The sequence below is a fragment of the Pseudomonas sp. HP_01 genome (assembly GCF_055284355.1).
In genome coordinates this window covers 56,726-114,396 of record NZ_JBTOPV010000007.1, presented here as the reverse complement: position 1 = coordinate 114,396, position 57,671 = coordinate 56,726, and the positions used below count along the sequence as shown (strand labels likewise).

The 57,671-nt window shown below is 59.7% G+C and carries 49 protein-coding genes, 1 tRNA gene and 2 pseudogenes (2 of these 52 running past the window's edge); 22 read left to right on the top strand and 30 right to left on the bottom strand.

Annotated features, from left to right (window positions below; all coding sequences use genetic code 11):
- The 10 genes and pseudogenes from ACYAR8_RS06465 to ACYAR8_RS06420 form a co-directional block, all read right to left on the bottom strand.
- Positions 1-81, bottom strand: partial view of an MFS transporter gene (locus ACYAR8_RS06465; RefSeq protein ID WP_074886818.1) — the start only. Its footprint begins 1,233 nt before the window's first position; 81 of the gene's 1,314 nt are visible here — the first part of the coding sequence; its start codon is at positions 79-81; the stop codon falls past the left edge of the window.
- 596 nt (positions 82-677) lie between these two features.
- Complete coding sequence (locus ACYAR8_RS06460) at positions 678-1,163, bottom strand: hypothetical protein (RefSeq protein ID WP_463579408.1); 486 nt, start codon at positions 1,161-1,163, stop codon at positions 678-680.
- A gap of 14 nt (positions 1,164-1,177) precedes the next feature.
- A pseudogene (locus ACYAR8_RS06455) lies at positions 1,178-1,666 on the bottom strand (Hcp family type VI secretion system effector).
- 282 nt (positions 1,667-1,948) lie between these two features.
- Positions 1,949-2,140 (bottom strand): hypothetical protein, encoded by a 192-nt coding sequence (locus tag ACYAR8_RS06450; protein ID WP_074886829.1) that lies wholly within the window; start codon positions 2,138-2,140, stop codon positions 1,949-1,951.
- Positions 2,137-3,276 carry a PepSY-associated TM helix domain-containing protein gene (locus ACYAR8_RS06445; RefSeq protein ID WP_463579407.1) on the bottom strand — a complete coding sequence of 380 codons (1,140 nt, stop codon included), beginning with the start codon at positions 3,274-3,276 and terminating at the stop codon, positions 2,137-2,139. The genes ACYAR8_RS06450 and ACYAR8_RS06445 overlap by 4 nt, the downstream gene beginning before the upstream one ends.
- 81 nt (positions 3,277-3,357) lie before the next feature.
- The gene (locus ACYAR8_RS06440; RefSeq protein ID WP_463579406.1) at positions 3,358-5,793 is read right to left on the bottom strand and encodes a TonB-dependent siderophore receptor; all 2,436 of its coding nucleotides are present in this window, start codon (positions 5,791-5,793) and stop codon (positions 3,358-3,360) included.
- Positions 5,794-6,160: 367 nt separating this feature from the next.
- On the bottom strand, positions 6,161-7,153 hold the full coding sequence (locus tag ACYAR8_RS06435) for a FecR family protein (RefSeq protein ID WP_463579405.1): 993 nt from the start codon (positions 7,151-7,153) through the stop codon (positions 6,161-6,163).
- Complete coding sequence (locus ACYAR8_RS06430; protein ID WP_074886840.1) at positions 7,150-7,668, bottom strand: RNA polymerase sigma factor; 519 nt, start codon at positions 7,666-7,668, stop codon at positions 7,150-7,152. The genes ACYAR8_RS06435 and ACYAR8_RS06430 overlap by 4 nt, the downstream gene beginning before the upstream one ends.
- 172 nt (positions 7,669-7,840) lie before the next feature.
- On the bottom strand, positions 7,841-8,560 hold the full coding sequence (locus ACYAR8_RS06425; protein ID WP_463579404.1) for a 3'-5' exonuclease: 720 nt from the start codon (positions 8,558-8,560) through the stop codon (positions 7,841-7,843).
- 10 nt (positions 8,561-8,570) lie between these two features.
- The gene (locus ACYAR8_RS06420; protein WP_074886846.1) at positions 8,571-10,505 is read right to left on the bottom strand and encodes a putative nucleotidyltransferase substrate binding domain-containing protein; all 1,935 of its coding nucleotides are present in this window, start codon (positions 10,503-10,505) and stop codon (positions 8,571-8,573) included.
- A 233-nt stretch (positions 10,506-10,738) separates the two neighbouring features.
- Here ACYAR8_RS06420 and ACYAR8_RS06415 point away from each other — a divergent pair, with 233 nt between their 5' ends.
- Positions 10,739-11,185: a response regulator gene (locus tag ACYAR8_RS06415; protein WP_065991292.1), complete on the top strand. Its 447-nt coding sequence runs from the start codon at positions 10,739-10,741 to the stop codon at positions 11,183-11,185.
- A gap of 226 nt (positions 11,186-11,411) precedes the next feature.
- Here the strand turns inward: ACYAR8_RS06415 and ACYAR8_RS06410 are convergent, their stop codons facing one another.
- Positions 11,412-13,589, bottom strand: coding sequence for a malate synthase G (locus tag ACYAR8_RS06410; RefSeq protein WP_463579403.1), 2,178 nt, complete (start codon positions 13,587-13,589; stop codon positions 11,412-11,414).
- A gap of 323 nt (positions 13,590-13,912) precedes the next feature.
- Here ACYAR8_RS06410 and ACYAR8_RS06405 point away from each other — a divergent pair, with 323 nt between their 5' ends.
- Entirely contained in the window at positions 13,913-14,431 is a 519-nt protein-coding gene (locus ACYAR8_RS06405) for a glycine cleavage system transcriptional repressor (RefSeq protein WP_463579402.1), read from the top strand.
- Between the two features lie 61 nt (positions 14,432-14,492).
- On the opposite strand, the gene rarD is transcribed toward ACYAR8_RS06405, so the two are convergent.
- The 5 genes from rarD to ACYAR8_RS06380 all read right to left on the bottom strand — a co-directional run bounded on the left by rarD (position 14,493) and on the right by ACYAR8_RS06380 (position 20,510).
- Positions 14,493-15,386: an EamA family transporter RarD gene (gene rarD, locus ACYAR8_RS06400; protein WP_463579401.1), complete on the bottom strand. Its 894-nt coding sequence runs from the start codon at positions 15,384-15,386 to the stop codon at positions 14,493-14,495.
- Positions 15,387-15,626: 240 nt separating this feature from the next.
- Positions 15,627-16,601, bottom strand: a complete 975-nt coding sequence (locus tag ACYAR8_RS06395) for a serine/threonine protein kinase (RefSeq protein ID WP_463579400.1) — start codon at positions 16,599-16,601, stop codon at positions 15,627-15,629.
- A 301-nt stretch (positions 16,602-16,902) separates the two neighbouring features.
- Positions 16,903-18,816, bottom strand: a complete 1,914-nt coding sequence (locus tag ACYAR8_RS06390; RefSeq protein ID WP_463579399.1) for a PhoX family protein — start codon at positions 18,814-18,816, stop codon at positions 16,903-16,905.
- A 103-nt stretch (positions 18,817-18,919) separates the two neighbouring features.
- A complete protein-coding gene (locus ACYAR8_RS06385; protein ID WP_463579398.1) occupies positions 18,920-19,684 on the bottom strand; it encodes a TOBE domain-containing protein in 765 nt (254 codons plus the stop codon).
- A gap of 91 nt (positions 19,685-19,775) precedes the next feature.
- Entirely contained in the window at positions 19,776-20,510 is a 735-nt protein-coding gene (locus ACYAR8_RS06380; RefSeq protein ID WP_463579397.1) for a phosphoribosyltransferase family protein, read from the bottom strand.
- 110 nt (positions 20,511-20,620) lie between these two features.
- On the opposite strand from ACYAR8_RS06380, the gene bioB reads away from it, so the two are divergent.
- The 11 genes from bioB (at position 20,621) to ACYAR8_RS06325 (ending at position 32,782) form a co-directional block, all read left to right on the top strand.
- A complete protein-coding gene (bioB, locus tag ACYAR8_RS06375) occupies positions 20,621-21,676 on the top strand; it encodes a biotin synthase BioB (RefSeq protein WP_074886867.1) in 1,056 nt (351 codons plus the stop codon).
- A 30-nt stretch (positions 21,677-21,706) separates the two neighbouring features.
- Complete coding sequence (gene bioF, locus ACYAR8_RS06370; RefSeq protein ID WP_463579396.1) at positions 21,707-22,897, top strand: 8-amino-7-oxononanoate synthase; 1,191 nt, start codon at positions 21,707-21,709, stop codon at positions 22,895-22,897.
- The gene (locus tag ACYAR8_RS06365) at positions 22,890-23,621 is read left to right on the top strand and encodes an alpha/beta fold hydrolase (protein ID WP_463579395.1); all 732 of its coding nucleotides are present in this window, start codon (positions 22,890-22,892) and stop codon (positions 23,619-23,621) included. The genes bioF and ACYAR8_RS06365 overlap by 8 nt, the downstream gene beginning before the upstream one ends.
- The gene (gene bioC / locus ACYAR8_RS06360) at positions 23,614-24,474 is read left to right on the top strand and encodes a malonyl-ACP O-methyltransferase BioC (RefSeq protein WP_463579394.1); all 861 of its coding nucleotides are present in this window, start codon (positions 23,614-23,616) and stop codon (positions 24,472-24,474) included. The genes ACYAR8_RS06365 and bioC overlap by 8 nt, the downstream gene beginning before the upstream one ends.
- Before the next feature lie 87 nt (positions 24,475-24,561).
- Positions 24,562-25,242 (top strand): dethiobiotin synthase, encoded by a 681-nt coding sequence (gene bioD / locus ACYAR8_RS06355; RefSeq protein ID WP_463579393.1) that lies wholly within the window; start codon positions 24,562-24,564, stop codon positions 25,240-25,242.
- Between the two features lie 124 nt (positions 25,243-25,366).
- Positions 25,367-25,663, top strand: a complete 297-nt coding sequence (locus tag ACYAR8_RS06350; RefSeq protein ID WP_065991303.1) for a pyrroloquinoline quinone biosynthesis protein PqqE — start codon at positions 25,367-25,369, stop codon at positions 25,661-25,663.
- Between the two features lie 351 nt (positions 25,664-26,014).
- Positions 26,015-27,820 carry a phenylacyl-CoA dehydrogenase gene (locus ACYAR8_RS06345; protein WP_108121105.1) on the top strand — a complete coding sequence of 602 codons (1,806 nt, stop codon included), beginning with the start codon at positions 26,015-26,017 and terminating at the stop codon, positions 27,818-27,820.
- Positions 27,821-27,998: 178 nt separating this feature from the next.
- Positions 27,999-29,294, top strand: a complete 1,296-nt coding sequence (locus ACYAR8_RS06340; RefSeq protein ID WP_108121106.1) for a GGDEF domain-containing protein — start codon at positions 27,999-28,001, stop codon at positions 29,292-29,294.
- Positions 29,295-29,517: 223 nt separating this feature from the next.
- Positions 29,518-31,296 (top strand): acyl-CoA dehydrogenase C-terminal domain-containing protein, encoded by a 1,779-nt coding sequence (locus ACYAR8_RS06335; protein ID WP_463579392.1) that lies wholly within the window; start codon positions 29,518-29,520, stop codon positions 31,294-31,296.
- A 372-nt stretch (positions 31,297-31,668) separates the two neighbouring features.
- Positions 31,669-31,830: a YqaE/Pmp3 family membrane protein gene (locus ACYAR8_RS06330; RefSeq protein ID WP_037019089.1), complete on the top strand. Its 162-nt coding sequence runs from the start codon at positions 31,669-31,671 to the stop codon at positions 31,828-31,830.
- Positions 31,831-31,915: 85 nt separating this feature from the next.
- Positions 31,916-32,782: a DMT family transporter gene (locus ACYAR8_RS06325; RefSeq protein ID WP_463579391.1), complete on the top strand. Its 867-nt coding sequence runs from the start codon at positions 31,916-31,918 to the stop codon at positions 32,780-32,782.
- A gap of 226 nt (positions 32,783-33,008) precedes the next feature.
- On the opposite strand, the gene ACYAR8_RS06320 is transcribed toward ACYAR8_RS06325, so the two are convergent.
- From ACYAR8_RS06320 to ACYAR8_RS06275, 10 genes are all read right to left on the bottom strand, one after another.
- Positions 33,009-34,835, bottom strand: a complete 1,827-nt coding sequence (locus tag ACYAR8_RS06320) for a S9 family peptidase (RefSeq protein WP_463579390.1) — start codon at positions 34,833-34,835, stop codon at positions 33,009-33,011.
- Positions 34,801-36,015 (bottom strand): pyrroloquinoline quinone biosynthesis protein PqqE, encoded by a 1,215-nt coding sequence (gene pqqE / locus ACYAR8_RS06315; protein ID WP_463579389.1) that lies wholly within the window; start codon positions 36,013-36,015, stop codon positions 34,801-34,803. The genes ACYAR8_RS06320 and pqqE overlap by 35 nt, the downstream gene beginning before the upstream one ends.
- A complete protein-coding gene (gene pqqD / locus ACYAR8_RS06310) occupies positions 35,960-36,235 on the bottom strand; it encodes a pyrroloquinoline quinone biosynthesis peptide chaperone PqqD (RefSeq protein WP_463579388.1) in 276 nt (91 codons plus the stop codon). Before pqqD ends, pqqE begins: the two co-directional genes overlap by 56 nt.
- On the bottom strand, positions 36,232-36,987 hold the full coding sequence (gene pqqC / locus ACYAR8_RS06305) for a pyrroloquinoline-quinone synthase PqqC (RefSeq protein WP_463579414.1): 756 nt from the start codon (positions 36,985-36,987) through the stop codon (positions 36,232-36,234). The genes pqqD and pqqC overlap by 4 nt, the downstream gene beginning before the upstream one ends.
- Positions 36,988-37,136: 149 nt before the next feature.
- A complete protein-coding gene (gene pqqB, locus ACYAR8_RS06300; protein ID WP_463579387.1) occupies positions 37,137-38,048 on the bottom strand; it encodes a pyrroloquinoline quinone biosynthesis protein PqqB in 912 nt (303 codons plus the stop codon).
- 94 nt (positions 38,049-38,142) lie between these two features.
- Positions 38,143-38,214, bottom strand: coding sequence for a pyrroloquinoline quinone precursor peptide PqqA (gene pqqA, locus ACYAR8_RS06295; RefSeq protein ID WP_008365141.1), 72 nt, complete (start codon positions 38,212-38,214; stop codon positions 38,143-38,145).
- Positions 38,215-38,381: 167 nt separating this feature from the next.
- On the bottom strand, positions 38,382-40,766 hold the full coding sequence (gene pqqF / locus ACYAR8_RS06290) for a pyrroloquinoline quinone biosynthesis protein PqqF (RefSeq protein WP_463579386.1): 2,385 nt from the start codon (positions 40,764-40,766) through the stop codon (positions 38,382-38,384).
- Between the two features lie 94 nt (positions 40,767-40,860).
- A complete protein-coding gene (locus ACYAR8_RS06285; protein ID WP_463579385.1) occupies positions 40,861-41,661 on the bottom strand; it encodes a carbon-nitrogen hydrolase family protein in 801 nt (266 codons plus the stop codon).
- An 11-nt stretch (positions 41,662-41,672) separates the two neighbouring features.
- Complete coding sequence (locus tag ACYAR8_RS06280) at positions 41,673-43,367, bottom strand: flavin monoamine oxidase family protein (protein WP_463579384.1); 1,695 nt, start codon at positions 43,365-43,367, stop codon at positions 41,673-41,675.
- Between the two features lie 143 nt (positions 43,368-43,510).
- On the bottom strand, positions 43,511-43,972 hold the full coding sequence (locus ACYAR8_RS06275) for an Lrp/AsnC family transcriptional regulator (RefSeq protein WP_074886913.1): 462 nt from the start codon (positions 43,970-43,972) through the stop codon (positions 43,511-43,513).
- 247 nt (positions 43,973-44,219) lie between these two features.
- Here ACYAR8_RS06275 and ppk2 point away from each other — a divergent pair, with 247 nt between their 5' ends.
- Positions 44,220-45,131, top strand: a complete 912-nt coding sequence (gene ppk2 / locus ACYAR8_RS06270; RefSeq protein WP_074886916.1) for a polyphosphate kinase 2 — start codon at positions 44,220-44,222, stop codon at positions 45,129-45,131.
- A gap of 36 nt (positions 45,132-45,167) precedes the next feature.
- Here the strand turns inward: ppk2 and ACYAR8_RS06265 are convergent, their stop codons facing one another.
- Entirely contained in the window at positions 45,168-46,214 is a 1,047-nt protein-coding gene (locus ACYAR8_RS06265; RefSeq protein WP_108121112.1) for an FUSC family protein, read from the bottom strand.
- 168 nt (positions 46,215-46,382) lie between these two features.
- Between ACYAR8_RS06265 and ACYAR8_RS06260 the strand changes: the two genes are divergently transcribed.
- The 8 genes from ACYAR8_RS06260 (at position 46,383) to ACYAR8_RS06225 (ending at position 52,201) form a co-directional block, all read left to right on the top strand.
- A complete protein-coding gene (locus tag ACYAR8_RS06260) occupies positions 46,383-47,003 on the top strand; it encodes a YjfI family protein (RefSeq protein WP_463579383.1) in 621 nt (206 codons plus the stop codon).
- Positions 47,004-47,018: 15 nt separating this feature from the next.
- Positions 47,019-47,726, top strand: coding sequence for a PspA/IM30 family protein (locus tag ACYAR8_RS06255; RefSeq protein ID WP_074886925.1), 708 nt, complete (start codon positions 47,019-47,021; stop codon positions 47,724-47,726).
- A gap of 77 nt (positions 47,727-47,803) precedes the next feature.
- A complete protein-coding gene (locus ACYAR8_RS06250; RefSeq protein ID WP_463579382.1) occupies positions 47,804-48,367 on the top strand; it encodes a rhomboid family intramembrane serine protease in 564 nt (187 codons plus the stop codon).
- 49 nt (positions 48,368-48,416) lie between these two features.
- Positions 48,417-49,085, top strand: coding sequence for a DUF2491 family protein (locus ACYAR8_RS06245; protein ID WP_463579381.1), 669 nt, complete (start codon positions 48,417-48,419; stop codon positions 49,083-49,085).
- Between the two features lie 13 nt (positions 49,086-49,098).
- Positions 49,099-49,524 carry a DUF350 domain-containing protein gene (locus tag ACYAR8_RS06240; RefSeq protein WP_074886933.1) on the top strand — a complete coding sequence of 142 codons (426 nt, stop codon included), beginning with the start codon at positions 49,099-49,101 and terminating at the stop codon, positions 49,522-49,524.
- A 26-nt stretch (positions 49,525-49,550) separates the two neighbouring features.
- Entirely contained in the window at positions 49,551-50,276 is a 726-nt protein-coding gene (locus ACYAR8_RS06235) for a DUF1190 domain-containing protein (RefSeq protein ID WP_074886936.1), read from the top strand.
- 14 nt (positions 50,277-50,290) lie between these two features.
- Complete coding sequence (locus ACYAR8_RS06230) at positions 50,291-51,448, top strand: glutathionylspermidine synthase family protein (RefSeq protein ID WP_463579380.1); 1,158 nt, start codon at positions 50,291-50,293, stop codon at positions 51,446-51,448.
- A 240-nt stretch (positions 51,449-51,688) separates the two neighbouring features.
- Positions 51,689-52,201 carry a WYL domain-containing protein gene (locus tag ACYAR8_RS06225; protein ID WP_463579379.1) on the top strand — a complete coding sequence of 171 codons (513 nt, stop codon included), beginning with the start codon at positions 51,689-51,691 and terminating at the stop codon, positions 52,199-52,201.
- 166 nt (positions 52,202-52,367) lie between these two features.
- Here ACYAR8_RS06225 and ACYAR8_RS06220 read toward each other — a convergent pair.
- The 3 genes and pseudogenes from ACYAR8_RS06220 to rpoD form a co-directional block, all read right to left on the bottom strand.
- Positions 52,368-52,444 (bottom strand) — tRNA-Ile (locus ACYAR8_RS06220).
- Positions 52,445-52,459: 15 nt separating this feature from the next.
- A pseudogene (locus ACYAR8_RS06215) lies at positions 52,460-55,402 on the bottom strand (sensor domain-containing protein); the annotation flags it as partial.
- A gap of 440 nt (positions 55,403-55,842) precedes the next feature.
- A protein-coding gene (rpoD, locus tag ACYAR8_RS06210; protein ID WP_074886946.1) for an RNA polymerase sigma factor RpoD crosses the window boundary here: on the bottom strand, positions 55,843-57,671 show its 3' portion. 16 nt of this gene lie beyond the right edge of the window; 1,829 of the gene's 1,845 nt are visible here — the last part of the coding sequence; its start codon lies off the right edge, out of view — the gene reads right to left on this strand; its stop codon occupies positions 55,843-55,845.

Sequence of the window (57,671 nt, the reverse complement as noted above, 5' to 3'; positions counted from 1 at the left end):
GGTGTTGCGCGCGAGATAGTTGACGATCAGGCCGCCGGTTATCAGCGCGACCATCCACCAACGGATGCCTTTGATTTTCATCGAGTCCACTCTGGGTATTGTTTTTATTTGGCGGCGATCGTTATACGTCGTCGTACGACTGGATTTAGTCAAATGCACGATTTCTTGTCAATTGAAATACCGCTAAGGGCTCATTATATTTCTTAATGTAACGGCCTTGTCACGGTAGGGATTGGCTCGGGGCCGCAGAGTGAGCGATTTTGGGGCGATTTTGGGAGGATTAGGCTTGTGGGCGGTATGTGGCGCTGAGGGGAAGAATACCAACAAGTCGTATGATGACGAGAATGGCGGAAAGTGCTTGCCCCGCGCCAGGAGGAGCGTGGGACAAGCCAGTTGGCTGGTGAGGAATGCGGTTCGCTACTTTGGCTCTTCGTCACGCCACCAGCTGTAGATCACTAGGTCTACTCCGAGATAGAAAATGCCAAATAACAGTGTTTCGTAATCCAGGAAGTAAGCATTTCGTACTTCTTCCACGGCAACAATCCATGAGATGACGTACTTGAAGTAGAAGACTATCAGCGCCAAGCCAGTCAAGAATTGATAGAGCCTTGGTACGGTGATTCGACGTATACCCCAGAATACAAAAACCATAATTGCCAGGGACAGACCTGTTCCCATCATCGGCCGCCGTTTACTTTCAGGATCAAGGATGCTGACGAGCGTTGAGGACCGATGCCACCTGACACTTGGGCATCAATACTGACGATGACGTCTCCTGAATGAAAGGTCGGCAATCTGTTTTTGGTCGCCGAGGCGGATGTTGTTCCAGCGATCTTTTCCGCGATGCTCCCTAACGGTGACGCAAGTTTTCCTCCGATGGAGCCAACCAGGGTTCCTATCGTAGCCCTCTGATCATTAAGCATGTCTGCTGAGTTCCGGCTCACTGGTTGTGACACCGCAAGCACCATCCGGCAAGGCCGCCCCTGTGCAAGCATTCGCTCGTAGGTTTCCTCAATCAACCGGATAACCTCAAAATGGCCCTTGGTTATTTCCGGTAGGTTGATCGTTCTCAACGATGCGGCATCGTCCGGCTGCACGGTGAAGTGAATAAGCGTAAACACGACACCGTAATGGCCGACATGTTGGGTACGTTCGAAGTCCATGACATGTCCCTCGCTCAGCAATATTGCTTATTGCCGATCCTGTCCCATCCGCCCGTTACGCTGCCGGCCGCGCTCCCGTCGTTTCTTTTTTGCAGGGTGTAGGTCGATCGGATACGGCCGTAGTTGAGCTGGATGAGTTCGGTGGGAATGCCGTCGTTGGCCAGTTGGTTGTATTCGGCAATGATCACTTCTTCGAGAATGATTTCGTAGAACTTCATTTTGTCGCCCCCTGCACGGTGGACGGAAAGCTTCACTTCCTTGAAGTGCTCTCCGGCGCAGTTGGCTGCCATCAGTTTGCAGCTCTACTTGTCGAGCATCTTGGTCAGCGTCAGGTTGCTGAGCGTGGTACGCCCTGAAGTTGCGCCGCCTGCCGTGCTGGCTGTAACGGACGCGGACTGGTAGGTGCCGAACGAATACCCGGTGATTTCAATCCAGTCTTTGCACTGCTCATCCAGTGCTTCGCCAGGAATGCCGTCAATCTTCAAAAATGCGTCGAGCGCCATGGTGGGTCTTCCCGATGGATATTGTGGATGCCCTGCCAGGGCGGAATATCGATTATCGGGAGGGTGACTCGCAGGGGAGGCCCGCGTGGGTGTCGGAGCGTGCAGGACGCTTACTGTTGTTTTGAGGGAAGCTTCTTACAGACTTGTTCGGCTTATAACTAAGGGATGCCAGGCAGGAAGCGATGCTTTACTGCGGATGCGCGCGCGCCTGCCATCGTCAAGGCAAACCGGTTCATTGGGTACGATTCGATGTCAATCATGTAGAAGCGGGGCTTCGGTGAATCAAACCCGCTTGCGCGCCATCAGTCCTTTGCAGCTGTACCAGGTCGGAATGGCCATGCCCACCCAGGCGAGTACATCCCACGCACCGTCGCCGAGCAGCGCGGCGAACAGGCCGACTGCGGTCAGCAGGGCGATCCAGCCGGGCGTGCCGAAGGTCTTCCAGAACGCCGAATGCTTTTTGTGTCGGGTCATGCGACTTCCGCCTCTACGGCGACCGCTTTCGCAACGGCGACGGCAGCGCGACGACGGACCCACCACAGGTACAAGCCACTGCCGAGGACGATGATGGTCAGTACGTCCAGCGCGGCCCAGAGGATTTTCATGGGCATGCCGCCGTAGTCACCGAAGTGCAGCGGTTGCGACAGCAGCAGAGCGTCCATGTACCACGGGCGTCCCAGTGTTGCGGTCACGTGCAGGTCCTGCGCGTCGACCAGCACGGGAGTGAGCAGGTGAGACGTCAGGTGCGTGTCGCCTTTCATGAACACGGCGTAGTGATGCTCGCTGGAAAAACGCGAGCCGGGAAACGCAATGAAGCTCGGCTCAGCGCCGGGGACGGTGGCTTTGGAGATGTCGATCAACCGGGTTGCCGGTGCGCGTTCGGCCAGAGGCGGAGCGTCCTTGTACGGCGCGATCATGGTCATCAGCGCGTCGGTGCGCCATTGCGCAATCACTAGATCTGCGCAAGCGTTGAGCACGCCGGTCAGACCGACGACCATGGCCCAGGTCAGCGTGACGACGCCGATCAGGTTGTGCAGATCAAGCCAGCGTACCCGCGTGGATTTATTCGGCCGCACCGTGGCGAAATCCAGTCGGCGCATGAAGGGCGCGTACAACACGACGCCGGACACGATCGCCATGACAAACAGCAGTCCCATGAATGCCAGCAACAGCTTGCCCGGCAGCCCCGCGTACATGTCCACGTGCAGGCGCAGCATGATCATCATGAAACCGCCGTTGGCGTTCGGCGTTTCCATCGCTTCTCCGGTGCGCGCGTCGAGCATGAAGCTGTGGGATTCGTTCGGGTCGCCGCCGGCGGTCTTGCCCATGATGGCGTAGACGCCGTTGGGGTCATCGTCGTCCCAGCCGAAATACTGCATCACATCGCCGGGGCGGTGGGCTTCGGCTGAGCGGACCAGTTGCTCGAGGTCCAGATGCGGGGTGCCGGCGGGCATTTCCTTGAATTCCGGTGCATCGCCTGTCAGATGGGCGATTTCATGACTGAAGATCAGCGGCAAGCCAGTGATCGCCAACATCAGCAGGAATGCCGTGCAGATCAGGCTGGTCCACGTGTGGATGAACGACCAGCGGCGGATGGTTTGGCTCTTCATGTGGAAATCCGGAGTAAGCGAAAGCAAAAAAGGCCGCTGTGGAGGAGCGGCCCTTGTTTCGGGTAATGAGAGTTTAAAGCATTACCATTTGTAATTCACGCTGGCAACCACGCTTCGTTGGTCTCCGTAGTAGCAATAGAAGCTGTCACAGGTTGAGATGTAATCTTTGTCAAAAAGGTTGGTGGCTTTGACAGCAACGGTCGTGCCCTTGAGTGTGTTGACTACTCGGCCAAGGTCGTAATGAACGGTGGCATCAAAGACAGTGTAGGCGTCTGCTTTGCCGAGCCAGGTGTTGCCCTGATCACCATAGGTATTACCGGTGTACCGCACTCCACCGCCGATACCGAAACCGTCCAGCACGCCCTCATGCCAGGTGTAGTCCGTCCATAGCGAGGCTTGTTGGTTAGGCATCAATTGAAGGCGGTTTCCCTTGAAGTCACCTTTTTGCACATCGGATTTGGCTAGCGTGTAGGCGGCAATCAGTTTCAGATTGTCGGTAAGGTCGGAGACGGCCTCTAGCTCTAGGCCTCTCACCTTAACCTCGCCCGTCTGACTGGTAATCGAGACCCCACTACTGTTGGTAGTAGTAACCGCGACGTTCTTTTGCGTCAGATCGTATATCGCTGCGCTAAGCAGAGTGCTGCTGCCCGGAGGCTGGTACTTGATACCCAGCTCCCATTGCTTCCCTTCCGTAGGCTTGAACGACTCAGTGGGCGAAGCGGTGGCGTTGCTGGTGGGTTGAAAGGACTCGGCATAGGACAGGTAAGGCACAAAACCGGCATCGAATACATAACTGATTGCCGCGTTTCCGCTGAACGCCTTGTCACGCTCGGTGTTGGTCGCATCATCTTTATTGAAAAACTTCGTGCCCGTGTGAACCCAGTCTTCACGTCCACCGAGCGTGAGCCTCCATTGATCGAGAGCCATCTGGTCTTGAACATAGATGCCCGTCTGAACGGTTTTCTGGTCATAGTCGTAGAACGCAGAGGAACGAGGCGGGCGAGTGATCGGTAATCCATACACAGGGTTATTTACATTGATGCCCGGTGCACTTCCAAAGATTGAGGTGTAGTTGGTATTGCTACGCTGCTGATCCAGGCCAATCAGCAAGGTGTGAGCAACGTCTCCGGTGGAGAAATCACCTTGCAAGTTGTTGTCCACGGCGAACTGGGAAATGTCCTCATCCGTACTGGTGGTAGTACGTGATCCCAGATTGCCTTGGTCATCAACTTGGGTAAATGGATAGGAGCCCGGGGTGATGGACTGGAACGACAGATCTGATTTTGTGTAGCGCAGATTTTGGCGAAACTGCCATGTGTCATTGAAGCGATGCTCGAATGCATAACCTAGCGCGTAAAACGTTCGGTCGTAGTACTCCCAGTCAGGATCTCCCAAGTTCTTATGGTGGGAAATATCGCCGAACGGCATGCTGATCTTCGTACCCTGAATCGGACGGAACTGGCTGGTGATGCCCGTATCGTCACGCGTGAACTGGGTGAGGAATGTCAGCTTTGTGTCCGGGTCGATGTTCCATGTAAGGCTGGGAGCGATGTTATAGCGCTTGTTGTCGATGTGATCGATCTGGGTTCCGCTGTCTCGGACTACACCGCTTAAGCTGTAGAGAAACTGACCCTCATCGTCAATTTTGCCCGTGGTAGCGAAGTCGATCTGGCGATGGTTGTCACTGCCGTACTGAACCTCTACCTCATGGCTGGCTTCGGCTTGGGGGCGGCGGCTAACCATATCCAGCAGGCCGCCCGGTGGGGTCTGGCCGTATACCGATGACGCCGGGCCCCTTAACAGAGCAACGCGATCCAGATTCCAGGTATCGAGTTTCGGGTTGGCGTACACACCTTTTGCTATGGGCAGACCGTCGAGGAATTGAGTCGGCTCGAAACCGCGCACGCGTAGCCAGTCGGCGCGAGTGTCACTGCCGAAACTGCTGGAAACGATCCCTGGCATGTACTTCACAGCATCATCAAGATTTTGCACGCCCCGATCCTGCATCTGCTGCCGGGTCGCGACCGATATCGAGCGCGGCGCTTCAACCAGCGCGGTATCGGTTTTGGTGCCGGCTGCGGTGCGACTCGCGGCGTATCCCTGCGCCGGGCCCCACGCGCTTTCGAAGCTTTCCCGACTGCCTTGAATGCTGGTGGCCGGCAGTGCCATCGCCCCTTCAGGTGCAGCCACCAGGGTGTAGGTCCCCGCTGTCGTCAGGTTCAATTGCAAGCCGGTGCCGCGCAGTGCCTGGCCCATCGCGCCAGAAGCGTCGAACTGCCCCTGAACCGGCGCCGACGTGCGGCCTGCTGCCAATGCCGGATCCAGCGACAGGGCCAGGCCCGCTTGACTGGCAATCTGCGTCAGCGTCATCGACAACGGCGCGGCCGGCAGATCGTAGATGCGGACGCTGGAAGCCTGGGAAGCGGCCATCAGCGGCGCACTGAGCAGCGGCGCGGCAATGGCGACGGCGATAGCCAGCAGGCTCGGTCGCAGAAGGGTGTGAAGCGTGCGGGACATGAACGGCACCTCGATGGAAATGGTTCTCAATGTCTATGTGCCGAACGAGATCTGAAAAGTGATAGGGCCGGGCGAAAATAATTTTGATTGGCGAGCGCAAGGATCCTCTTGGCTGATCACAGACCAGAAATATCTACGCTGAGCGACCCGACGCATTCGCCAGCAAACCGGCTACAGCTTGAGATCTCCGGCGCCAGGCGCAAAACACTGTAGGAGCGCGCTTGCCCGCGATTGCGGTGGGCCAGCCAACTTATCCAGTGGCTGATAATCCCCATTCGCGGGCAAGCGCGCTCCTACAAGTGAGCTGCGTTGAATCCGTAGGCTACGACAGTCCATTACCTGAGCCGGCTTGCTGGCGAACCCCGGATTAAAGCGCAGTCGCGGGCTCTTTCTCGCTGCCGACCACCGTCACCCACCACGGCGTACGCGCTTCGATCTGCACGGGTAGCGTGGGTGTCAGTGCCTTGAGCGCCAGGTCGGTGTTGGTCAGCGGAAAGCTGCCGGTGATGCGCAGGTCGGCGACGTCGTTCGCTACGCCGAGATGGCCCTGACGATAACGGGCAAGCTCCGCGACCACGTCTGCCAGACGGGCGTTATCGACCACCAGCATGCCGCGCATCCAGGCGCCGGTGCCGGGTGCAACGGCAAGCATGGGCCCGAGGCTGTTGCGATGAATCAACATCTGCTGCCCTTCGTTCAGCACCTTCTCATGATTCGATGCTTGCGGGTGCACGGCGACGGCTGATTGCAGCACGCTCAGCAGCGTGCCGTCGGCCTGCCGCTTGACCAGAAACTGCGTGCCCAGCGCGCGCATCTGCCCTTCAGGGGTTTCGACGATGAACGGACGCGCGTCGTTGTGGCTCCCGGTTTCCACGAAGATCTCGCCTTCCTGAAGCACGATCCGCCGCTGTTTTTCGTCGAATCGTACGTCCAGCGCGCTGTGCGTATTGAGGCGGATCAGCGTGTTATCCGACAGCCGAATCGTGCGTTGCTCGCCGGTGGCGGTGCGCAGGTCTGCGAGCCAGTAATCCACCGGCAGCAGGCGATCACCCAGGAACAGCGTCAATCCCATCGCCAGCGCGACCCCTGCAAACCCGCGGCCCAGCTTGCGCAGACGCAAGCCCATCCCGTCACGGGACCGCAAAAGCGCCGAACGTGCCGGGCCCGTGGTCCCGGCGAAACGCTGATCGACCATGCCCAGCTGCATCCAGGCCCGGGCATGCTCGTCGCTGGCGGCGTACCACTTGGCGAATTCTTCACGCTCGGCTTCGCTGCCCCGGCCGCAGTCCAGGCACAGTTGCCAGGCGATGGCGGCGTCCAGCACGTGGGATGAAACAGGTCGGGTGGAAATACGGCTCATGTTGGCTCGCCATACAGCGCGATGTAGCACTGGCGTAAGCCCTGCGCCAGGTACTGACGCACACGGGGTACCGAGACGCCGAGCTTTGAGGCGATCTCCGCGTGGGGCATGCCGTCCAGGCGGTTATACAAAAAGGCGGCGCGCGCCTTGCTGGACAGCTTGCCCAGCAGACGGTCGATGGCTTTGAGGTCTTCGAGAATCAATTGCTGCTCTTCCAGCGAAGGTTGTTCGCCCTCGGGAATCAGCATCAGCTCGTCCAGATACGCCTGCTCCAGCGCGGCTCGCCGGAAATGGTCGAACAACAAGCCTTTCGCGATTGAAACCAGAAAGGCCCGGGGCTCGCGGGGTTCAAGCAATTGCTCGCGGCCCAGCAGGCGAATGAATGTGTCCTGACTCAGGTCTTCGGCGCGGTGGGGGCAGGCGACGTTACGTCTGAGCCAGCCCAGCAGCCAGCCGCGATGGTCCCGATAGAGCGTTCCGACAAGCTGCTGCTGGGGACTTTGAAGTGACGACACGAGCGCACCGAGGAGAACAAAGGGGCTAACGAGAATTGTTCGCGATTGTGTCAGAGCCGCCCAATGCTGGCAATTGGTCCTTGTAGGAAGAAGCCGAACGGTTGACGTAAGAATCGACCATTGGGTTTGTAAGGTCAGTCGTGATCCAGACCAAGACGGGGCAGGGCAGAAGCTAAAACGAATGGGATTGCTGCTGCCGTCGCCATTTCGCCACACCTTGCTCAAGCTGTGCGGGGGTATCGATCCCCTGTCGCCTAGCGTGGCTGAACAGGATCATCGCGAGTTCGGCGGTCACCAGCGCATCGGCGCTGGCATGATGACGCTCTTCGGCGTGGAGCCCGAAGAATCGCGTCCAGTCGTCCAGGCCTGCCTGACGCAAATTCGCGTTCGGGCAAATGAAGGGCGCGATGTGAGCGACATCGATGAAGGGGTGCAGCAGGCGATAGCCCAGGCTTTCCTTTAATGCACGCCCCAGCATGTGCTCGTCGAACGCCGCGTGAAATGCCAGCAGCGGGCTGTCACCCACGAATGTCATGAAATCCAGCAGCGCTTCCACCGGCTCGCTGCCTGCCGCAATTGCGGTGGGCCCCAGCCCGTGAATCAATACGCTCGGGCCGAGTTTGTGATCGGTGCGCATCAGCGTACGCTCGAACTGTTGCCCCAGATCGATCGCGCCATCTTCGATGACCACGGCGCCGATCGACAGCACCTCGTCCCGCTGCAGATTCAGTCCGCTGGTTTCAAGATCGACCACCACCCACCGTTGTTGGCGCAGTGTCTTCTGATCCCGCGCGCAGGGCCCGGGCAGGGCGTGCAGGCGCTGTTGCTGTTCCGGCGTGAGTTCAGGAACGAGGGCGCGTTTGGATGGTTTGAACCAGCGGAACAAATTCATGATCAGTCGCTTACAGTTGGTAGCGCACAGTGAGGCTGGTCTGCAGCCGCTGCGCCTGACGGAACGACTCACGCAGAATGCGCCGGTCCAGATGATTGAGCACATCCGGGTCGATGCGATTGGAGTACGGCAGGTTTTGCCGGTTCTGCTGCTGATGTTGTTGCATACGGGTTTGCTGGATGAAGTGATAAGCCTCTTCATATGCCGCACCGTCCAGCGGATCGATCACCTCTTTTGCCACCAGCTGACGCAGCCTGTCCAGCGTGTTGCTCGCCTCGACGCCGTTGGCCAAGGCCAGCAATCTCGCCCCGTCGACGAATGGCGTCAGGCCCTGGGTCTTCAGATCCAGCGTGTCTTTTTCACTGCCTTTGCGGGCGACCACGAAGTCCTTGAAGCGGCCCACCGGTGGGCGCTGACGCAGGGCGTTGTCGGCCATCATGCGCTGGAACAAGGCGTTGTCTGCGACCTGCGCAAGAATGCTCTGACGCAACTGATCACCGCCGCTTTCATCGCCCCAGACCACGCGCAGATCGAAATAGATAGAAGACGACAGCAGGTTCTCCGGCGTGGCTTCGCGAATGAACGAGCCGAATCGCCGTGCCCACTCGATGCGCGACAGGCACAGCTGTGGATTGCTCGCCATGATCCCGCCCTTGCACAGCGCGAATCCGCACACCGCCAGGCTTTGATTGATCCGCTCGGCAATGGGCAACAACCGGCCGCGTATTGCGGCGGCCTCGGCGGCGTCCCCGGCTTCGAACAGAATGCCGTTGTCCTGATCGGTGTACAGCGTTTGCTCGCGCCGGCCTTCGCTGCCAAAGCACAGCCAACTGAAAGCGATGCCGGGATCGCCTTTCTCTTCCAGCGTGAGTTCGATGACGCGACAGACCATGTGATCGTTGAGCAGCGTGATGATCTGGGTGATCTGGGTGGACGAGGCGCCGTGGGCGAGCATCCGGTCCACCAGTTGAACGATGTCGCCGCGCAGGTTGGCCAGCGAATCGATGCGCGGCGCGCTGCGGATGGTGCGTGCCAGATGCACCAGATCCACGCGCTGCAGGGAGAACAGGTCGCGTTCGGAGACCACGCCACACAAACGCTGATCCTTGACCAGGCAGACATGGGCGATATGCCGCTGGGTCATGGCAATGGCCGCATCGAAGGCGCTGGCGTCCGGGCTCAGGTAGAACGGCGCCTGAATCATGCTGCGTTCGATGGGCTCGCCGAAATCAGCGTCGATGTTGGCGACGACCTGACGCAGATCGCGCAGCGTAAAAATACCCAGCGGCGCCTTGGCCTCGTCCACGATCACGATACTGCCGACTTGCTGCTCATCCATCTGCCGCACGGCTTCACGCAGCGGCGTGTCGGGGGAGCAGGTCACCGGATGACGCATCGCCAGCTCACCCAGTCGCGTATTCAGTGAGTATTGCGTGCCGAGTGTTTCCACCGCCTTCTGCTTTACTTGCTGATTCACCTGATCGAGCAGGCTGCTGACGCCGCGCAGGGCGAAGTCGCGGAACTCATTGGAGAGCGCGAACAGCTTGATAAAGGCTTGTTTATTCAGTTGCAGGCAGAAGGTGTCTTCGGCCGCCAAATGCTCGGTTCGCGTGGCGCGTTCGCCGAGCAGCGCCGCTAGGGGAAAACACTCGCCCGTGGTGATTTCAAACGTGGTTTCGGTGCCGCCTTTTGCCGAATGGGGGCGCTCACCCACGACCCGGCCTTGTTTGACGATGTAAAAATGTTCTACTGGCCCATCGCTAGGCTTGATGATGCTTTCGTCTATAGCGTAGAAACGCAGGTGACACTGTTCGACAAGGTAGGCCAGATGGGCGTTTTCCATCTGGTTGAACGGCGGGAATTTTTGCAGGAACTGCATCGTGCCGTGGATGTTCTGCAGAACGGCTGTTTTGCCTGCCTGGGTAAAAGCGTCCGCTTTGCTCATGACCGATACCGCTTGTTTTTATTGACCCCATGGTCGACCGCTTATCGGGCAGTGCCCATTGGACGTAAGTCTTACGTGACTGCAAAGGCGTTGGATCGCATCGAACCAAGGTGTAAAACCGCAGCGATGCAGTTAGCGTCAGGCCTCAGGCCCCGGCATGAAGCCGACAGGATGTGCAGCGTATCAATCGTTTGCGCTGTCAGAATTGAAGTCGACAGGAAGATGAGACGGGTATGTTCGATCACAGTATTTTGAGTGATGAAGAGCGCGAAGCCCTCAATGAGGTGATGCTCGCGCCTGCGTCCCAATCGCCACATCGGGTGTTGATCGTCGACGACGACAAGGATGCTCGGGAAGTTCTGGCCGAAATTCTCAGTCTCAATGACATCAGCTGCATCACCGCCGCCGGCGGCACCAGTGCCATGCATTTGCTGCAGACCCGGCCGTCCATTGCGCTGCTGATCACCGATCTGCGCATGGCGCCGTGCGACGGGCTGGACCTGATCCGTCGGGTGCGCGAATCGGACCGCGCGGAGCTGCCGATCATTATCGTGTCCGGCGACGCCAACGTCCGCGACGCCATTGATGCGATGCATTTGAGCGTGGTGGATTTTCTGCTCAAGCCGATCAACACCAAGCAGCTGTTGCGACTGGTGAAGCGGGAACTGGAAATGGCGTAAGAGCGCCGCCCTTTTGATAGGGGCGCCGACGGGGTGAGTACGTTCTGCCTGTATGACCGTATCCACTGTAGGAGCGCGCTTGCCCGCGAATGCAATCTGGCAGGCGATATCTCCATCAAAGTCATACCGCAATCGCGGGCAAGCGCGCTCCTGCAATGGACCGAGTGGTGAAACAGAAAAGGCGGTGTCCATTTACCTGGACACCGCCTTTTTGTTTGGGCGCTGATTAAGCCCCGTGTTTCGCCTTGAACTCCCGACGGCGACGATGGAGTACCGGCTCGGTGTAACCATTGGGCTGCCGTGTCCCCTCGATCACCAGCTCAACCGCTGCCTGAAACGCGATGTTGCTGGCGAAATCCGGTGCCAGCGGGCGATACAGCGCATCACCTGCGTTCTGACGGTCCACCACCGGCGCCATGCGTTTGAGGCTTTCCATCACCTGCTGCTCGCTCACCACGCCGTGGCGCAGCCAGTTGGCGATGTGCTGGCTGGAAATTCGCAGCGTTGCGCGGTCCTCCATCAGGCCGATGTCGTTGATGTCCGGCACCTTCGAGCAGCCCACGCCCTGATCGATCCAGCGCACCACATAACCGAGGATGCCCTGGGCGTTGTTGTCCAGCTCGTTCTGGATCTCCTCGGCCGTCCAGTCTGTGTTCGGCGCCAATGGGATGGTCAGAATGTCATCGACCGAGGCCGGCGTGCGCTGGGCAAGCTCGGCCTGACGCGCGAACACGTCCACCTTGTGGTAATGCAGTGCGTGCAGCGCAGCGGCGGTAGGTGAAGGCACCCAGGCGGTGTTGGCGCCGGCCAGTGGATGGGCGATTTTCTGTTCGAGCATCGCGGCCATCAAGTCAGGCATCGCCCACATCCCTTTGCCGATCTGCGCGCGCCCTTGCAGGCCGCATTTCAAGCCGATATCGACGTTTGAGTTTTCATACGCGCCGATCCACTTTTCCGCCTTCATCTGCGCCTTGCGTACGACAGGTCCCGCTTCCATCGACGTGTGAATCTCGTCGCCGGTGCGGTCCAGGAAGCCCGTGTTGATGAACACCACACGCTCGCTCGCCGCCTGAATGCAGGCCTTGAGGTTGATCGTGGTGCGGCGCTCTTCGTCCATGATCCCGACTTTCAGCGTGTTGCGCGGCAGGTTCAGCACCGCCTCGATACGCCCGAACAACTCGTTGGTAAACGCCACTTCCTCCGGGCCGTGCATCTTCGGTTTGACGATGTACATCGAGCCCGTGCGGCTGTTGGCGCGGGAGGTAGTGCCCTTGAGATTGTGGATCGCCGCGAGGCTGGTCAGCAGACCATCAAGAATGCCTTCCGGCACTTCGTTACCCTGATTGTCGAGGATCGCATCGATGGTCATCAGGTGACCGACGTTGCGCACGAACAACAGCGAGCGGCCATGCAGCGTGACGGGTTCGCCGGTGGGCGAGGTGTAGACGCGGTCGGGATTCATCGTACGGGTAAAGCTGTTGCCGCCCTTGGAGACTTCTTCGGACAGATCGCCCTTCATCAGCCCCAGCCAGTTGCGGTACACCACGACCTTGTCGTCGGCGTCGACAGCAGCGATGGAGTCTTCGCAATCCATGATGGTGGTCAGCGCCGCTTCCATCAGCACGTCTTTGAGGCCCGCCGGATCGGTCTGGCCGACCGGGCTCGTGGCGTCGATCTGGAGTTCGAAGTGCAGACCGTTGTGCTTGAACAGCAGCGCGGTCGGCGCCAAGGCGTCGCCCTGGAAACCGATCAGTTGGGCATCATCGCGCAGGCCGGTGTTGCTGCCGCCCTTGAGACCGACGATCAACATGCCATCGACCAGCTTGTAGCCGGTGGAGTCAACGTGAGAGCCCGCCGCCAGAGGAGCGGCTTCGTCCAGAAAGGCGCGAGCGAAGGCGATGACTTTGTCGCCGCGGACCCGGTTATAGCCTGTGCCCTTTTCCGCGCCGCCCGCTTCGCTGATGGCGTCGGTGCCGTACAGCGCGTCATACAGCGAGCCCCAGCGGGCATTCGATGCATTGAGCGCGAAACGTGCGTTCATCACTGGCACCACCAATTGCGGGCCGGCCATGCGCGCGATTTCTTCGTCGACGTTTTGTGTGGTGATCTGGAAGTCCGCCGCTTCTGGCAGCAAATAGCCGATTTCCAGCAGGAATGCCTTGTAGGCGGCCGCGTCGTGGGCGTTGCCGGCATTGGACTGATGCCAGGCGTCGATACGCGCCTGGAATTCGTCTCGTTTGGCGAGCAGAGCTTTGTTCTTCGGCGCGAGCTCGTGGATGAGCGCATCGGCACCGGCCCAGAATGCAGCGGCGTCGAGGCCGGTTCCGGGAATGGCTTCGTTGTTCACAAAATCCAGCAGGACGTTGGCGACCCGCAGGCCACCGACTTGAACGTGTTCAGTCATTGCTTGCCTCACTCTGCTCAGCTATTTGACATCTATGTAGTGCACGCGAGGCGATACTACATGACGGTTTGCGGCGTGAAAATCAGACTTGATTTGCAGCGATCGACCGAATTCAGGCATTCGGCCACGCGTCGGTATGGGATGTTCTCAAAGAGCGATCAGATTGTTCCAGAAAAGTATTCGAATCGTACACAGAAATTCCTCATGGGTTCACGCCGCTGCGGGCAGTGCAGACCTGCCTATACTCCCCAAAACCACCCCGCAACCCATGAGGCGTGGTATTAAACAGGCCTCAGTCGCTGCACATAAAAAAGGAGTCGTTTGTGGATCATCTTATCGTCACGGTGTCCGCGCCGGACAAGCCAGGCGTGGTCGAGCAGCTCGCCGCATGCATTGCCGATCACGGTGGCAATTGGCTGGAAAGCCGTATGTCACACATGGCCGGGCAGTTCGCCGGGATTCTGCGGGTCAGCGCGCCGGTCGACGCGCATCAGCCCCTTCGCAGCGCGCTGGAAGGGCTCTCGGCAAAAGGCATCCGCGTATTGTTCGCCGAAGTCGTCCCCGAAGCCTTGCCTGAGTGGAGGCCCATCACCATGGAACTGGTGGGCAATGATCGAGCCGGGATCGTGCGCGACCTCACTCGCGTGCTGGCCGAGCAAGGCGTCAACCTGGAGCATCTGGTGACCAGTGTCGAGCCCGCGCCCATGAGCAGCGAAACGCTGTTTCGCGCCCATGCCGAGTTGGGGTTGCCGATGGACCTTTCGCTGGAGGTGCTGCAGCAGCGGCTGGAAACCCTGGCGGATGACCTGATGGTGGAACTCCACCTGCCGACGGGCGATTAATCGATGTAAGCGCTGCAGGCCCTGCTTTTTCGACGGGCCTGCAGCGATTCCTTTTTCCTGATCAGGCCTGGGCGCGTTTGCGCAGTGAGCGCCAGGCGTCGAAGCTGTAGATGACCAATCCGGACCAGATGAAGGCGAAGGTCACCAAGGTGGCCGAGGGCATGTGTTCGTCGTACAACACAACCGCCAGGGCCAGCACGAGCGTCGGCGCGATGTACTGCAGGAAGCCCAGGGTCGCGTAGGGCAAATGCCTTGCTGCGGCGTTGAAACACACCAGCGGCACGAGAGTTACCGGACCGGCCGCCGCCAGCCAGAGCGCCTCGGATTTTGTCCAGAATTCCGGCTGTGCGCTGTGGGCCAGCGGGTTGAAAATCAACCAGCCCACGGCCAGCGGCACCAGAATCCAGGTTTCCACTACCAGCCCGGGCAATGCAGCCACCGGTGCTTGTTTGCGAATCAGGCCGTAGAAGCCGAACGTGAAGGCCAGCGCGAGCGACACCCACGGCAGGCTCCCCACTTGCCAGACCTGCTGAAGCACACCGATCAACGCCAGCATCACCGCGACCCATTGCAACGGCCGCAGTCTTTCACGCAGCAGCACCATGCCGAGCATCACGTTGATCAGCGGGTTGATGAAGTAACCCAGGCTGGCTTCGACCATGTGGTTGTTGTTCACGGCCCACACGTAGATCAGCCAGTTGGCGGCGATCAACGTGCCGCTGCAGGCGAGAATAGCGAGGCGTTTGGGGTTATCCCGCAGCTCTTGCCACCAGCCCGGATGCTTCCAGACCAGCAGCAGAAGCGAGCCGGAAATGGCTGACCAGATCGCCCGATTGACGATGATTTCCAGTGAAGGGACGCTGGCCAGCACCTTGAAGTAGATCGGAAACAGCCCCCAGATGATGTAGGCGCTCAGGCCCAGAATGTACCCGCGACGCGGGTTGGCAGCTTGCATGGGTGGTCCTTCGGCAAATTTTTTGTTGTGGTGATGGTTCTATCTGTTTCGGTAACCGAACGTCGCGCAGGCGTGGGACGTGTGGTTGACGTATAGGAGCGTGGCTTGTCCCGCGATCGGCTGCGCAGCAGTCGTAAACCGGACGATTTAGCCTCGTCTGGTACATCGAGTGTTCGGATTGCTGCCGCTTCGCGCCAGTTCGCGGGACAAGCCACGCTCCAACAGAGTGTTTGCGCGTTTTCAGAACAGCTTCAGCGGTTCCTCGTTCAGCGCGGACAACTGCTCGCGCAGCGCCAGCACCTGGTCACCCCAATAGCGCTCGGTGCCGAACCAGGAAAAGCTGTGGGGAAACGCCGGATCGTCCCAGCGACGTGCCAGCCAGGCGCTGTAATGCAACAGGCGCAACGCGCGCAGGGGCTCGATGAGCGCCAGCTCACGGGGATCGAAGTCGTGAAACTCGTTGTAGCCGTCCATCAATTCCGACAGCTGACTCAGGCAGTCCTGACGATCACCCGCGAGCATCATCCAGACGTCCTGCACCGCAGGGCCCATGCGGCAGTCGTCGAGATCGACGATATGAAAAATGTCGTCGCGGGTCATCATGTTGCCGGGGTGGCAGTCGCCGTGCATGCGGATGTTCTGATGGGGCGTGGCGGCGTAAACGTCTTCCACGCGCTTGAGCAGGTCCTTGGCAACCGACTCATAGGCCGGCAGCAAGCTGCGCGGAATCACGTTGTTATCCAGCAGGTAGTTCAGCGAGTTGTGGCCGAAGTTCTGCACGCCAAGGGCTTCGCGGTGCTGGAAGGGGCGCGTGGCTCCGACCGCATGGATGCGCCCCAGCAACTGGCCGAGACGGTAGAGCTGTTCGAGATTGCCAGGCTCTGGCGCGCGGCCGCCACGACGGGGGAACAGGGTAAAGCGAAAGCCGGCGTGCTCGAACAGGGTCTGGCCGTTGTGCACAAGGGGCGCGACGACCGGGATTTCGACGTCGGCCAGTTCTGCCGTGAAACTGTGTTCTTCGAGAATGGCTTCGTTGGTCCAGCGACCGGGCCGGTAGAACTTGGCAATCAGCGGCTGCTGTTCATCGATGCCGACCTGATAGACACGGTTCTCATAGCTGTTGAGCGCGAGAATACGGGCGTCGGTGACAAAGCCGATGCTCTCGACGGCGTCCAGCACCAGGTCAGGTGTAAGTGTTTCGAACGGGTGGGCCATGCTAACTCCTGCGCGCAGCAGGCTGCCGCGTCGGGCCAGTCATGGTAACTCAGGCGTGTTGCACCTGACACAGCGGGATGCTCACTTCCGCGCGTGCGATGCGGATTGGAAAGCTGCATCAACAGACGACCGCTCTCTTTGTGGGTGTGACCGGTGTAGCGCCCCACCTTGCTCGCGAAAGCGGTGTTCAATCCGTAGAAAACTCGGCGGACATACTGGCCCCTTCGCGAGCAAGCTCACTCCTACACGTTAAGCAGCGTCTGTCAGCCGGCACATGAGGTCGAGCGCATTACAACGCAGGTTACGCGCCGATCACCCCGCCATCCTCTCGCGTGATCACCATCACCGATGACCTCGGCTTGCCGTTCGGCAAGTGCTCGGGGAAAGTCGAGCCGCCGTTTTCGCCGGGGTGCTGAATGCCGACGAACAGGGCTTTCTGGTCGGGCGCGAAGCTGATGCCGGTGACTTCACAGCCCACCGGCCCGACCATAAACCGGCGGATCTCGCCGCTGGCCGGGTCAGCGCACAGCATCTGGTTATTGCCCATGCCGGCGAAGTCACCGGCATTGGTGGCGTCGCCATCCGTCAGAATCCACAATCGGCCGGCCATATCGAAACCCAGGCCATCCGGGCTGTTGAACATGTTCTGCGGATTGATGTTGCTTGATCCCCCCTGAGGCGTTCCTGCATGCACACCCGGGTTGCCGGCGACAACAAACAAGTCCCACGCAAAATCCATGGCGGCTGCATCTGACCCGGTTTCCTGCCAGCGCAGAATCTGCCCGTACTGGTTTTTCGCGCGGGGATTCGGCCCGCCCACCGGCTGTCCTTCATCACCGCGCTTGATGTTGTTGGTCAATGTGCAATAGACCTGGCCGTCCTTGGGGCTGACGACGATCCACTCGGGCCGATCCATGCGCGTCGCCTTGACCTGACTGGCCGCCAGGCGCGCATGAATCAGCACTTCGGCCTGATTGGCGAACCCGCTGGCCGCGTCAACGCCGTTCTTGCCGTGGCTCAGCTCAATCCATTTGCCCTGGCCTTTCGGGTGATCGGGGTTGCTGTCGCCAGTGTCGAACTGCGCCACGTACAGCGTGCCCTGGTCGAGAATGTCGCGGTTGGCCTTGGGGTTTTTGTGATCGACCTTGTCCCGGCTGATGAATTTGTAGATGAACTCGCCGCGCTCATCGTCGCCCATGTACACCACGACGCGGCCGTCTTTGGTTTCGGTCAGCGCAGCGTTTTCATGCTTGAAGCGGCCCAGCGCGGTGCGTTTGACCGGTGTGGATTTCGGATCGAACGGATCGATCTCCACCACCCAGCCATGGCGATTGGGTTCGTTGGGGTTTTTGGCGACGTCGAAGCGCGGATCGTGCAGGTGCCAGTTCACTTCCTTGCTGGCGGCTGTCACGCCATAGCGTTTGGTCGCGGCGTCGAAGGTCTGTGCCGGATCGCTGCTGCCAAAGCAGTCGGTAAAATTTTCTTCGCAGGTCAGATAGGTGCCCCACGGCGTCTTGCCGTTGGCGCAGTTCTGGAACGTCCCGAGCACCTTCTGGCCGGTCTTGTCGTCGGCGGTCTTCAACCATTCATGCCCGGCGGCCGGGCCGCTCAGATGAATCGGCGTATTGCCGTGAACGCGTCGGTTGTATTTGGAGCCTTGCACGAACGCCCATTGCTGACCTTCGCGCTTGACCTCAATCACCGATACACCTTCGCTGGCCTGGGCCTTGTGCACGTCTTCGGCGGACTGCGGATCTTTGCCGTGATCGAACAGGTAACGGTAATTGGTGTATTCGTTGTTAATCGCCATCAGTGCGCGGCTGGCGGTCTCCGGCTTGTCGCCGGGGAAGGTAAACAGGCTCATGCCGTCATTGTTGTCGCCGAATTGCAGCTCCTGCATCTTCGCCGTGCCTTTGCCGCTGGGGTCAAAAGCCGGGCCGTTGGTGTGCAGTGGCTGGCCCCAACTGATCAGGACCGAGGAGCGATAACCGGGCGGCAGACTGATGCTGTCGGCGGTGGAGGAGGGGATGCTGTCGAAGCCGAGCAGCGTGCCGTTGGCAGCGCTGACACTGGCGGCCATAACGCTGCGGCTGAGCAGGTTGCCGCCCAGGAACATCGCCGCGCCGCACAGGGCGCCCGCGCTGATGAATCCGCGTCGGGTCAGGCCAACCATGTTTTCGAGGTCGGTGGATTGGTTATCTTTTAATAGTGTCATCACGGGCTCCCTGCGGTTTAGGGCAAAACCCTATGCAGTTCGGATGACGTTATTGTGTCGGTCAGATGACGAGTCGGGCTTCGGTGTTTTGTGCAAGTGGCGCTTACAGCGGTGTGCCGAGCAGAATATTGGAGGGCGCAAACTGAACCTTCACAGCGCCGCCGGCCTTGAGTTGCAAGGCGTGCAGCCGGTCCGCTTCGACTACTGCACAAAGGATCTGGTGACTGGGAAGGACGATTCTGACCTCGCTCGGGCCATCCTCGGCGTCGAGAATTTCTTCAACTTTGCCGGTGAGGCAATTGTGTCCGATTGTTTCAGATTGGTCGGTCGTCAGTAGCTCCAGCCAGCCGGCCTTAATCAAGGCGAACACATCCGTGCCGATTTCGAGCCCCAGTCGCAAGGTGCTGTCGTGGGTGATCTGCGCCTCGATCGACAAACCGCCCGCGAGCTGCAGAGTGATCCTGTCGTTGCGGCCTTGAGAGCAAACGCCGCTGACTTGGCCATGCAGCTGATTGCGCGCGCTGGTACGCAGCATCAGCCGGCTGAGCAGGGCGAGGTCATCGGATTCCTCCGAGGTTTCCAGCAATTGGGTCTGCAACGCTTGCAAGCGCTGATAAAGCCGCAGCACCCGCTCGCCTTCGGCTGACAATTTGGCGCCGCCGCCCCCTCGACCGCCGACGCTGCGCTCGACCAGCGGTTGCTGTGCCAGATTGTTCAGCTCATCGATGGCGTCCCATGTCGCCTTGTAACTCAGCCCGGCGCTCTTCGCTGCACGGGTGATCGAACCCTGCTCGGCTATGTGCTGCAACAGCGCGATGCGGTGAGGGCGACGAACCATATGCTGAGTGAGGGAGGGCGGTAGGGACATAGGCGTCGGATGCACTGGAAGTGATGACGCCGGAGTGTAAGCCAAAACGCCTGACACCCAAATGCTGTGGACTTCTTAATCTCTCGGCCGCTTAGTCCCCAGGCTTCGGCGTTCTTGCCAGGCAGTACACGTCCACCGATTGAGCGCCGGCCTTGAGCAACAGTTCTGCCAGTGCGTTGGCCGTCGATCCGGTGGTCAGTACGTCATCAATCAGTGCGAGGTGCTTGCCGAAAATCAGCGTGGCGTCCTTCAGTGCAAAGGCGGACGCCAGATTGCGCTTTCTGGCTTTCGCATCCAGGCCCTGTTGAGAGGGAGTTTCTTTCACGCGGCGAATCACGCGTTCATCGACAGGCAGTCCCAGTCGAGCGCCGAGCCAATTCGCCAACATCGCTGCCTGATTGAAGCCCCGCTGGCGCAACCGCTTTTTGGCAAGGGGCACCGGAATGAGAAAGTCGGGCCGGCGCAGGCCGTCATTGAAGCGATGATGCAGCGTCTCGCCCAACAGCTCCGCCAGCAGCCGGCCGAACGGCCATTTTCCCTGATGCTTGAAGCGTGGGACTAGCGCGTCGATCGGGAAGTCGTAAAGCCACGGAGCGATAACGTCATTGAAGGCGGGAGGGTGGCGATTGCAGGCGCCGCAGATGAGGCCGGACATCGGCATGGGCAGTGCGCAACGCTCGCACTGGTCAATCAGCCAGGGGAGTTCGCGTTCACAGGGCATGCAGATCGGGGTGCTTGAATCCGTGGATTCATCGCACAACAAACACGTCTGTACGTTTTCTAACCAGATGTAAACCTCACGCCCGTTATATGGTTGACAGCGCATGTCGCTTCCTTAAATATGCCGAACATCCGTGTTGCGCCTGTGGGCTTTCCGGTTTTGCCGCTGGGCGAAGCCGCCCGGGTCATCGTCCAGAAAACATCAAGGAGCCGCCCATGAGCGCCAGCATCAATGCCAACCTGCGTCACGACTGGAATCTAGCCGAGGTCAAGGCGCTGTTCACACAGCCATTCAATGACCTGCTGTTTCAGGCGCAAACCGTGCACCGCGCTCATTTCGACGCCAACCGCGTGCAAGTCTCGACCCTGCTGTCGATCAAAACCGGCGCCTGCCCGGAAGACTGCAAGTACTGCCCGCAATCGGGCCACTACAACACCGGTCTGGAAAAAGAAAAGCTGATGCAGGTCCAGCAAGTGCTGGAAGAAGCCGCACGCGCCAAGGCCATTGGTTCGACCCGTTTCTGCATGGGCGCGGCGTGGAAGCACCCGTCGGCCAAAGACATGCCCTACGTGCTGGAGATGGTCAAAGGCGTCAAGGCCATGGGCCTGGAAACCTGCATGACCCTCGGCAAGCTGGATCAGGACCAGACCCAGGCGCTGGCCGACGCTGGCCTCGATTACTACAACCACAACCTCGACACGTCGCCGGACTTCTACACCAGCATCATCACCACCCGCACCTACAGCGATCGCCTGCAGACGTTGGCGTACGTGCGTGATTCAGGCATGAAGATCTGCTCCGGCGGCATCCTGGGCATGGGTGAATCCCTCGACGACCGCGCCAATCTGCTGATCCAGCTTGCCAACCTGCCGGAGCATCCGGAATCCGTGCCAATTAACATGCTGGTGAAAGTCGCCGGCACGCCGCTGGAAAACGCCGAGGATATCGATCCGTTCGATTTCATCCGGATGCTGGCCGTCGCGCGCATCCTGATGCCGCAATCCCACGTCCGCCTGTCCGCCGGTCGCGAAGCCATGAACGACCAGATGCAGGCCCTGGCGTTTTTCGCCGGCGCCAACTCCATCTTCTACGGCGACAAGCTGCTGACCACCGCCAACCCGCAGTCCGACAAAGACATGCAGCTGTTCTCGCGTCTGGGCATTCAGCCAGAAGCGCGCGAAGAGCACTCGGACGAGGTGCATCAGGCAGCCATCGAACAAGCCTTGATCGAGCAGAAAAGCAGCGAGCTGTTTTACGACGCGGCTGTTTGAGCCCCCATAGTGGCTTGACCCGAGGCCTGCATGTCCTTTGATCTGAACGCACGTCTCGCTGCCCGTCGTGCCGAGCACCTTTATCGTCAGCGGCCCCTGCTGGAAAGCCCGCAGGGCCCTGAAGTGATTGTCGACGGCAAGCCGCTGCTGGCGTTCTGCAACAACGATTACATGGGGCTCGCGAGTCATCCCGAGGTCATCGCGGCGTGGCAAGCCGGCGCCGAACGTTGGGGCGTCGGCGGTGGTGCCTCGCATTTGGTGATTGGCCACAGCACGCCCCATCACGCCCTCGAAGAAGCCCTCGCCGAGTTCACCGGGCGGCCCCGCGCGCTGTTGTTTTCCAACGGCTACATGGCCAACCTCGGCACGGTCACAGCGTTGGTGGGGCAGGGCGACACGGTGCTGGAAGATCGCCTCAATCATGCTTCGTTGCTCGACGCCGGCCTGCTCAGCGGCGCGCGTTTTTCCCGGTACCTGCACAACGATTGCAACAGCCTCGCCAGCCGTTTGGACAAGGCAGTGGGGGACACCCTGGTGGTGACCGACGGCGTGTTCAGCATGGACGGCGATGTCGCTGATCTACCCGCGCTGGCCAAGGCGGCGAAAGCCAAAAACGCATGGCTGATGGTCGACGATGCCCACGGTTTCGGCCCGCTGGGGGCGAGTGGCGCAGGCATCGTCGAGCACTTCGGCCTTGGCATCGATGACGTCCCGGTGCTGATCGGCACCCTGGGTAAGTCCTTCGGTACAGCGGGCGCATTTGTTGCGGGCAGCGAAGAGTTGATCGAAACGCTGATCCAGTTCGCCCGCCCCTACATCTACACCACCAGTCAGCCGCCGGCGCTGGCCTGCGCGACGCTGAAAAGCCTCGAACTGCTGCGCACCGAACACTGGCGACGGGAGCACCTGACGGCACTGATCAAACAGTTCCGCGCCGGCGCTCAAGCCCTCGGCCTGGAATTGATGGACAGCTTTACGCCCATCCAGCCGATCCTGATCGGCGACAGCGGGCGCGCGTTGCGGCTCTCGCAATTGCTGCGAGAACGCGGCGTGATGGTCACCGCCATTCGACCGCCGACGGTGCCTGCGGGCAGCGCGCGTTTACGCGTGACACTGTCCGCCGCCCACAGCGAGGCGCAGGTGCAGCTATTGTTGCAGGCACTGGAGCAGTGTTATCCGCTGCTGGGCGTAGACGAATCTTCGGAGCTGGACCATGCGTGATCAGTTGATCCTGTTGCCGGGCTGGGGCCTTGGTGTTTCTCCTCTTGAACCGCTGGCCGCAGCGCTGCGAGGGCTCGACGAACATTTGCGGGTCGTGATCGAGCCGTTGCCGGACATGGACACCGACAACCTCGACGACTGGCTCGATGAGCTGGATTCGACATTGCCCGACAACGTCTGGCTGGGCGGCTGGTCGCTGGGCGGCATGCTGGCTACCGAACTGGCTGCGCGCAGGGGCGAGCGCTGCTGCGGACTGGCGACGTTCGCCAGCAACGTCTGCTTCGTGGCCCGCAGCGAGTGGCCCAACGCGATGCCACAAACGGATTTCGACGCGTTCATTGCCGGTTGCAAAGCCGATCCGGACGCCACGCTCAAGCGCTTCAGTCTGTTGTGCGTACAAGGTGCCGAGGAGCCGCGGGCGTTGTCGAGACAGCTCAAAGCGTGCGCACCCCACGGCACCAGCGCCGGCTTGATCGAAGGCCTGAAGCTACTTGAGCAAATGGACACGCGCAAAGCGCTGCAAGCGTTTCGCGGCCCGCAACTGCACCTGTTTGGCGGTCTTGATGCGTTGGTACCGGCGGAGGCGTCGGCGGACCTGCTTACGCTCCAGCCTGATATCGAAGTGGGCGTGATTGAGCAGGCCAGTCACGCCTTTATTCTGGAAAACCCGCACGGCGTCGCCGCTGCAGTTCATGCGTTTTTACACGAGTCTGGTGATGACTGATCTTTCCCACTGCGCGGTGCTGAAAGCCGTGAAACAGCAACAGGTTAATGGGCAACAGGCACTGCCGGACAAGCGTCAGGTGGCGGCGTCCTTCTCGAAGGCGGCGGTCAGCTACGACAGCGTGGCCGACTTGCAGCGCGCTGTTGGCACCGAATTGATGGCGCGACTGCCGGCTCAGATGCCGAAGACGGCGCCATCCCGCTGGCTTGACCTGGGCAGTGGCACTGGCTGTTTCAGCCGCACGCTGGCGCAGATGTTTCCGCAAAGCGAAGGCGTTGCGCTCGACCTCGCCGAAGGCATGCTGCGTTATGCACGTCCTCTAGGGGGAGCCACTCATTACGTAACAGGCGACGCGGAGAACCTGCCGCTGGGCGACGCGAGCATTGATCTGATGTTCTCCAGCCTGGCGGTGCAATGGTGCCCGGACTTTTCCGCGGTACTGAGCGAAGCGGGTCGCGTGCTGAAGCCGGGCGGCGTGTTTGCGTTTGCCAGCCTCTGCGTCGGAACTCTGTTTGAATTGCGCGACAGCTGGCAGGCAGTGGATGGGATGGTCCACGTCAACCGCTTCCGCGAGTTCGAGGCGTATCAACGCCTCTGCGCTGTCAGCGGTTTAAATATGCTTAGCCTCAAAGTGCTGCCTCATGTGCTGCACTATCCCGACGTGCGCAGCCTGACCCATGAACTCAAGGCGCTCGGCGCGCACAATATCAATCCGGGTCGACCCGGCGGTCTGACCGGGCGTGCCAGGATTCAGGCCTTAATAGAGGCATACGAAAGGTTTCGTCAGGAAAAAGGCCTGCCGGCCACGTATCAGGTGGTGTACGCCATCCTCGTGAAGCCTGACATTGATTAAAGAATGATCTATTTAGTCAGCGCCCGTCACACGGACGCTATAGTAAGCAGGCAATAGTTTGAAATTTCTCAATGGATGGTCGCCACGATGAGCGCTGCGTATTTCATCACGGGAACCGATACCGACGTCGGCAAGACCACTATAGCCACGGGGCTTTTGTACGCGGCGCGGCAGTCGGGGTTGAGCACGGCGGCGGGTAAGCCGGTGGCTTCCGGTTGCGATGTAAAACCCAAGGGGCTGCGTAACTCGGACGCCGTCGCCTTGCGCGCCGAATGCTCGATTCAGCTGACTTACAACGAGGTCAATCCGGTGGCCTTCGAGCCGGCGATCGCACCCCATCTGGCCGCACGGGAAGCGGGAGTCGCCCTGACCGTGCAGTCCCTGCTCGGGCCGATGCAGCACATCCTCGACAAGCAGGCTGACTTCACTCTGATCGAAGGTGCCGGCGGCTGGCGCGTTCCCTTGGCCGATCAGGCCAATCTGTCCGATCTGGCAATCGCGCTGAAGTTGCCGGTGATTCTGGTGGTGGGCGTGCGCCTGGGCTGTATCAGCCATGCGTTGCTGTCAGCCGAAGCGATCGCTAACGACGGTCTGCCACTGGCGGGCTGGGTAGCGAATATCATTGATCCCAAAACGTCACGGCTTGAAGAAAACCTTGCCACGCTTGCAGAGCGTCTGCCGGCGCCTTGCCTGGGTCGAGTGCCGTTCATGAAGAAGGCGACGGCGGAAATGATTGCCGAGCATCTGCATCTTGAGTTGCTGGATTAACCGTTAGGGCGTCGCCGAGTGTGAGGCGCGTCACAAGGCGCAATGCCACTAGTCGCATGGCAGAGTAATCCGCGCGCTTTGCTGCTTTAATCACGCTGTTCGCTATGAACAGAGGATCGTGCTCATGCAAATCTCGCTGAATAACACGCTGTACCCGGGCCTCAGCGCCATGCAGGTCGGGCAGAACCGTGTCGATCAGGCTGCGACGCAACTGGCCAGTCCCGCCACCGAGGTGTCTGGACGCAGTCAGTCTTCGGATTTCCAGCTTGAGCGCCTCCGCTCTGTGGATCGTCCGCAACGTTCCGACATGGCCACCAATGTGGTGGAACTGACCCAAGGCCGGATTCAAGTCCAGGCTGGCGTCAAAGTCGAAAAAGCCAGCGATGAAATGCTCGGTACGCTGATCGACACTTTCGCCTGATCCTCCTCCGCTTCGTGGGCTGCGGCGCACGTCGCTGGATGCTGCCCCTCTCCTGAATAACCCCTCATTCACGTGCCCATTCCCTGGGCGTTTTCGCGTTTTTTTCATCCCGACGTTTTCTAGACTCAACGCTGCGGTCTCAACCGCCTGGCGTCGCAACCGCACGCCTGCGGTTTGCCCGCGTCAGGTGATGAAAGGTGCAGGGGGTCGCTTGACAAGGTATAGGCGTAAACGTATGTTTCAAACACCTGTTTGATCGTCGCGTGATCCCAAACGTCGGCGCCGGGGCAACGCCCCACAGTGACCACACGGTCATCCAATTCCAGGATTCACCAGCAGAGGTTTATCGCTATGCCTGACTACAAGGCCCCCTTGCGTGATATTCGCTTCGTCCGTGACGAGCTGCTCGGCTACGAAGCGCACTATCAGAGTCTGCCAGCATGCCAGGACGCCACGCCTGACATGGTTGACGCCATTCTCGAGGAAGGCGCCAAGTTTTGTGAGCAGGTCCTGGCCCCGCTGAACCGTGTGGGTGACACCGAAGGCTGCACCTGGAGCGAGTCCGGCGTAAAAACGCCGACCGGCTTCAAGGAAGCCTACAAGCAGTTCGTTGAAGGCGGCTGGCCGAGCCTGGCCCACGACGTCGCCCATGGCGGTCAGGGCCTGCCCGAGTCGCTGGGTCTGGCGGTCAGTGAAATGGTCGGCGAAGCCAACTGGTCGTGGGGCATGTACCCGGGCCTGTCCCATGGCGCGATGAACACCATCTCCGAGCACGGCACCCCTGAACAGCAGGACGCCTACCTGACCAAACTGGTTTCGGGTGAGTGGACCGGCACCATGTGCCTGACCGAACCTCACTGCGGCACCGACCTGGGCATGCTGCGCACCAAGGCCGAGCCTCAGGCTGACGGATCGTACAAAGTGTCCGGCACCAAGATCTTCATTTCCGCTGGCGAACACGACATGGCCGATAACATCGTCCACATCGTGCTGGCCCGCCTGCCCGACGCGCCTGCCGGCACCAAAGGCATTTCGCTGTTCATCGTGCCGAAATTCGTGCCGGCCGCTGATGGCAGCGTCGGCGAGCGCAACGCTGTGAATTGCGGTTCGCTGGAACACAAGATGGGCATTCATGGCAACGCCACCTGCGTGATGAACTTCGACGGCGCCACCGGTTTCCTGATCGGCCCGGCGAACAAGGGCCTGAACTGCATGTTCACGTTCATGAACACCGCGCGTCTGGGAACGGCGCTGCAAGGTCTGGCCCACGCCGAGATCGGTTTCCAGGGCGGCCTGAAATACGCCCGTGAGCGTCTGCAGATGCGTTCGCTGACTGGACCCAAAGCGCCAGAGAAAGCCGCTGACCCGATCATCGTTCACCCGGACGTACGTCGCATGCTGCTGACCATGAAGGCCTTCGCCGAGGGCACCCGTGCGATGGTGTACTTCACCGCCAAGCAGGTCGACATCGCCAAGTACAGCGACGACGCCGAAGCCAAGAAGCAAGCCGATGCACTGCTGGCGTTCATGACGCCGATCGCCAAGGCGTTCATGACCGAAGTCGGTTTCGAATCCGCCAACCACGGCGTGCAGGTCTATGGCGGCCACGGCTTCATCGCCGAGTGGGGCATGGAGCAGAACGTTCGCGACGCCCGTATTGCCATGCTGTACGAAGGCACCACGGGTATTCAGGCGCTCGACCTGCTGGGTCGTAAAGTGCTGATGACTCAAGGCGAGGCGCTCAAGGGCTTTACCAAGATCGTCCACAAGTTCTGCCAGGCGCAGGAAGGCAATGAAGCAATCAGCGAATTCGTGACACCGCTCGCTGCGCTGAACAAAGAATGGGGCGAACTGACCATGAAGGTCGGCATGGCCGCCATGAAAGACCGTGAAGAAGTCGGTGCCGCCTCGGTGGATTACCTGATGTATTCCGGTTATGCGTGCCTTGCGTACTTCTGGGCTGACATGGCCCGTGTTGCAGCCGAGAAACTGGCAGCCGGCACCAGCGAAGAAGCCTTCTACACCGCCAAGCTGCAGACGGCGCGCTTCTACTTCCAGCGCATCCTGCCGCGTACCCGTACTCACGTGGCAACCATGCTGTCGGGCGCGAGCAACCTGATGGACATGAACGAAGAGCACTTCGGCCTCGCTTACTGAGCCACCCGAAGGGTTTTCCTCAAAGCCGCTTGTCCTCCGGGACAAGCGGCTTTTTTGTGCCTGACCGATTTTGCCTCAAGGCCAGGCACATTCTTCCTCATCCTATGCAGGACGCGGCCGATACAGGCACAATGCCATTTAATCAGCACTCACTTCATCCGGTGAGGAGATAGCCCTTTTGCTGCGCCCTTCTGCCGCACGGCTCAGTCATTTTTTACCCTCTCTGGCCTTGCTGATTGCCGGACTGGCGGCTGCGTACGTGAAAGACCTCAACGTCTTTTTTACCTCACTCTTCAACGTACTGCCCACTCTGGTGCTGTTGCTGGGCGGTGCGTATTGCGGTGTGTACAAGCGACAGCGTGAGCTGTTCCTGATGATCACTGTGTACATCGCCTATTTCCTGCTCGACACACAGACCGACTACTACCGCGATAACGGAAAAGTCCGAGAGGATGCCGCCGTGGTGTTCCACCTGTGTTGCCTCTTGCTGCCAGTCCTGTTCGGGCTGTACGCGGCGTGGGAAGAGCGGACCCATCTGTTTCAGGACCTGGTTGCACGGTTGGCCGTTCTGGTGGCAGTCGGCAGCGTCGCGCTAGGTCTCGAACAGAGCTTTCCCGCCGGGCTGCTGGCCTGGCTCGCCGACATCCGCTGGCCGGCGTTGCACGGGGAATGGATGAGCCTGATCCAGCTGTCCTACGTGACGTTTTTAATCGCCTTTGCCGCGTTGATCACCCAGTACCTCTATAAGCCGCGGCCGCTGCATGCGGCCCAATTGGTGGGATTGCTCGGGATGTTCTGGGCGTTACCGAAAACCTTCATCCTGCCGTTCACCCTGAACATCATGTGCAGCCAGGTGATGTTGATGATTGCGGCGGCAGTCGCCCACGAGGCCTATCAAATGGCCTTCCGTGACGAACTGACCGGGCTGCCAGGTCGACGTGCGCTGAATGAGCGGATGCAGCGACTGGGCCGCAATTATGTGCTGGCGATGAGCGACGTCGATCATTTCAAGAAATTCAACGACACCCATGGCCACGATGTTGGCGACCAGGTGCTGCGTCTGGTGGCGAGCAAGCTGTCGAAGATCACCAATGGCGGCGGGCGCGCCTATCGCTATGGCGGTGAAGAGTTCGCCATCGTGTTTGCCGGCAAGACCCTCGAAGAGTGCATGCCGCATCTTGAGGTCATTCGCGAAACCATCGCCAGTTATCAGATTCACCTGCGCAATCAGGATAATCGTCCAAACGATGACTTGCAGGGGCGCCAGCGCCGGGCGGGCTCTCAGGCATCAACGGTGTCGGTGACCGTGAGCATCGGCGTGGCCGAGCGTCTGCCGGAGCACCGCAATCCGGAAGAAGTCCTTAAATCCGCCGATCAGGCGCTGTATGCCGCCAAAGGCGCCGGGCGTAACTGCGTCATCAGTCACTTGCAGACCAGCAAGCGTGGCGCTGTGCGGATGGCCGCTGCCGGCTAAAACGTACTCTTTTCATTCTGTAAGCAAGCGCACTCGGAGTCGTGGGAGGGCATTGGTCTGACTGTTGCTCGGTTGTGACCAGATAACTATTCATAGTCACGTGTTGACCCTATGTGTCGCAAATGGTGTTGCTGTACACTCGTTTCACTGATATCCCAGCGCCGCATTGTCACTGCAGCGTTGCTCTTCCCTTGAGTTCTCTGCCGCTGAAACGAGGTTTGCCATGGCTGACTACAAAGCGCCCCTGCGCGATATGCGCTTCGTCCTCAATGAAGTGTTCGAAGTCTCCCGACTTTGGGCCACGCTGCCCGAATTGTCCGAAACCGTGGACGCCGAGACCGTCGAGGCGATTCTCGAAGAGGCGGGCAAAGTCACTGGCAGATCCGTTGCACCCCTGAGCCGCGCGGCAGATGAAGAAGGCTGCCACTGGAAAGACACCGTTGTTACCACCCCGGCAGGCTTCGTTCAGGCCTACAAAACGTACGCTGAAGGTGGTTGGGTTGGCGTCGGCGGTAACCCGGAATTCGGCGGCATGGGCATGCCCAAGGCGGTGTCTGCTCAGGTCGAAGAGATGGTCAATTCCGCAAGTCTGGCATTCGGGCTGTACCCGATGCTGACGTCCGGCGCCTGCGTTTCGATCAACAACCACGCCAGTGAAGCGTTGAAGACCAAATACCTGCCGAACATGTACGCCGGGGTATGGGCCGGTTCGATGTGCCTGACCGAAGCCCACGCAGGCACCGACCTGGGGATTATCCGCACGAAAGCGGAGCCCCAGACTGACGGGTCCTACAAGATCAGCGGCACGAAAATCTTCATCACCGGCGGCGAACACGACCTCACCGAGAACATCATCCATCTCGTATTGGCCAAGCTGCCTGACGCACCGGCAGGCCCGAAGGGCATTTCGCTGTTCCTCGTGCCGAAGATCATGGTCAATGACGATGGCAGTCTCGGTGAGCGCAACACGGTGTTCTGCGGGTCCATCGAACACAAGATGGGCATTCAGGCCTCGGCCACCTGCGTGATGAATTTCGATCAGGCCGCAGGCTATCTGATCGGCGAGCCTAATAAAGGCCTCGCGGCGATGTTCACCATGATGAATTACGAGCGTCTGGGCGTCGGCATTCAGGGCCTGGCGTCCGGCGAGCGTTCGTATCAGAACGCGATCGAGTACGCCCGAGACCGACTGCAAAGCCGGGCTCCGACGGGCGCGCAGTCCAAAGACACCATCGCTGACCCGATCATCGTTCACCCCGATGTGCGTCGCATGCTGCTGACCATGAAGGCGCTGAACGAAGGCGGTCGTGCGTTCTCCACGTACGTGGCGATGCAACTGGACACCGCCAAGTACAGCGAAGACGCCAACGTACGTCAGCGCGCCGATGCGTTGGTGGCGCTGCTGACGCCCGTTGCCAAGGCCTTCCTCACCGACATGGGCCTGGATACCACCGTGCACGGTCAGCAGGTCTTCGGCGGTCACGGCTACATTCGCGAGTGGGGTCAGGAGCAACTGGTGCGTGACGTGCGCATCACTCAGATCTACGAAGGCACCAACGGCATTCAGGCACTGGACTTGATGGGCCGTAAGGTGGTCGCCAGTGGTGGGGCTTACTACAAGCTGTTCTCCGACGAAATCCATCAATTCATCGCTTCGTCTGACAGCTCGCAGGCGGAATTCACCAAGCCGTTGGCTGCAGCCCTGACCACACTGGACGAATTGACCGACTGGGTACTGGATCGGGCTCGCAGCAACCCGAATGAAATCGGTGCTGCGTCCGTCGAGTATCTGCATGCATTCGGATACACGGCCTACGCCTACATGTGGGCGATGATGGCAAAAGCGGCGTGGGGCAAAGAATCTCAGGAAGATTTCTATGCCGGCAAGCTGGGCACTGCGCGTTTCTACTTCGCGCGTCTGCTGCCACGGATTCAGTCACTTTCGGCGTCTGTTAAGGCTGGCAGCGAGTCACTGTATCTGTTGGAGGCGTCACAGTTCTGACACTGGGAAATGCATGTAAGCATTTGCTTACATGACGTGATGGCAATCGGCTCTATCGCTTCAGTGGATCCAAGTTTAATCTACTCACATGGACGTAGCGCAGGACGCGCAACAGATAACAGGGACACGTAAGGGATTGCCTGCCAGGATGGCGGGAAGAAATGGAAGTCATGGGAAACAGTCTGGAAAACCTCGCTTAGGCGGGGTTTTCTTTTTTCTGCATTCCGGAAAAGTGCAACGCCGTCGGCCGTTTCGCTTTATGCAGCTTCGACAAGGCAATGGCGTGATGACAGGCGCTGCGGAACCCCTGTAACGGCCCAAGGTCGATTAGCTGTGCGGCCCCCATTGGGCCATTGATCAGGAGCTCCACCCATGGACATCATTCGCATCATCATCGCCATCCTGCTGCCACCCCTGGGCGTGTTCCTGCAAGTCGGCTTCGCCGGCGCCTTCTGGCTGAATATTCTGCTGACGCTGCTGGGTTACATCCCGGGGATCATCCATGCGATCTACATCATTGTCAGTCGCAAGTAACCTGATCCGTTAAACACTGCGCTTCCTGTCTCAGGCCAGCTGACATAGAGTCCGACGTCGGACTTTATGATCGGGAAGGTCAGGGATGGACGTTGTTTTGGGATTACTCGCCGCTCTGTTCTGGGGCGGCACAGATTTTCTGGTAGGGCTCAACGCCCGTGCGGTAGGGGTCAAACGAGCGGTTTATTTTGGTCAGGCGCTTGGCTTTCTGATCATGTGCGTGCTCTTGCTGTGCTATCCGGCCTTCATCTCCAAATCATTCTCTGCGCCTTGGCACACGTGGCTTCTGGGTGTACTCGCCTCGATTTTCACGGTGAGTGGCGCCCTGGCGTTATCCAAGGCGTTCTCGCTCGGCAAAGCTTCAATTGTGGCTCCACTGGTAACGTCTTACGGCGTCTTCACCACGTTGTTGTCGTGGGCGAGCGGCGAGCAGATATCAATGACGCAGTTGCTGTTGATTGCCTTGTGCGTGCTGGGAGTCGTTCTATCCAGCATCACATCAGGTGATGATTCCGCGGCGAAAAAGCACAATCGCCAAGCGATTGTTTACGCACTGGGCGCCGCCTTGTTGTACGGATCGAGTTTCTGGATGCAAGGCCGTTACGCGTTGCCAGCACTGGGCCCCGTCACGATGCTCTGGCTGGGGTATCTGGTCGGCCTCGCCGTTTTATCGCCGATGATTTTGCGAATGAAAGACGCCCTTAAGCTCCCGCCTGCACGCACCGGGGCAACCCTTTTAGCCGCGAGCCTGCTGAATCTGGGTGGGTTCTCTGCGTTCTCGTATGGCGCGATGGTGGGATCGATTTCCGTAGTCACCGTCATCAGCACCCTGTCAGGCGGTATCGCCGCAGTGTTTGGCTTCCTGTTCCTCAAAGAGCGGCTCAGCGCCGTCCAGGTCTGCGGGGTAGGACTGGTGTTGATCGGTGCGGTGGCGCTGCACGTGTATGGATGACTGAATGTGTTAGTTGTTTCAGAGGGGCCGCAGGTTCAAATCAAACAGGGCAGCATCTTTGGCCCGCTGGTAATTCCAGGGCCAAATGCAATGTGCGGAGCCGGGTTGCTGGCGAATGCGTCATGTAAGACGCCGCAGTGTCGCCTGGACACGCGATTCGCCAGCAAGCCGGCTCCTACGGATTTCGGGCCGCCATTAACACTTGGGACGGCAAATGCCCGACACCTCAACCATCAATCACCTTGCGGTAGAACGCCCACTCGGTTTCCAGTGCATGGGCCAGGTTGGCGGCTTTGCGGAAGCCGTGGCGTTCGTCAGGGTAGAAATGCCCTTCCGCCGGGATGCCGTTTTCCACTAACGCATTGAGCATGTCGCGGGTCTGGGCGGGGACGACCACGGCGTCGAGTTCGCCCTGAAAGAAGATCACCGGGACTTTGATCTGGTCGGCATGCAGCAGCGGCGTGCGCTCACGGTAGCGCGCCATGTCGACGTCGGGGTCACCGATCAGCCAGTCCAGATAATCCGCCTCGAACTTGTGCGTGGCTTCCGCCAGCGCCAGCGGGTCGCTGACTCCGTAAAGGCTTGCCCCTGCGCGGAACACATCCTTGAATGCCAGTGCGCACAGCGTCGTGTAGCCACCTGCACTGCCGCCTCGGATGAACGCATTTGCCGGATTGATCAGGCCCTGATTGCCCAGGTATTCAACCACTGCACAGGCGTCTTCGACATCGACGACGCCCCATTCCAGAAACAGTGCCTGGCGATAGGCGCGGCCATAACCGGTGCTGCCGCGATAGTTGAGGTCAGCGACGGCGAAGCCCCGCTGCGTCCAGAACTGAATGCGCGGGTCCAGCGCGGGGTAACAGGCGGAAGTGGGCCCACCATGGATAAACACCACCAGCGGCGGCTTTTCATCGCCATTCATGGCTGGATAGAAATACCCGTGGGCTTCGCTGGAACCGCTCGGGTAGCGCAAGGTTTGCGGCTGGCTGATGCGCTCGACGGGAAGCGGGCTGACGCCACCGGCCAATACCTGAACGCGCTTGTCAGTGCGGCTGATGGCAATCACCGCAGAGGGGCTGACGGACGAGGCCGCGATGCAATAGATATAGTTCGCGTCAACCGCCAGGCTTCTGAAACGGCTGTAATCGCCGCTGAAATCGTCAACTGAACCCTGCGCCGAGCGCACGCCGAGGAGGCCTTTACCGTCCTCGAACCAGGCGGCGAGGTACGCGCCGTCTTTCAGCGGCGCCCAGGTCGACGCACCCAGCTGCCACGGCGCTGAGGCATGATCGGCAGTGGCGGTGGGCAGTGCTTCAAAGCCATCCAGCGTCTCTACCCACGGCTGCCAGAATCCGGCGCGGTCGGTCAGGGAATACAAGCGGCCCGCCTCATCAAAGCGGGGTTGCTGCAGCGACTCCAGCCCCAGCCCGCCCGCGAGACAGTGCGGCCGGCCCCACGCGAGATCGGCCTGGCGTTCGACGCTCATCAGTCGGGTGGACGTCCACGGCTGGTGGGGCCGCCACCACTCTATCCAGACCAGGCGATTGCCATCCGGGCTGACGGTGGGAGATGCATAGAAATCGGCGCCTTCGGCCAGCACATGGCGGCGGCCGTCGGCGACGTCGATCGCGACCAGCCGATGGGTGTCCTTATCCTCCTCGACCGCCAGAATCTGCCCACGCGCATAGCGGACGTCTCCGAAGAGTTTGTCGCCCTGGGTCAGGGGGTGAGGTGTTTGAGCGTCGAAGGACTGGAGGTAAATCTGCTGGTCCGCTTCGTTGACGAACACCACGGCCTCGTCAGTCAGGCAGAACGACCCGCCGCCGTATTCATACACCCGGCTGCGCACGCTGAAGCCTTCGGGGGTCAGGCAAGCAGTTGCGCCGTGTTGCCAGCGCCAGATGCGTGTGGCGGCATCCTGCGGGCGGAATTCACTCCAGAAAAGCCCCGCAGGGCTGACAGCGAGTTCGGCGAAATCGGTGCCTGCCGCCACAGCCTGGGCGGCAGAAAGGAGGTCAGGACTTGGCGATGAGGCGTGAGTTTCGTTCATTGCGGAAGGCCAGTTGCTCGATGGTCTGGCTAGCATACTCGGCTTCATCACGGGCTTGGGTGATCAAGTGATGCTGCGGTGACTTGCTGCACACCGGGTCGGTGTTGCTCGCGTCGCCGGTGAGCATGAACGCCTGACACCGGCAGCCACCGAAGTCCTTTTCCTTCTCGTCGCAGGACCGGCAAGGCTCTGGCATCCACTCGTAACCGCGAAAGCGATTGAAGCCGAACGACTCATACCAGATGTGCTGCATCGTGTGATCGCGCACGTTGGGAAACTGGATCGGCATCTGCCGCGCGCCATGGCAGGGCAGCGCAGTACCATCCGGCGTCACAGTCAGGAACAGATTGCCCCAGCCATTCATGCACGCTTTTGGGCGCTCTTCGTAGTAATCGGGGGTGACGAAGATCAGCTTCACCGGGTGGTTTTCAGCGGCGAGCTTGACGCGGTACTCGTTGGTGATGCGCTCGGCGCGCACAAGTTGGTCTTTGGTCGGCAACAAGCCAACGCGGTTCAGGTGCGCCCAGCCATAGAACTGACAGGTCGCCAGTTCCACGAAGTCCGCTTCCAGCGCCACGCAGAGCTCGATGATCTTGTCGATCTTGTCGATGTTATGCCGGTGGGTCACGAAGTTGAGGACCATCGGGTAGCCATGCTTTTTCACGGCGCGGGCCATTTCCAGTTTCTGCGCGAAGGCTTTTTTCGAGCCGGCGAGCATGTTGTTCACTTGCTCGTCGCTGGCCTGGAAACTGATCTGGATGTGGTCCAGCCCGGCTTCCTTGAAATCGATGATCTTCTGCTCGGTCAGGCCGATGCCGGAGGTGATCAGGTTGGTGTAAAAGCCCAGCCGCCGGGCTTCGGCGATCAGCTCGGCCAGATCCTGACGCACCAGTGGCTCGCCACCTGAAAAGCCGATCTGCGCCGCGCCCATTTGCCGGGCTTCGGCCATGACTTTGAACCACTGCTCGGTGGTCAGCTCCTGCCCCTGCTTGGCAAAATCCAGCGGGTTGGAGCAATACGGGCATTGCAGCGGACAGCGATACGTCAGTTCGGCGAGTAGCCACAACGGCAGCCCGACCGGGGGCGTGGGCGGAATGTAGATGTCGGACGGGGTGTTCACTGAGTCAGGCAAATTCGATCCAGAGTTCTGCACGGGCGACCTCCATGAATTGCTCGACATCAGTGCCGAGCTCGGAAACGCCGGGGAATTTTTCGTCAAGCAGCGCAATGATCCCGCCGACGCTGCGCTGACCATCGATCAGGCCGCCAATCGCGCTCGCGCTCTCGTTGAGCTTGATCATGCCCTCGGGGTAGAGCAGCACGTGACCGTTTTGCGCGGGCTCGAACTGGAAACGATAACCGCGGCGCCAGCTGGGCACCTGCTCACGATTGAAGCTCATAGGGCGATTCCTTTGTGCCAGACGCGTTGGTCGGTCACGCTGTGATAAGGCGGGCGGTTCAGCTCGTACGCCATGCTCATGGCATCAAGCATGCTCCACAAAATATCGAGTTTGAACTGTAGAATTTCCAGCATGCGATCCTGGCCTTCCCGCGTGGTGTAGTGCTGCAGCGTGATCGCCAGACCATGCTCGACGTCGCGGCGCGCCTGACCCAAGCGGGTGCGGAAGTATTCGTAGCCGGTCGGGTCGATCCATGGATAGTGCTGCGGCCAGCTGTCCAGACGCGACTGGTGAATCTGCGGCGCGAACAGCTCGGTCAGCGAACTGCTCGCCGCTTCCTGCCAATTGGCGCGACGGGCGAAATTGACGTAGGCATCGACGGCAAATCGTACGCCGGGCAGGACGAGTTCCTGCGAGCGCAACTGGTCAGGATCCAGGCCCACCGCTTGACCCAGACGCAGCCAGGCTTCGATGCCGCCGTCTTCACCGGGTGCGCCGTCATGATCCAGCAAGCGCTGAATCCACTCGCGGCGAATCTCCCGATCCGGGCAGTTGGCCAGAATCGCAGCGTCCTTCAGCGGGATATTCACCTGATAGTAAAACCGATTGGCGACCCAGCCCTGAATCTGCTCGCGGGTCGCGCGCCCTTCGTACATCGCCACATGGAAGGGATGATAGATGTGGTAATACGCGCCCTTGGCGCGCAGGGCCTGTTCGAATTCAGCGGGGGACAGCGGCGTTGCATCGTTCATGTCGGCAGTTCTCATCAAGAATTTCCGCAGATCCCGTGGGAGTGAGCTTGCTCACGAATGCGATCTGCCTGTGCCGGATCGGCCGGCTGACCTGACGCCTTCGACGCCTTCATGGGCAAGCTCACCCCACAGTCGGTTATTCAGCGTTCTTAAAGCTCGATGCTCATCCCGTCGAACGCCACTTCGACGTTTCGCCGCGCCAGTTCAGCGCGCTCGGGCGAGTCTTCGTCGAGGATCGGGTTGGTGTTGTTGATGTGGATAAGCACCTTGCGCTGTTGCGGCAGCTTTTCCAGTACTTCGAGCATGCCGCCGGGACCGTTTTGCGCCAGATGACCCATCTCCGTTCCGGTGCGGGTGCCGACGCCACGACGCTGCATTTCATCGTCATCCCACATCGTGCCATCGACCAACAGGCAGTCGGCGCCGCTCATTTTCTCCATGAGGGCATCGTCGACTTTGCCCAGGCCCGGCGCGTAGAACAGTTTGCCGCCCGTGCTCAGGTCCTCGACCATCAAGCCGATGTTGTCGCCCGGGTGTGGGTCGAATCGGTGTGGCGAGTAGGGCGGTGCCGCGCTGCGCAGTGGAAATGGTGTGAAGCGCAGATTCGGGCAGGCCGGAATCACAAAGCTGCCTTCCAGCTCGATGCGATTCCAGGCCAGGCCGCCGTTCCAGTGTTTGAGCATGTTGAACAGCGGGAAACCCGTGCTCAAGTCCTCGTGGACCATGTCCGTGCACCAGACTTGATGCGGGCAGCCTTCACGCAGGCTCAGCAGCCCGGTGGTGTGGTCGATCTGGCTGTCCATCAGAATGATCGCGCTGATCCCGGTATCGCGCAGGCCACGATTGGGCTGCATCGGGACGAAACCCTGGAGCTGGGCGCGGATGTCGGGAGAGGCGTTGCACAAGATCCAGTTTACGCCGTCGTCCGACAGCGCGATGGACGACTGGGTGCGCGCGTGGGCCCGCAAGCTGCCATCGCGAAAGCCAGCGCAATTGGCGCAGTTGCAGTTCCACTGAGGGAAACCACCGCCGGCGGCGGAACCGAGAATCTGGATGTGCATGTAAACCCCGTAGCGACGGGCCAGGCCGGCCCTGAAATCAGAATCGCGTTAATAAAAAAGCCCCGGCGAACCGAGGCTTCTCACCGCGCAACAATCAACGGCTTGCGAAGTACATGGTGACTTCAAAGCCGATACGCAGATCAGTGTAAGCAGGTTTAGTCCACATAGTTGACTCCTTCTGGGTTAGTGCAGCGGTGGGTGAGTACATTCGTTAGTGCTCCTGCGAGCGGAGACGTTCAAATGCTTAGGGGGCTATGTTACTAAAATTATCGGAGGGTCAACGATGAAATATCCGATAAAGATCCTTGCACAACGGGCAACGATCAGCTGTTTTCAGCCCACGGCGGGTACGGGCGGGAACGGGCTAGAGCGGTTGGACAGGCAGAGCCGGGCGCTGTCCGGATGCGCCAGCCGATGAGCGGCTTCGAGCAATTCGGCGCGTTGAAGATGTGCAAGGGAATGTTGCAGGCCGGCGCTGTAATCATTGCCGTGGCCGGCCAGGTGCGCTTGCCAGAGCAGATCGGCCGCTTGCGGGTGCTCCATGTCAGCCGTTTCGAGCTGATCCTGCAGGGTTTGTACTTGGGCGGGTAAGTCTGCGGCGTTGATCAATGTCGGCAGACCCTCGATGAAGGTCTCGATATGCGCAACCAGTTGCTCCGCGCTCGCGCTGGGCGATTGCACGCCGAACAACAGACCGCCCTGGCCAGCGATCTGTCGGAAACCACTGAAAACGGCGTAACCCAACTGCAGCTCTACCCGAAGGCGCTGGTAGAACGGCGCCTGCATCAGCTGTGCGAAGAGTCGCCACGTCGCTTCGTCGTGGAGAGAATCGGAGAGTGTCGGGTAGAACATCAGCAGCGCAACTTCGGAAGACTCCGACGCTTCGATTTCCCACCGTGTGCTTGTCGTTCGAGGTGTTGTGCGTGGCGAACCTTCCGGCAGACCGGGGATGAGCCGCATGGCGTGGTTCAACGCATTTCGTGCTGAGGGTGGGAAACCCGTGGCAAGCCCCGTCCAGAGCGCCTCAGCCCAGACGCGCGGCAGATCGTCAGTCTGCTGGGTGACTAAGTCGTTCAAATAATGATCAGCCAAGGTCTTCAGCAGCTGACGTATCGGGATGACGGCCGGTTCATGAGCCGGCGCACCGTAGCGCGTCAGGTTTTGCGCACCTGGCTGCACGATCAGACCCAGCGCCTGTTCCACCACGCAGGGCAGCGGCTCCGCCAAACCGGAAACTTTCAACTGCCAGAACCTGCCGTAGGAGCTGAATGCCAACGAGACTCCCGCTTGACTGGCCTGGGCCATCAGTGGTTTCAGGCTGGCTTCCAGCATCCGTGCAAGCATTGGTTGCGCAGCGACGAGCGTCCACCGAAGGTACAAGGCGGCCTCGCCGTTTGCTGGCAGCGCCTCGCTGAATGTCAGCGCAGGCAGGTGCGAGGTCGGCGCGGTGGCCGGCGTTGCCTGCTTTAGAAAAGGATTGGGTTCGGGCAGCCGCCAATCGACGCTTGAGGTGTCGTACCGCGGGGACCGGGCTTCTGCCTGCAACAGTGTCAACGGCGTTAGTTGGTTCAGCAGCGCATCGACCGCACCTGTTGCAAGCCCCGCCATATCAGGTTCAGCGCTGAAATACCGCGCCAACGACAGTGCACCGCTGACGGCAAGACGCCGCTGTTCCAGCCGCGCGTATTCGTCGAACAACGGGCGGTAATGGGATTTGAAGAAGGCGAGCCAACTGAACACCATTGCTGATACATGAGATGACGCGACAGGTGTCTTCGCGGCCAATGCGATCTCAATGTCGATGACTGCCTGGCCGGCAAACTCATACATGACCTCGGCCTTCAGCGAGTCAATCAAGCCTCGGTCACGCAGCTCCGCCATCAGCCCGCCCGCTTGCGCGTCATTCATCCAGGTGCAGAGAAAGGCTGCGGCCTGTTCCTGCCCTGGCGGTAAACTTTCGCATGCGAAAGTCAGATGCATCCGTCGTTGATCAGGTACCCCGACTGGCTTCGGTGCATCAGTGAGCAGCGCAGGCGGTCGCTGCTGTTCGACACGGCTGCCTTTAGCGAAAAACGCGCCAGAGTGCGCTGCCAGCCCCTCCAGTTCATCCAGCGGCAGAGGCCCCGCGAGGCTCAACGTCATCTGCCCGGCCTGATAAAACCGTCGATAGAAATCCTGCAGCGCATCCTGAAATGCCTGACGCGGAACCGGAAGACTGAAGCGATTCCCTGCATGAAACCCGCGTAGGGGATGCAAGCCCGACAAGGGCTGCAGACGTTTCAGCAGATTACGAGAGGCGTCGTCCCGCGACCAGGCGATGAATTCCGCGTGCAACACCTCTCGCTCCCGCAACTGATCGGGAATCGTCATGCGCGGATGGGCGAGCATTTCGCACAGTCGCTCAAGACCGTCCGGGAACAAGGCGCGCGGCAGTTCGAAGAAAAAGTCACTGGTGCGCGCGCGGGTGCTGGCGTTTACTTGCCCGCCGTGGCGCTGCACGAATGCCATCAGCTTTTCGTCGGCTGCAAAGCGCTCGGTGCCGAGAAAGAACAGGTGCTCGAGAAAATGCGCGAGCCCCGGCCAGCGGGCCGAGACATCATGACTGCCTGCCGCCACCCGCAATGCCGCCGCGCAACGCTTCAATCGTGGGGCCGAAACAAGCACCACGTTCAGGCCGTTGGGCAGGGTCAGGGATCGCTGGCTGATGGGGTTGGGCATGGCGCTTGTTAGGTTTGATGAGTGAGCGGCCATGCTAGCGGATAACGGGTGTGCAAGTGTGGGACGTGCGCAGTGGCGACGCAGGATGATGACCCTAGGGTTTGCCCAGCCCCGAATAAAACCCCGGCCGGCGATCCTTGAAATACGTATTGATCGCCTGCGACTCGCTCATCGATTCACGGTCCAGGTCCGCCATCACCAGCGCCTCATCCTGACCGGCAAGACCGATTTGCCGACCGTCTGGCGCGCAGATGCTGCTCAAACCGCAGTAATGGATCTCGCCCTCACTGCCGCAGTAATTGGCATAAACCAGGTAGCACTGGTTCTCGAAGGCGCGGGCCCGCACGGTGACTTCCGCGACGAAATCGTAGGGCGCCATGTTGGCAGTCGGTACGAGAATCAGGTCTGCGCCGGCCAAGGCCAGACGCCGAGTGTTCTCGGGAAACTCGACGTCGTAGCAGATCAAAAAGCCAAGTTTCCAGCCGCCGAATTCCACTACCGGAAAGTGCTCATCGCCTGCGCTGAACATCGCGTTGTCCAGCTCGCCATACAGATGGGTCTTACGGTAATTGCAGAGCCGAACACCTTGCGCGTCGATCAACTGCACGGCGTTGTAAACCTGACCGTCGCCGCTTAACTCCGGGTATCCGTACAGAATCGCGACGCCCGTGGCCTGAGCGATCTCGGCAATCTTCAGCGCAGCCGGGCCGTCGCTCGCTTGCGCCAACTCCCGTGCGGCCTTGGCACCGATGTTGTAGCCGCTGAGAAACATCTCCGGGAAGACCAGCAGCGCCGCGCCCTGCGCCGATGCCTCGATTGCCTGAGCTTCCAGGCGCATAAGATTGGCGCTGACATCCAGGGGCAGCGGCGGGCATTGGTAGAGAGCGACGCGCATTTGAAGCTTCCTTATTCCGGCAAAACGATCGGGCCGATTTCGTGAAACACGTCACCCGGGCCCGGGTTCTCGGCGTGAGTCTTGCCGCCGAAGTGGGTCATGATGCCCCACACCGCGTTCAGCGAGGTCTGCACTGCGCCTTCGACCCACGCGGGTGTCCAGGACACATCGTCACCTGCGATGAAAATACCCCGTTGCTCGTCAGGCATTTCCTTCTGCATGAAGTGTGCGTACATCCGCTGGTTATAGCGGTAGTGGCCCGGCAGCGCGCCTTTGAAAGCGCCGAGGAAGTGTGGGTCCGATTCCCACGACACGGTGATCGGGTCTCCGATGACGCGCGCGGCGATATCGACCTTCGGGTAGATCTTTTTCAGCGCCCCTAGCGCCAGGCTGACGCGCTTTTCCACGGGATGCGGCAGCATTTTCAGCGCGTCGCTCATCCACGAGTACGACAGGCAAATCACTCCCGGCTTCTCCACGCCGTTGGAATAGGTGCCGTTGTCGAACAGGTAAGTGCCACGGGTCAGGCGATCGGTCAGGGTCATGCTCATCAGGTCGCGGCCGGTCTCCGGGTCTTTGTCCTTCCAGAACGGCCGGTCGACCATGACGAAGGTTTTCGACGCCTGCATGTAGCGCGTGCGGTCCAGCGCCATCCACATCTTCTGCGAGAACAGCGATTCTTCGCACTCGATCTGGGTGGTCAGCAACCAAGTCTGGCACGTGGCCAGAACCGCATCGTAATGGCGAACGTCACCCAGATTGTCGGTGACTGCGAACTGGCCGTTGGCGGCCCGGCTGATGCCCTTGACCCCGGTGCGCGGGGCGCCCCGGTGCAGCGTCGACAGACTGGTGCCTTCTGGCCAATGGGCGCAACGTTCGGGGGCGTGGCGCCAGATGCCGATAGGCACTTGCGCGACGCCGCCAACGATCAGGTGCTGGTGATCGTCGCAGTTGGTCATGACCACGCGGAAGATCTCCAGCATCGAGTTCGGGAAGTCCGAGTCCCAGCCACCGGTGCCGAAACCGACCTGACCAAACACTTCGCGGTGATAAAACGACAGTTTGGCGAAGGCTTTGGACGTGGCGACAAAATCATAGAACGTGCGGTCGTCCCACAACGGCACCAGCTTGTCCCACAGCTCCTTGAGCCGAGGCACATCACGGTCGCGGATGGCTTGCTGAATGTCGGCGAACTGCGAGCCGTCCTCCAGCGCATCGGCCCAGGCGTCGGCGACTTCCTGAAACAGCGCGGGCAAGTCCGACAGTTTTTGTGCGTAGTGAGTGCTCCCTTCCAGGTCGATTACCGTGCTGCCGGACGCCGCCGTCAGCGGGTTGGGGAAAGGTTTGGACTCCAGGCCGAGCTTGTCGACGTAGTGATAAAAAGCGGTGGAGGACACCGGGAAGCGCATGCCGCCCAGCTCGGCAATGATGCCTTCAGCACCTTCAAACTGCTGCGAACGCAGACGGCCGCCCATTTTGGAGGCTTCATAAACGACAGGTTTGAGGCCCAGCTTCATCAGCTCATAAGCCGCCACCAGGCCCGCGATGCCTGCGCCGACGATCGCCACCTCTTTGCCAAGGTTTTCCGTCGGAATGCTGCCCAGGCCTGCCGGGTGCTCAATCCAGTCATCGAAGGCGAACGGGAAGTCCGGGCCGAAAATCGTGATCGGTTTTTTTCCGTCGGCGGGGTGGCGATTGTTCTTCATGACTGACCTTGTTCGACTGGGGCGCGAAAGGGGACAAGTCTAGATAACAGTTGAGACGTTAATAAGACGCAGAGTGTCGTCGTTGTGTCGAGAAGGCAGGCAAAGTGACGGGGTGGTTCGTCATATTGTCAGAATTGGCCCATTCAGGACGGCTGCCCGCGGTCGATCTTGCTGCTGAGGATGATCGATGTGGTGGTCTTCTCGACGCCATCGACACTGCCGATCAGATCAAGCATCTGATCCAGTTGCTCCGGCGAGTCGGTACGCAGCCACGCGACGTAATCGAACTCACCGCTTACAGCGCAAAGTTGTTGCACCTGCGCCATCGCACTCAGTCGCCGCAACACTTCCTTGCCCGAGCGAGGCTGCACGGTGATCCCGACATAAGCCTGCAACCCGCCATCCACCAGACGCTGACCCAGACGCACGCCGTAGCCGGTGATGACTTTGGCTTTCTCCAGGCGCGCCAGTCGCGAGGTCACGGTCGTGCGCGCGATGCCCAATTGCCGAGCCAGATTGGCGACCGGTTCCCGGGCATTGATTTGCAGCGCGGCGATCAGTTTGCGATCGATGTCATCGAGGGCTGGGGGGCGGGTGTCAGGCAAGGGCGAATCTCCTTCGGCAAGCGGGGCATGTTAGGAGATTCCGTAGGGGTGCGGGTGATATTCGAACGGCAGGGTACGGTGGCAGTCGAGGTCATTTCGTTGTTTGCCCAGCAGAGATGGGCTTGAGAGAGCTTGCGCCGGTTATGTTGGACTTTTCTGCGCTGTAAGGCTTTTGTCATTCTTCTGTCACCCCCGGCATGCCTAAATTCTCTCCCCATCCCTTTGAATCCACGCCGGGAGCCTCGTCATGACTCTGGATTTCTCTGAAACCGCCCGCTACATCCAGGCCGATATCCTCGACAGCTTCGACGAAGAACTGGAAATGGAGTACGACGACGCGCGCCTGGATGGCTTGTTGGCTGACTTGGGTGAGGAGGTGCCCAAAGGGATTGATCGCCGCCTGTATTTCCGTGAGCTGCTGCGCCTGCAAGGCGAGCTGGTGAAACTGCAGGACTGGGTGGTGAGCCAGAAGCTCAAGGTCGTCGTACTGTTCGAAGGCCGGGATGCGGCAGGCAAGGGCGGTGCGATCAAGCGCATCACCCAGCGTCTCAACCCGCGGGTTTGTCGCGTGGCTGCACTGACCGCGCCGAGTGAACGCGAGCGCACGCAGTGGTACTTCCAGCGTTACGTCGCGCACCTGCCTGCCGCTGGCGAAATGGTGCTGTTCGACCGCAGTTGGTACAACCGGGCCGGGGTCGAGCGGGTCATGGGCTTCTGCAATGACGAAGAGTACGAAGAGTTTTTCCGCACCGTCCCCGAGTTCGAAAAGATGCTGGTGCGCTCGGGCATTATCCTGATCAAGTACTGGTTCTCCATCACCGACGACGAGCAATACCGGCGCTTTCTGATGCGCATTCATGACCCGCTGAAACAGTGGAAGCTCTCGCCGATGGACCTTGAGTCTCGTCGCCGCTGGGAGGACTACACAAACGCAAAAGAGGAAATGCTCACCCGTTCCCACACGGACGTCGCGCCCTGGTGGATCGTCGAGGCCGACGACAAGAAGCGAGCGCGCCTGAACTGTATTCATCACTTGCTGGAGCAGATCCCGCGTGGCGATACCGAGACACCGCAAGTGGTGCTGCCGGAGCGCGAGTACAACGCCAATTACCTGCGCGCACCCGTGCCCCGCGAGATGGTCGTTCCGCCGGTTTATTGATCCTCTGCCGGTTTTTGATCACCGTGCTGGCGTGGTTCAGATTTTCCACGCTGGCGCTGTTTTCGCCAGACGCTGTTGCAGGCTTTCCAGATTCTGGGTGAATTGGCGGGTCATCAACTGGTAACCCAGCACCTCGGTCGACGCGGTTGGAGCGTCGGGCCCGACGGTCAAGCTCTCGGTCGACCGCTCCAAACGCTCGGTCGCACCGGTCTGCAGCGCACGGGCCATACCGATCAACATGCGCCGAATCCGCCGTTGCTCCGCCGTCACCCCTGTACTGCCAGCATCTGCCGGACGCAGGTTCGACAGAATCTCAAGGATGCTCAGGCACATGCGGAAATGGCTCTGAATGGCGTCCAGCTCAACGATGGATATCTTCACTTCCTTGGACACCGACGGCATCAGCGAACGCAGCTGCAACAGCGTTGCGCCCATTCGCGCGGTCAGCTTCACATGCTCATCTGCGGTCATGGACTGCCCGCTGGCTATTCGGTCGTAAGCCAGGGCACAGTCTCGCAGACCCTTCGCCAGGTTGTAGCGCCACGAATACACGGCGTACAGCGGCAGCGCGAACGAAAACGCCAGGGCGAGGGCGATGCCGATAAGGATGTCCACCGTCCGCCACAACCCGTCCGTGATCGGGTTGTCACCGTGGCCCGCCACGATAAACAGCGTGATCGCCGACAACAGCGCCGTGTAACCCCCCTTGCCGATGGCGTGATACGCAAAGAAGCCGCAGATCAGTGACATGACCACGTACGTCAGCAACGGCATACCCAGATAGCTTTCCTGCGCAACCACCGCCAGGCCCAGCGCCGCACCAATCAGCGTCCCGTAAGCCCGCTCCACCGACTTCTTGCCGATGTTGCCGTGGTGCTGCAACCCGCCGATCACGATCAGCATCGTCACTGACGCCCACTCTCCGTGGGGCAGATGAAACCCTGTCGTCAGAAGAATCGACACCAGCAGTCCGACCACGATTCGGCCGGCGTGAATGTAGCGGGCATGGCGATAGCGGCGGTATGGGTCCAGCAGCGGACGCAGTACGCGGCGAAGCCATGAGGGGAGGGAGGCTGAGTTCATGGGGTTACAGACCATGGGGAAGATGAATATATCCGAAGCCTCTCAAATGCGGCGCGTCACCATCGGCGTCGCCTCATTCACAAAATCATCACATGTGAGATGTTGCGTATCAGGATGGTTGCGCGTAGGGTGCGTTGCTATCACATGTGATGTTCAGGAAAAACTTCAATGGCTCGGAAAACTTCAACCGACTATATGCGCGAAATGCGCGCTCGGCTGACGGCTGCCGGCTACGTGAAAAGAGAGCTCTACGTGCTTCCCGAAAACGCGGAAGTCCTGAGAGACATCGAGAAAGTGCTGCGCCAGCCCTATTTGGGTAACCGGATCAAACTGGAGGGATTCATGACTGAGAACACCAATTGGACGATCAACACACTTCACTCGGCATTCGCCGAACTGGACGTGGTTAAAGATAAAGATATCGAGCTGACCCTCATTCAAGGCGCCGAGCCAAGTCTGAGCCTGGTGATGAACCAGTTCGGCGGCTTGCCAATCATCATCGCCATCGCAGGCGACCAGATCCTGGTTGATTCCGTGCTGGTGTACGTCTCCGAGGTCAAAGACCGGGACGCTTTCAACGACGCCGTGCTGCGCAGCCGGGAGCTCTTCCCGTTGTCATCGATCGGCATCGAGACCCTGCCAAACGGCGAAACCTTCTACAACATGTTTGGCGCACTGAGCGCCGCCTCTTCGTTGACGGTCATCGTCCACGAGGTGCTCACGCTGGCAGAAAACGTGATTCATGCGGCCGACGCCTACGAAGATTTTCTTAAAGTTGATCCACAGTAATCGGGAGACACATCAATGAGCCTTTGGAAAAAAATGGTCACAGCGCTGCGTGGTGGGGCTTCCGAGGTGGGTGAAGCCATCGTCGATGCCCAGGCACTGCGAATCCTCGACCAGGAAATCCGTGACGCCGACGCCTCCATGCTCGCGGCGCGCAACCAACTGATTCAAATCAAAGCCAAGCACAAGCTCTCGCTGCAACGCGTCGAAGAGCACGACAAAAACATCGCCAACTGGGAGCAGAAAGCGCTCGCGGCGATGAACAAAGGCGAAGAAGCCCTTGCCCTCGAGTGTGCCGAGAAAGTGGCCGAGCTGACGGCTCTGCGCGACCAGGAGAAGCTGGCGGCCGATCAGTTTGGCGTCCATGTGGCGAAACTGACCGCACAGGTCATTAAGGCCGAGAGCCAGATCAAAGGCCTGCGTCAGCAGACCGATATGGCGAAGGCCCGCGACAGCGTGCAAAAGGCGCAGATCAACGCGGCGGCTGCAACGGGCGGTGCCAACGGCCGACTCGAAACCGCAGTAGGTTCGCTGGCACGTATCAAGCAGCGTCAGGATGAACAGGACGCCAGGCTTGAAGCGGCCGATGAACTGACCGAGGCTGCCAATGGCGGTGATCTGGAGCGTCGTCTTCAGGATGCCGGGATCGGCGCAAAAACCGGCGGTGCGGCTGACGTTCTGGCCCGATTGAAAGCGCAAAACCAGAGCGGTAACGCTGGGCAGTAAGCACCATTAAAAAGAGGCAGCCGGATTTCCCGTCTGCCTTTTTTTCGGTTTCATTTTTTCGGCTTACCGGTGCGCAGATGAATATCGGAAACGGACTACGGACGATACTCTGCCTTGCCGCTTTGATGATCGCTGTGCAGGTGGTTAACTCCCTGACCGCCAACAGCCTGCTGTACCACGGCCTGGTGCCTAGAACGTTGTCCGGACTTCAAGGCATCGTTTTCTCCCCGTTTCTGCATGGTTCGGTCCGTCACCTGCTGAGCAATCTGCTGCCTTTTGTGGTGCTGAGCTGGCTGGTGACGACCGAGGGGCTTCGACGTTACGTCCGCGTGGTGCTGCTCATCGTTGTGCTGGGCGGGCTGATGGTCTGGGTGATTGGCCGGCCGGTTATCCATGTAGGCGCCAGCGGTCTGATCTTTGGCTTATGGGCGTATTTGCTGGCGCGCGCATGGTATCAGCGCAGCCTGGCGAGTTTCGCGATTGCGCTGGTGACCCTGCTGGGCTACAGCGGATTAATATTCGGCTTCATTCCGGTGCCCGGCGTATCGATTGAGTCACACCTATGCGGCGCGCTTGCCGGTATTGTGACGGCCTTGCTGATGCACTCGCGGCGGCTTGTCGAGCGAGGTCCGGCGCAGTGAGTGGCAGAACTTTTCAGATCGCCTCGGCGCGAATTCAAGGAGATGAAACATGAGCTGGATCAAACGCGCTTTAGGCCTGGAGTCGCCCATTCCGCCGGCCGGCTCTAACTCCGTTGCCAATGCGGCCCTGGCTAATCCGTTCGGGCTGGCGACCGGTCGTATGCTCGACCTCGACGACTCGCTCAAGCTGATGCTCGACGGCCATTCGGAGCTGGTGGTCCCCAACGAAGAAGTGGTCTGGTCAGTGGGGCAGGTCGACTTGGGGCAATCGGTACGTCTGGTGCGCTTCTACTTCGAGGACGAAGATTACTGGCTGCAGGTCATGATGAACGGGCCTGCCGCTGAAGACGTTCAGGACATCATCCTGTTCGGTTACAGCAGCGTCGTCACGATCAACAGCGAGGCGGAGCTCAAGCGTCTGGTGGGGCCTTCGTCCAAAGTCGGTCTGCCGGTGTTCGAACATGACGGGTGGGAATACGGTCGTCAGTGGGGCACGGAACAAGGCCAGACCGAACTCACGCCCATGGACGAGCACGTCGTCAGCCCCGACGGTGCCTACCGCATCAAGCACTTGAGTATGTTGTACGCGCGGGACACCGGATTGGTAGACCGCCGCGAGTTTCTGCTGCTGTCTGTCGAGGAAGACGAGGAGGGGGTTGTTTCCTTTACCACGTCGGTCGGCGTGACCCTGCAGTCCACTGATTTCACCGTCATTTAAAAGGAAGTAAAAAATGCTTGAAGCGCTTCGTATGTCTGTCAGCTTCCAGTCGTTGCTGAGTTTTGTGGTCTACATCATTGTGGCCGGCGGATTGTTCTCGTTGTTTCAGATGGCCTACACGCGTCTGACGCCGCACAAGGAATTCGCCCAGATCCGTGAGGGCAATGTCGCCGCCGCCGTCGCTCTTGGCGGTGCGCTGATCGGTTTCGCCCTGCCTGCCAGCAACGTGATCACCTACAGCATCAGCGTACTTGATGTGGTGATCTGGGCAGTGATTGCGGCAGTCGTACAGCTGCTGGCCTTCACCGCCACCAGCATGGTGCTCAAGGATCTTTCAGCACGCATCACCCGAGGCGAGCTTGCCGCGGCCATCTACGCCGCCAGCGTCTCGATCAGTGTCGGTTTTCTCAACTCGGCCTGCATGACGCCGTCGACCTGATCGCCCGTTATCGAAAGGAGTTATCGATGAGACGTAGTTCCCTCAAGCTGGTCCTGGCCAGCACCCTGCCGCTGGCGATCAGCGCGTGCAGCAAATCCGATACCGTTGAAGTTTCCGCGCAGCAGACCTACCCGTCGGTTCAGTCCTGCGTTGACCAGAAAGTCCCGGTCGACATCTGCTCGGACGCTTATATGAGCGCGCTGGCGGAACACCGCCGCATTGCCCCAACCTACGACGACAAGACGGCTTGCGAAGCGGATTTTGTCCCTGACTACTGCCAGCAGAACGCCGATGGCAAGTTCACGCCCAAGCTCGGCGGTTTCCAGCTGGAAGTTTCCGGTGAGCTTCCCAAGTCCCAGGTCGACGCAGCGAAGGCACAGGCTAACCAGTCCGGTGGCGGTGGTGGTGGCTTCGGTTCCGGGGTGAACGGCTTCCTGATGGGCATGCTCGTCAGCAACATGGTCAACGGATTCACCGGCGGTGGCGGTCGTTACTATGCTCAACCCATCTACCAGGAGCGGGACTCGCGGGGTGGATATGGGTATTCCACGCTGTCGCGCCAGATCGAGCGGGGCAAAACCTTCGGCAACTCTACCCAAGCTCGAAGCAGCTCGACCGGCACTTACAGCAAAAGCACCCTTGGCCGTAACTCCTCCGTCTCGTCGTCTGTTTCCCGTGGCGGTTTCGGCAGCCAGGCCACCGCTCGCAGCGGTTGGGGTGGCAAAAGCAGCGGTTCAAGCTTCGGCGGATAACAGGGACGTTTCCCATGAAAAGGATCAGCATTCAGGAACGTCCTGACTGGCGCCAGACGGCCGAGCGTGAGGGTTTCAACTTTCACACCATCGACGGCGAGCGCTACTGGGACGAACGGGCCTACTACCAGTTCACCGAAGCGCAGATCACACGCGACATCGAAGCGCCAACCCAGGAGCTTCATGCCATGTGCCTGGACGTCGTGGAAAAGGTCGTCGAGAGTGAAGAACTGCTGACCCGGCTGGCCATTCCGCCGGCGTTCTTCGATCTGGTCCGCACATCGTGGAAGGAAGGGCACCCGCACCTGTATGGCCGCTTTGACTTCAGCTATGACGGCATAAACCCGGCCAAGCTGCTGGAAGCCAACATGGACACGCCTACGTCGGCGTATGAAGCGGGCGCGTTTCAGCTCATCTGGCTTGAGGAGCAGATCCAGCGCGGCGTATTGCCGGCCCATGCTTCGCAGTTCAATTCGATGGCGGAAGACCTGGTTCGGGCGTTTGCGGCGATCAGAGAGGGCGGGCCCTTCTACTTCTCGTGCATGTCAGGTTCGATAGAAGACCGAGGAACGACTGAATTCCTGCGCAAAATGGCTGAGCATGTCGGCATCGAAACCCGCCACATCGACATTGAAGACATCGGCCTGAATGCCCACGGCAGATTCGTCGATCTCCAAGGCCGCTGGATCGAGCGCATCTTCAAGCTGCATGCCTGGGAGCATGTCTTCCATGAGCCCCACGGCCAGGCGATCCCGCAGTGCGACACGCAGTTCATCGAACCGGCCTGGAAGGCGATCATTTCGAACAAAGGCATCCTGCCGTTGCTGTGGGAATTCAACGAAGGGCACCCCAATCTGCTGCCGTCCTTTGTGGATAAGCACCCGCAATCTGCGGTGCCAAAGGGCTGGGTGCGCAAGCCGTACTTTTCCCGCGAAGGCGCCAACATCGAAATCCGCACCCCGAGCGATCAGGTCATCTTCGAAGATGGCCCGTACAACGATGCACCCTACATCCTGCAAGCCTTCGCGCCGTTGCCTCGCTTCGGAGATAGCTACACGCTGATCGGATCGTGGGTGGTGGGGGATACTGCTTCAGGGATCGGGATTCGTGAAGACGACAGTTTGATCACCAAGGACAGCAGCCGGTTTTTGCCGCATGTGGTGATTGATTGAGGGGATTGGGTTTACGGTCGGTGTGCCGCCTTAGTACGAAAAAGCCGGTACTGTACCTCTGACGATACTGGGGAAAAGTCGTCCAGACAGGAGCCTCAGCTAGCGATTTGGGCGCAGGTCTAGGCAACTAAAACGAGCAGAGGTAGCGCCTTAGCAACTTGGCTCTACCAATCATCACAATAGTCCTGCAATGGAGTGCGGGGAAATCAGCCCTAGTGGGCACCTTTACAAGGAACGTTCATGAGCAAAAAACCTGAATCACTCAAGACCCTCATGGGTGGCGTAGCAGTTATTGATCTGCTGATTTTGTGGTATTTCGATTGGTCCGGAGGAGCCTTGGTTGCAGCGCTTGTGCTTGCGACATTTGCCTTATCTGGATGGTGCATCGAGACGATTGCCTACCATCGAGCAGTCCGAGAAACCAAGTCGGACATCCGCGCTTCCCGGCCCTCGCGCCAAAGATCTTCGAAGTCGGCTGATGGCTTCGTGGAAGGGGGGCTGGTGCTCTGGCAAGGGCAGCGGCGTATCAGATTTGCTTACCGCAGCTTCGATACAGGCGAATCGGATCGTGAAGTTACGGTGCGGAAGGTGGTTTCCAAGGGAGACTCGAGGCGCATTTACTTCAACGGTTACTGCCACGTTCGGGGCGAGCCACGAACCTTTCGTGTTGACCGTATCAAGGGACTGGTGGTTGATTCGGCCACGGGGGAAATGGCCACTTTCCCGCAGCTTTTTGACTTAAGTTCGCAGTAGCTCGGCATTTCGATTAAGCAGCTAGGCGACGGTTGGTATGAAGGTGACTGCCGGCCGGAAGGCCGTAACGGGCCGAGAATTCGGAGGAAGTTTCGCGCGAAGAATGACGTTCTGCGATTCCAGACTTTCGAAAACACAAAAGCCGCGCAATGCGCGGCTTTCTATTTGGTGGGCCCACACGGACTCGAACCGTGGACCAAGGGATTATGAGTCCCCTGCTCTAACCAACTGAGCTATAGGCCCTCAGTAGGCCGCGGATTATAACGACGGTTTGCGCGCTGTGCTATCCGAAAAGTCCGAAACGGTTGTGCGAAGAAACGTCGCGCAGAATTCCTCTGCGCGCAACGGCAGGCTGACGAGGTAGCCCTGGATTTGTTCACAGCCTTCGTCTGCCAGGAATTGCTGCTGTTCAAGGGTTTCCACGCCTTCAGCGATGACGGTCAGTTGCATGCTGCGTCCCAGCGCGATGATGGCGCGGACGATGGCCGCATCGTGGGGGTCGTCAGGCAAACCGCGCACAAACGATTGGTCGATCTTGAGGATGTCCAGCGGCAGTCGCTTGAGGTAACTGAGCGATGAGTAGCCGGTGCCGAAGTCGTCGATCGCCAGCTGCACGCCGAGTTTCTTCAGGCGATGCAGCACTGAAAGCGCTTCTTCGGTCTGCGACATGATGAAGCTCTCAGTGATCTCCAGCTGCAAACAGCCTGGCTGTAACCGGTGCTGGAGCAGCAGACGCTCGATCCTGTTGACCAAGTTGGGCTGACGCAGCTGCGCGCCGGCAAGGTTAACTGACAGGGGGCCAAACACGTCGTAGCGCTGGTTCCACTCGTGCAATTGCTGGCAGGCCGTATCGAGCACCCATTCGCCGATCTGCAGGATCATGCCGTTTTCTTCTGCCAGCGGAATGAATCGCTCGGGTGGGACGTCGCCGAAAGTGGGGTGGAACCAGCGTATCAGCGCTTCGGCGCCAACCAGCCGTTGTGTCAGCAAACTGATCTTGGGCTGGTAGGACAGGGTGAACTCGTTACGCTCGATGGCGCGCCGCAGTTCGTGCTCCAGGGCAATCCGCTCGCTGGCCTGAGCGGTCAGATCGCGCGTGTAATGCTCGACACGGTTGCGCCCCTTGGCCTTCGAGCGATACATCGCTGCGTCAGCATTCTTGATCAGCGTGGCCACATCGGCGCCGTCGGAGGGAAACAATGCGCTGCCGATGCTGGTGCTCATGAAGAATTCGTGTTCGCCCGCCTGGAACGGCGCCGAAAAGCTGTTGAGCAGCTTGGTTGCGACGGCTTCGGCGTCACCGGGGTTCTGCAGGCCAGGCAGCAGGATGATGAATTCATCGCCGCCGAGTCGCGCGACGGTGTCGATGTCGCGCAGATTCTCCTTCAGGCGCACCGCAATGCTTTTCAGCAACAGATCGCCGACCGGGTGGCCGAGGCTGTCGTTGATGTGCTTGAAGCGGTCCAGATCCAGAAACAACACCGCGCCAAGGCTGTGAGCCGCTCTTGAGTGAGCTAGCGCGGCGTGCAGCCGGCTTTCGAACAGCGTCCGGTTCGGCAGGCCGGTCAAGGGATCGTGGTGCGCCTGATAATCCAGCCGGGCCTGAGCCTGCTTCAGGCTGGAGATATCAGCGAACACCGCGACGAAGTGAGTGATGAACTTATCGCGATTGCGCACAGCGCTGATGGTCAGCCAGCTCGGATAGATCTCACCATTTTTGCGCCGGTTGCTGATTTCGCCCTGCCAATGGCCCTCTGCAGTCAGTTGGTACCACATGGCGGCGTAGAACGCGCTGTCGTGGAGTCCGGACGCCAGCAATCGCGGCGTGTCGCCGAGCGCTTCCTGTTCGCTATAGCCGGTGATCTCGCTGAAGGCCCGGTTGACTGCGTTGATCCGCTGCCGGGTGTCAGTAATTAATACGCCTTCCGCAGTGCTCTCGAACACCGTCGCGGCCAGTTGCAGCTTTTCCTGCATCTGGTGGCGGTCGGTGATGTCGCGCGCGATGGTCAGCATGCAGTCCTCACCGGCAATCGGCAGTGGTCGCGCGGAAATCTCGCACAGGCGGATCTGACCATCCCTGCGACGAATGTGGCTGGTGAAGTCCTTCACGAACCCATCACGCCTCAATTGCTCAAGCAGTTGCTGTCGCTCGTTCAGGTCTACCCAGATGTTCAGGTCAAGGGTTGTGCGGTCCAGCGACAGCGAGCTGTGATAACCGGTAATGCGGCTGAAACCGTCGTTCACCTCCACCAGCAGGCCGTCGTTCTGCCGCGTAATCAGCAGGCCGTCGGGAGAGGAGTGGAATGCTTTGGCAAATTTCTCTTCGGACATTTGCAGTTGTTGCTGGGCCTCCTTGAGCGGCGTGATGTCCCTCACCACTAGAACCACTGCGGCAGTGGAGTCCAGATCAAATGGCTCGGCTGACAGAAGCCCGGTGAACAGGCGGCCATCACTGCGTCGAAATGGCATTTCCAGATTGCGAATGCTGCCCCTTTGAAGGCGTTGCAGCAGGCTGTGCCCGATGTCGGGAATGCCCCATATATCCAGCTCGGAAGGCACGCGTCCGACAACGTCGGCCGGACTGACGCCGATCTGCTCCGCGAATGCCGGATTGGCCTCCAAAAAGCAGCCGTCAGAAAGGCGTGCAATCACCAGCATGTCGGGGCACTGCGCGAACACCGAGGCGAATTTCCCTTCTGAAAGACGCAGCGCCTCCTCGGTTTGCTTGGCTTCGCTGATGTCGATCATCAGTCCGCGCATCACGGGCTCTCGGCCATAGCCGATCATGCTCACGATGTCTCGAATCCAGACCACCCTGCCGTCGGCGCTCAGGACTCGATAATCGAGGCTGTGATCATTGCCTTTCGCTACCTCGCGGTCGCAGTAGGCCTGTGCGTCGTCGACGTCCTCCGGGTGGACGATGCTTCGCCAGAATCCGGGTCTTCGCCACTGGTGCAGCGGATACCCCAACAATTCCTGCGCGTGGGGCGAGACGTAGTTGTAGGAATAGTCTTGGGTATTGGCTTCCCATGCGATGGCCGAAAGGCTCTCGATCATCCCGCGATAATGGTATTCGCTGCTGCGCAGCTCCTGCTCCAGGGAAATTCGGCGTGAGATTTCCGAACTGAGACGACGGTTGATGCGCACTACGATGGCCAGCACCGTCGTCAGGAACAATAATCCTGGAAGTCCGATGAGCAGAAATTCGTGCCAGAGCTTGCTGCGCTCACTGGAGTGGGTGTCCGCCTGTGATGCGGAGGGAAGATCATCCAGTCCGCTGAACTGTCCGGGTTGGCGACTTTGATCGACACCGACGAATCGGTCGCTGCTCAACTCCGTGGGAAGATGGCGGCTTATCCCGGCTGCATCTCCGGACTCTATATCCTCGCCGGGTAGCCACTCTTGCTGCATCGTTTGCCCGTTTTCCCCGTCGTAAATCGATGCTTGGGCAGTGACAGCAGCGGGAGCGAGCACGCATAAGAGAGCAATGGCCGGCATCCAGATCATGGCAGCCTCGGTGATTCATGGATGAGAATCAACCGAGTGTAGTCGGGCTGGACAACAGTGGCACTCTGCCGGAAATTTATTCCTTAAAACGCAAAACCCCCAGCAATGCCGGGGGTTTTGGTATGACGCTTCGCTTACTCGTCGAGGAACGAACGCAGGTGTTCGCTACGCGTCGGGTGACGCAGCTTGCGCAACGCCTTGGCTTCGATCTGACGGATACGTTCACGGGTAACATCGAACTGCTTGCCGACTTCCTCAAGGGTGTGGTCGGTGTTCATGTCGATACCGAAACGCATACGCAGAACCTTGGCTTCACGGGCGGTGAGACCCGACAGCACTTCGCGCGTCGCTTCTTTCAAGCTCTCTACGGTGGCGACATCGATTGGCGACTGCATGGTCGAGTCTTCGATGAAGTCACCCAGGTGCGAATCTTCGTCATCGCCGATCGGGGTTTCCATGGAGATCGGCTCTTTAGCGATCTTCAATACCTTGCGGATCTTGTCCTCAGGCATTTCCATGCGTTCGCCCAGCTCTTCCGGCGTGGGTTCGCGACCCATTTCCTGCAACATCTGGCGGGAAATACGGTTGAGCTTGTTGATCGTCTCGATCATGTGCACCGGGATACGAATGGTGCGTGCCTGGTCAGCGATCGAGCGCGTGATCGCTTGACGAATCCACCAGGTGGCGTACGTCGAGAACTTGTAACCACGACGGTATTCGAACTTGTCGACCGCCTTCATCAGACCGATGTTGCCTTCCTGGATCAGATCGAGGAATTGCAGGCCACGGTTGGTGTACTTCTTGGCGATCGAGATCACCAGACGCAGGTTGGCTTCAACCATTTCTTTCTTCGCGCGGCGGGCCTTGGCCTCACCGATCGACATCCGACGGTTGATGTCCTTGATTTCCAGGATGGTCAGGCCGGTTTCTTCTTCCAGCGCGGTCAGCTTCTGCTGGCAACGCTGGATGTCGGCTTGAAGACGACCAATGGCTTCAGCGTATTTGCTTTTGCCTTTGGCCAGCCCATCGGTCCAGCTCTGGTCAACTTCATTGCCCGGGAACTGGCGCAGGAAGTCGGCGCGCGGCATGCGTGCATCACGAACACACAGCTGCATGATGGCGCGCTCTTGTGCACGCAGACGCTCGAGGGCACCGCGAACTCGCTCAACCAGGCCTTCAAACTGTTTTGGAACCAGCTTGATCGGCATGAACAGCTCGGCCAGAGCCAGCAGTTCAGCGTTGGCCTGCTTGCTGCCGCGGCCGTGCTTTTTCAGCGCCTTGACGGCAATGGCCATCTGGTCTGAAACCGCACCGAAGCGCTGGGCGGCGATGACTGGGTCCGGGCCGCTCTCGACCTCGTCCTCTTCATCGTCGGACGCGTCTTCCTCTTCGTCGTCAGCACCTTCGACCTTCTCGGCCTTCGGATCGACTGGCGGCGGGACTTCGGCTGGCGGCGCGATGCCGTCGTCCGGGTCGATATAGCCGCTGAGGACGTCGGACAGGCGACCGCCTTCGGTGGTGACGCGGGTGTACTCGGAGAGAATGTGATCGACAGTGCCAGGGAAGTGCGCAATTGCGCCCATCACTTCACGGATGCCTTCTTCGATACGCTTGGCGATTTCGATTTCGCCTTCACGTGTCAGAAGCTCGACGGTACCCATTTCACGCATATACATGCGCACTGGGTCAGTCGTGCGACCGATGTCGGTCTCAACCGCAGCCAACGCAGCAGCGGCTTCTTCAGCGGCTGCCTCGTCGGTGTCGGCGTCGGCCAACATAAGGGCGTCCGCATCCGGAGCACTCTCGTGTACGGGGATCCCCATGTCGTTGATCATGCGGATGATGTCTTCCACCTGCTCTGGATCTGAAATATCCTCAGGCAGGTGGTCGTTGACCTCTGCGTAAGTCAGATACTTCTGCTCACGACCCAGGGTGATCAACTCTTTGATACGAGACTGCTGTT

Excerpts from the sequence above, each read along its gene's own strand:
- pqqD (WP_463579388.1), bottom strand. The coding sequence starts at position 36,235 with ATGAGCTTCAATCGTGAGCAGGTGCCCAGCTGGCGCCGCGGTTATCGT.
- ACYAR8_RS06225 (WP_463579379.1), top strand. The coding sequence starts at position 51,689 with ATGAGCAAAAAACCTGAATCACTCAAGACCCTCATGGGTGGCGTAGCA.
- ACYAR8_RS06345 (WP_108121105.1), top strand. The coding sequence starts at position 26,015 with ATGCCTGACTACAAGGCCCCCTTGCGTGATATTCGCTTCGTCCGTGAC.
- ACYAR8_RS06425 (WP_463579404.1), bottom strand. The coding sequence starts at position 8,560 with ATGAATTTGTTCCGCTGGTTCAAACCATCCAAACGCGCCCTCGTTCCT.
- ACYAR8_RS06385 (WP_463579398.1), bottom strand. The coding sequence starts at position 19,684 with ATGTCCCTACCGCCCTCCCTCACTCAGCATATGGTTCGTCGCCCTCAC.
- pqqF (WP_463579386.1), bottom strand. The coding sequence starts at position 40,766 with ATGCCCAACCCCATCAGCCAGCGATCCCTGACCCTGCCCAACGGCCTG.
- ACYAR8_RS06230 (WP_463579380.1), top strand. The coding sequence starts at position 50,291 with ATGAAAAGGATCAGCATTCAGGAACGTCCTGACTGGCGCCAGACGGCC.
- ACYAR8_RS06240 (WP_074886933.1), top strand. The coding sequence starts at position 49,099 with ATGCTTGAAGCGCTTCGTATGTCTGTCAGCTTCCAGTCGTTGCTGAGT.
- ACYAR8_RS06330 (WP_037019089.1), top strand. The coding sequence starts at position 31,669 with ATGGACATCATTCGCATCATCATCGCCATCCTGCTGCCACCCCTGGGC.
- ACYAR8_RS06395 (WP_463579400.1), bottom strand. The coding sequence starts at position 16,601 with ATGGCCCACCCGTTCGAAACACTTACACCTGACCTGGTGCTGGACGCC.
- bioD (WP_463579393.1), top strand. The coding sequence starts at position 24,562 with ATGAGCGCTGCGTATTTCATCACGGGAACCGATACCGACGTCGGCAAG.
- pqqE (WP_463579389.1), bottom strand. The coding sequence starts at position 36,015 with ATGTCGAGCAATTCATGGAGGTCGCCCGTGCAGAACTCTGGATCGAAT.
- ACYAR8_RS06390 (WP_463579399.1), bottom strand. The coding sequence starts at position 18,816 with ATGACACTATTAAAAGATAACCAATCCACCGACCTCGAAAACATGGTT.
- ACYAR8_RS06445 (WP_463579407.1), bottom strand. The coding sequence starts at position 3,276 with ATGAAGAGCCAAACCATCCGCCGCTGGTCGTTCATCCACACGTGGACC.
- ACYAR8_RS06415 (WP_065991292.1), top strand. The coding sequence starts at position 10,739 with ATGTTCGATCACAGTATTTTGAGTGATGAAGAGCGCGAAGCCCTCAAT.
- bioC (WP_463579394.1), top strand. The coding sequence starts at position 23,614 with ATGACTGATCTTTCCCACTGCGCGGTGCTGAAAGCCGTGAAACAGCAA.
- pqqC (WP_463579414.1), bottom strand. The coding sequence starts at position 36,987 with ATGAACGATGCAACGCCGCTGTCCCCCGCTGAATTCGAACAGGCCCTG.
- ACYAR8_RS06350 (WP_065991303.1), top strand. The coding sequence starts at position 25,367 with ATGCAAATCTCGCTGAATAACACGCTGTACCCGGGCCTCAGCGCCATG.
- ACYAR8_RS06435 (WP_463579405.1), bottom strand. The coding sequence starts at position 7,153 with ATGAGCCGTATTTCCACCCGACCTGTTTCATCCCACGTGCTGGACGCC.
- ACYAR8_RS06265 (WP_108121112.1), bottom strand. The coding sequence starts at position 46,214 with ATGAACTCAGCCTCCCTCCCCTCATGGCTTCGCCGCGTACTGCGTCCG.
- ACYAR8_RS06255 (WP_074886925.1), top strand. The coding sequence starts at position 47,019 with ATGAGCCTTTGGAAAAAAATGGTCACAGCGCTGCGTGGTGGGGCTTCC.
- ACYAR8_RS06450 (WP_074886829.1), bottom strand. The coding sequence starts at position 2,140 with ATGACCCGACACAAAAAGCATTCGGCGTTCTGGAAGACCTTCGGCACG.
- ACYAR8_RS06335 (WP_463579392.1), top strand. The coding sequence starts at position 29,518 with ATGGCTGACTACAAAGCGCCCCTGCGCGATATGCGCTTCGTCCTCAAT.
- bioF (WP_463579396.1), top strand. The coding sequence starts at position 21,707 with ATGTCCTTTGATCTGAACGCACGTCTCGCTGCCCGTCGTGCCGAGCAC.
- ACYAR8_RS06250 (WP_463579382.1), top strand. The coding sequence starts at position 47,804 with ATGAATATCGGAAACGGACTACGGACGATACTCTGCCTTGCCGCTTTG.
- ACYAR8_RS06245 (WP_463579381.1), top strand. The coding sequence starts at position 48,417 with ATGAGCTGGATCAAACGCGCTTTAGGCCTGGAGTCGCCCATTCCGCCG.
- ACYAR8_RS06320 (WP_463579390.1), bottom strand. The coding sequence starts at position 34,835 with ATGAACGAAACTCACGCCTCATCGCCAAGTCCTGACCTCCTTTCTGCC.
- ACYAR8_RS06420 (WP_074886846.1), bottom strand. The coding sequence starts at position 10,505 with ATGAGCAAAGCGGACGCTTTTACCCAGGCAGGCAAAACAGCCGTTCTG.
- ppk2 (WP_074886916.1), top strand. The coding sequence starts at position 44,220 with ATGACTCTGGATTTCTCTGAAACCGCCCGCTACATCCAGGCCGATATC.
- ACYAR8_RS06365 (WP_463579395.1), top strand. The coding sequence starts at position 22,890 with ATGCGTGATCAGTTGATCCTGTTGCCGGGCTGGGGCCTTGGTGTTTCT.
- ACYAR8_RS06285 (WP_463579385.1), bottom strand. The coding sequence starts at position 41,661 with ATGCGCGTCGCTCTCTACCAATGCCCGCCGCTGCCCCTGGATGTCAGC.
- ACYAR8_RS06410 (WP_463579403.1), bottom strand. The coding sequence starts at position 13,589 with ATGACTGAACACGTTCAAGTCGGTGGCCTGCGGGTCGCCAACGTCCTG.
- rarD (WP_463579401.1), bottom strand. The coding sequence starts at position 15,386 with ATGCAAGCTGCCAACCCGCGTCGCGGGTACATTCTGGGCCTGAGCGCC.
- ACYAR8_RS06440 (WP_463579406.1), bottom strand. The coding sequence starts at position 5,793 with ATGTCCCGCACGCTTCACACCCTTCTGCGACCGAGCCTGCTGGCTATC.
- ACYAR8_RS06235 (WP_074886936.1), top strand. The coding sequence starts at position 49,551 with ATGAGACGTAGTTCCCTCAAGCTGGTCCTGGCCAGCACCCTGCCGCTG.
- ACYAR8_RS06280 (WP_463579384.1), bottom strand. The coding sequence starts at position 43,367 with ATGAAGAACAATCGCCACCCCGCCGACGGAAAAAAACCGATCACGATT.
- ACYAR8_RS06380 (WP_463579397.1), bottom strand. The coding sequence starts at position 20,510 with ATGCGCTGTCAACCATATAACGGGCGTGAGGTTTACATCTGGTTAGAA.
- ACYAR8_RS06260 (WP_463579383.1), top strand. The coding sequence starts at position 46,383 with ATGGCTCGGAAAACTTCAACCGACTATATGCGCGAAATGCGCGCTCGG.
- ACYAR8_RS06325 (WP_463579391.1), top strand. The coding sequence starts at position 31,916 with ATGGACGTTGTTTTGGGATTACTCGCCGCTCTGTTCTGGGGCGGCACA.
- ACYAR8_RS06460 (WP_463579408.1), bottom strand. The coding sequence starts at position 1,163 with ATGGACTTCGAACGTACCCAACATGTCGGCCATTACGGTGTCGTGTTT.
- pqqB (WP_463579387.1), bottom strand. The coding sequence starts at position 38,048 with ATGCACATCCAGATTCTCGGTTCCGCCGCCGGCGGTGGTTTCCCTCAG.
- bioB (WP_074886867.1), top strand. The coding sequence starts at position 20,621 with ATGAGCGCCAGCATCAATGCCAACCTGCGTCACGACTGGAATCTAGCC.